Here is a 55,545-nt window from a genome sequence, read left to right on the forward strand (position 1 = left end):
CATCACCCACCGCGACGCCCCCGATTTCTACCTGACCGCCGCCGACCGTGAGGATCAACGCGGGCAGACGCCGGCTACCGCATCGCGCCTGTTCCTCGCCCTCATCAAGCACGATCCGACCGCCCGCACCCTGGTCATCGCCGTGCCCCCGAGCTCCTCGACGCGCCGCCCGCACGAGTGCGACAGTCACCGGTTCACGTGGTCGGCTCCGTGCCCCCGAGCTCCTCGACGCGCCGCCCGCACGAGTGCGACAGCCGCCGTGCCCTTCCATGGCCCGGCGTTCTCCCGCCGGGCGTTCGAGCCATGGGCCTGAGGCGCCTGAAAGCCCCAGGTTCACGCTGGTCAGCCGTCGTCTTGTGGGGGCTATGGGGCATAAATTGCCTTTCATCCCGATTGCGCCACTAGTGTTACCGGGTGGCTAAGGACGAGGAGATTCCGGACAGCGCAGGGCAAATGCACATCGGAACCGGCTCGATCCCCTCGTCCCGAGGTGCCCGGCAGTCCTGGCTCGACGCCCTACGCGGGTTCGCCGCGCTGATCGTCGTCTTCGAGCACTCGCTGGACGCCCTGCTGCCCGAGATCCGGGAATCGGTCAGCCCGTGGTTCGACTTCGGACAGTACGGCGTGCTGGTGTTCTTCCTGGTCAGCGGCTATGTCGTGCCGGTCTCGCTGGAACGCCGAGGCAGTGTCCGGGGATTCTGGATCACTCGCTTCTTCCGTCTCTACCCCCTGTGGGGGCTGGCAGCGGTGGCCGGCACCGTGTTCGGCATCGTCGGCGTCTACACCGTCCTGCCCTCCCAGGCCACCGGGCAGCCGGTGACCTTCGCACTGGCACACCTGACGATGCTGCAGGACCTGCTCCGGGTGCCCAGCGTCGTCAACGTCTTCTGGACCCTCTCGTACGAGATGGTGTTCTACCTGCTCGTGACCGCGATGTTCGTGTTCGGCGTCCATCGAGCCAGCGCGCGCACCTCGCTGACGTTCGCGGTGTGCGCGCTCCTCGCCGGCGCCCTCGTACCGGCGGGCTGGCTGTCCGACAACCTGGGACAGGGTGTGGTGGGGGACGCGGCCATCGTGCTCCTCGGCGGGATCGCCGCCGTTCTCAGCGCGAACCGTGGCGTACGGAAGTACGGTGCCGCCGTTCTCGCCGTCCTCGCCCTCCTGCTCCTCACCCTCGACAGCAGGGTGGGCGCGTGGCAGAGCCTGATCATCCTGGCCACCATGTTCGGCGGAACCGCCATCTACCGCCTGGAACGGTCGCCCGCCGAATGGGTGAGATCGCGCTGGATGATCGGTCTGGTGCCCGTCCTCTCGGTCATCGCGGCGGTGGTATTCGGACCGGGGTGGGGCATGTCGGAGGCCGGGCAGCAGGCGTTCAAGTGGAGCTGGTCCACCGCCGTCGCCGCGGCGTGGCTGACGTTCGCCGCCGGCCTCGTCCTGCGCCGTCGTGCGATCTTGCCCTTTTTCGTGTGGCTCGGCCTGATGAGTTACTCCATCTACCTGCTGCATCCCCTGATCCTGCAGGTCGTCAGGAGACTGACCGTGGATCCTTCGGGGATCTCGCTGCCGGTGCGGCTGGCGTGGGAGGCGATGCTCTTCACGACGGTGATCGGCTGTGCCGCGCTGAGTTACCGCTTCATCGAGAAACCCGCCCAGCGTCTCGGCCGCAGCCTCGCCGCCGCCGCCGGCGAGCGGGAGCGGAACGGGCCATCCCAGGAAGGCGCCTCCCGCGGGGATCGTTCCCTGATCGGCTCAAACAGGTCCTAGAAATCCCTCACAGTTCCTGATGGTTCCGTTGAGCGGTTCGTGCGATCTCTCCTTCCATCAGGACCGTCAGGATGGCCGTGTCGGTGCGGGATGTGTCGGTGGCTGACCATGGCTCTGCAGGCCGAGCGCGTCGATCCGGATGCCCGCCTCGAGCACGTCCTCGATCAGGCATTTGTAGGCGGCGGACATGTCGAAGTCGTTGAGCAGCAGGCTCGGGTTGGAATGACTATGGGAGGGCGGCGCCCAGCGCGGCCTCGAGAACCTGCGCCGACACCTGGGCCACCTCGTCGGGAGTACGGCCGAAGTCGCCGGTGAGGGACTGGGTGGTGAATCCCGACAGGTGTACGGCGACGGCGTCGACCAGCCACATGGGAGGGTCTCCCCGCCCGCCGCGGGCCTGCCACATACGGGAGGTGACGCCGACCGCGAAGAGCTTGCGGCTCTCCCGGCGCTCGGCGGCCGCCTGGGCGAGCTCGGGGGGAAGATCGTCCGGTTCAAGGGCGGCGAGCTCCCAGTAGATACGGCCGTTGCCGGCGTTGAGCCGGTGGACGACGAACAGCAGGTCGAGCAGCCAGGCTCGCAGGTCGTCGTCCTCGGGTGGTGCGGGGATCCGCAGCGCGTAGCTGCGTACGCCCTCCTTGATGGCGGCGGCGAAGAGACCGTCACGCGTGGCGAAGTGGCGGAACACCGTACGCCGGTTGACCCCGGCCGCCTCGGCCACGTCGTCGACGGTCGCGGCGAGGCCGCGGTCCGCCAGCACGCCCCGTGCGGCGCGAAGGATCCGCGATCGGGCGACGTCGCGTTGCTCGTCGGCGAGCGACGTTGCGATCACGGCGTCAGGGGTCATACGGCGATCGTACGGGGGTACTTGCCGCATGTCACTCATGAGTGACATCCTGACACCGCTGAGGGGCGAACGCTGCCGGAGGCATCGGGGTCGCTCAGCATCTCGACGCCCCGCCCCGGTCGAACACACCCTCGGAGCACGTATGACCGTCACCGGCCGCTTCACCAGTCCCGATGGCACCGTCCTCGACAAGGAATCCCTCCGCCAGAAGTATCTGGAGGAGCGCGACAAGCGGCTCCGTCCCGACGGCAACGACCAGTACCTCCGGCTCACCGGCCGGTTCGCGCACTACCTCGACGATCCCTACACCCCGATAACCGAGCGCGCGCCGAAGACCGACCACGTGACGGTCGCGTTCATCGGCGGCGGCTTCGCCGGTCTCCTCACCGGCGCGCGGCTGAGAGAAGCCGGCGTCGACGACGTCCGCATCATCGAGAAGGGCGGCGGCTTCGGCGGCACCTGGTACTGGAACCGCTACCCGGGAGCGCAGTGCGACACGGCGTCGTTCGTGTACATGCCGCTCCTGGAGGAGACCGGCCACATGCCGACGGAGAAGTACGCGCACGCGCCCGAGATCCTTGAACACTGCCGGCGCATCGCCGAGCATTACGGTCTGTACGACGACGCGCTCTTCCACACCGAGGTCGAGGACCTCGAATGGGACGAGGCGCGGTCACGCTGGATCATCCGTACCAACCGGGGTGACGAGTTCACCGCCCAGTTCGTCGCCATGGGCACCGGTCCACTGCACGTGCCGAAGCTGCCGGGAATCGCTGGGATCGAGTCGTTCAGGGGACATTCGTTCCACACGAGCCGGTGGGACTATGACTACACCGGTGGCGATCCCTCGGGCACGCCGATGGAGCGGCTCGCCGACAAACGCGTCGCCCTCATCGGAACGGGAGCGACGGCCGTGCAGTGCGTGCCTCATCTGGCGCGGGCGTGCGAGGAGCTGTACGTGTTCCAGCGCACCCCGTCGTCGGTCGACGTCCGCAACAACCAGCCGACCGATTCCGAGTGGTTCTCCCAGATCGCGACGCCGGGCTGGCAGCAGCGCTGGCTCGAGAACTTCACGGCCAACCAGACGAGCGCCGTGGCCGACGAGGACCTGGTGATGGACGGCTGGACCGACATCGCCCGGCGGGTGCGCTCCAAGATCATGGCGCTCCCGCCCGAGGACTTCACTCCGGAGAAGATGGCGGAGGCCTTCGAGAACTCCGACTTCGAGAAAATGGAGGAGATCCGCGCGCGCGTCGACTCCGTCGTCGAAGATTCCGAGACCGCCCAGAACCTGAAGGCCTGGTACCGCCAGCTGTGCAAGCGACCATGCTTCCACGACGAGTATCTGCAGGCCTACAACCTCCCCGGCACCCACCTCGTCGACACCGACGGCCAGGGCGTGGAGCGGATCACCGAGAACGGGGTCGTCGCCGCGGGCAAGGAGTACGAGGTCGACTGCGTCATCTACGCCTCCGGCTTCGAGGTCGGCACGGAATACACGCGGCGGGCCGGCTACGACCTGACCGGCCGCGACGGCGTCAAGCTCTCCGAGTACTGGGACGAGGGTATGCGCACCCTGCACGGCATCCACGTGCGCGGCTTCCCGAACGCCTTTGTCGTGCAGCCGACGCAGGGTGCGAACCTCATCTCCAACATCCCGCACAATCTCACCGAGGCGGGCAGGACGATCGCCCTGACCATCAAGCACGCCCTCGACAACGGATTCGACGAGATCGAGGTCACCAAGGAGGCCGAGGACGCGTGGATCGAGCTCCTGCTGTCGGGTACGGGCAGGTTGCTGGGTTCGCCGGACTGCACGCCGGGCTACTACAACAACGAGGGCCAGGACTCGGGGTTGCGGGGGCGGCTCAACGTCGGCTACCCGCAGGGGGCGATGGCCTACTTCGCCTATCTCGACAAATGGCGTTCGTCCGGTACGTTCGAGGGTCTCGAATTCCGGTGACGCACCGCGGGTAGCGGCGGCGACCCTCCTCGTCGGCGCACGCCCCGGCTGACGTGACGGTCAACCGGGCGGCCGGCGGCATGAGGCCTGAGGTGGTTCCGCGTTTTCCGGACGGCCACTTGGCGGTTGGTTACGTTGCGGACCGTCGGCTCAGGTACTCGTCGTGGACGTGCTGCGGGATTCGATACCGGAGAGTTGTATCCGAACTCGATGCGCCGGGCCCTGATCTCCTTCTGGCGGATCGCGCGGGAGGTCGGTTTATGCTCGGGGAGCGATTTCGGCGACAGGGGTCCGGATGTCCTTTCGACGGCTGCCACCCATCCTTGCCGCGCTGGTCTTGGCCGGGTCGGTGCCGCTGGCCTCGGCCGGGTCGACCGTCGTGAGCTGGCCCCGGCCGGGAACCACCTGCCAGGAGACGTCACACGGGGGCGTTCCCGCCTCGTTCGCGTCGCCCGTCGCGATGGACATGGGCGGCCACGCCGACGTGACCTCGGTGGCCGTGGGCGAGCTGGACGACCGGCCCGTCGTGATCAGCGCGGGTGCCGAGCACACCATCCGGATCTGGGACAGGGCCACCCTGGAACCGATCGGCGATCCGATCCCCGGCGACGGCCCGGTGGCGTACGGCACCGTCGACGGCAGACCCGTCATCCTCGGCCGGAGCAACGGGGCACTCCAGAGGTGGGACGCGACCACCCGGTCACCCGTCGGCGGGCCACTCCCCACCGGGCCGTTCCGTTCCATCGCGTTTGGCGAGTTCGATGGCAGGCCGATCGCCGCGACAGCGGGCACCGGCGGTGCCCACGTGTTCGACCTGGCGACCGGCCGCCGGATCGGCCCGCCCATCGGCACGGGGACCTTCAACTCCGTCGCGCTGGTCCGCGTCCACGGTGTCCTGCTCGTGCTGGCCGGGGCGACCGACACTGTGATCGCCTGGGATCCGGTCTCCGGAAAACCCGCCGGGGAACCGCTCGTCGTCCAGCCCGAGTTCGTCCAGAGCATGAACACGATCATGACGACCACGATCGGCGGCCGTCCGGTGGCCCTGATCCCCACGGCCGACCTCGGGGTGATCCGCTGGGATCTGATCACGCGTGAGGTGACCACCGACTCGCTGAAGGGGAGGTTCGGCCCCTCATCGCTCGCCGTACTGAACGGCCGGACCGTGTTCGTCTCGGTCGAAACCGTCGGGAGCATCGCCACCGACCCTTACGGGTCGAGGCTCCGAAGCCCGATCGCGGTCATCGATCCGGCCACCGGCGAGAGGCTTTCGTCATTCGAGATCCCGGGACACGTCACATCGCTGGCGGTCGGCGATCTCGGCGGCCGTCCCATGATCGTGTCCGGCGGGCGCGACAACACCGTCCGCGCCTACGATCTCGCCACAGGCCGGGAATCAGCTCCTCCCGCCACCGGAGGACCCAACGGTGACGTCTTCGGGGTGAACGGCGAGCTGCACGGCAGGCCGGTCGTGCTGGCCCACGGGGACGACGGCGAAGTCCTGGACGTGTGGGATCTCGGCAGCGGCAGACCGCTGGACGCCCCGGTCAGGTTGCCCGGGCGCGTCACCTCGTTCGCGACCGGCGACTACGGCGGACGAGCGGTGCTGGTCGCGGGGATCGGTTTGGGAGATCCCTCGATCCGGATGTTCGATCTCGCCAGTCGTGCGCCGATCGGCGAACCCCTCATCGGCTATGGCGACTTCGTCGGCGGGGTCGCGCTCACCGAAGCCGATCGCCGGGTGCTCGTGGTCGGAACGGGCGAGAGGGACGGCGCGGCCGGTGACCCCTCCACTCCGCCGGGCGCGGTACGCATCTGGGACTTTCCTTCGGGAGCGCTGCTGCACGATCTCGCCGTCGGAAACGGCCGGGTCGGACAGCTGGCCCTCATCAACCTCGCCGGTCGGCCGGTCGCGGTGACCTTCAGCGCCACCCGCGCCCGGCTCTGGGACGTCGGCGCGGGCAAACGGATGGCATCGTTCCGCATCGCGAGGACCGAGCACTCGGCCCAGGTGGAGATCGCCCGGTTCGACTGCACGACGGTCGCGATCGTGGCCACCGGCAGGACCGTGGAGCTCTACGATCTCGCCACGGGCGAGCAGGTCGAGCGTCCGTTGCTCGGCCACTCCAAGCAGGTCAGCAGAGTCGCCTTCGGACGGGTCGGCGGCGTTCCGATCGCGGTCACCCACTCGCCGCAGGACAGGAGTATGCGGGTCTGGGACCTCACGACCAGCCGGCAGGTCGGGACGCTTCAGCGTCCTTCCCGCTACCTCGGCTCCCTCTCGATGAGCTACCTCGACGGCCGCGCCGTGCTTGTCGGCGGCGGTCGCGAAGCGCTGTGGACCTGGGATCTGGGGCCGGCCGCGTAATACGGGAAGACCGTCCCATGATCATCGGAACGTCGTCGATGCCGTAACGAGCGCCACGTCCTACCGGCCGGCGCGGTGTCCACGCCCCCGGACGAGACGCTCGCGTGGACGCCGGGTTCGCTGTCGCCCTCTTCGTGCGGGCCGCCTCGCCAGAGCGGCTCCCGCCCCTCGAATCCGCGGAGCAGGATCGAAGAAGCCCGATCTACACGGTGAGCACGATCTTGCCGGTGGTGCGCCCCGTCTCGCCTCGCTCATGGGCCTTGGCCGCCTCTTCCAGTGGCAGTACCGTATCGATCTCGGCACGCAGCCCGCCCTTCTCGACCAGCGCGGCGATCGCCCTCATGCCGGCGTAGTCCGGCTCCACGAGCATGGACTCCGCGCGGATGCCCAGCTCCTCGGCCTGGGCATTGAGCCCTTCAGCCATGTTGGACAGCACGAGCGACACGATGACGCCGCCTTCGCGCAGGGTGCGCAGTGAACGCGGTCCGTAGTCGCCGCCCATGGTGTCGATCACCACGTCGACGTCTCCGACCGCCTCGGCGAAGTCCACGTTCCGGTAGTCGATGAGCTCGTCCGCCCCGAGGCCGCGCAGGAACTCGTGCTTGGCCGCGCTTACCGTACCGATGACGTGAGCCCCCCGGGCCTTGGCCATCTGCACCGCGAGATGGCCCACTCCGCCCGCGGCGGCGTGGACGAGCACCCGCTGCCCGGCCTTCACCCCCGCGATGTCCACCAGCGCCTGCCACGCGGTCAGCGCGGCCAGGGGGAGCGCGGCCGCCTGCACATGGTCGATCTTCCCGGGCTTGCGGGCGAACGTGCGGGCGGGTGCGGTCACGTACTCGGCGAACGCGCCGTGGCCGTACGGGTAGCGCAGCATGCCGAACACCTCGTCACCCGGCTTGTAGAGAGCTGTCCCGATTCCGACGGACTCGACGACACCGGAGACGTCCCACCCGAGGACGAACGGCGGGCTCCCCAGCAAGCCGCCCGTGGCGCGATGCTTCCAGTCCGTCGGGTTGACCCCGGCCGCATGCACCCGCACCAGCACCTCGGTCGGGCCCGGCGTGGGCCGCTCCACCTCTATCTCCTTCAGCACCTCGGGGCCACCCAGGATGTCCTGGCTGATCGCACGCATTGTCGTCGTAGTCATGACGACAAGCATTTCAGCGACCCGGCGGCATCGGAAAGTGGCCAGGTGATCGATATGCGAAAGGATCCGGCCAATCGCGTGCGCTCCCCTCCCCCGCGGACCGGGCCTTCGCCCAGCGGCTACTGCGGGATCGGCGGCACCGGCCTCTTGTGCCCGCATGAGACCGACCAGGACCACCGGCGGTAAGGGTTCGGTCCACGAGAGAAACCGCCACCGGGGGCTCATCCTCGTGAGGGTGGGAACGGCAGAGGAGAGGCCGGTAGGGATTGGGTGGACTGGTTGGATTCATGATTCGACGAGGTCTTGGCTCCCTCCGCCGCGATCTACTTGATCGCGACGGCGGGCACCGGGACCACCGTTTGATTCGCACCGCACCGCGAGCCGTCGTCACCGACGATCGACGCGGGGTGCAATCGAGGTCTTGTTGCTGACCTTCTCTGATGACCTGGCGAGCAGTGGCGATGCGACCACCTCTTGCCAGTGTCGCGAGCGACCTAGATCATTCCTGCATGCAAGACGTCAAGTGGAGCGAACGGCCGCCTAGGCGGTGGTACTTCGCAGCGCTCGCCGTTGTGACGCTGATCAGTTTGTACGGGGCCAGCGGGCCCGTCTGGAATTTCCAGCTCGTGTTGCTGATGCTTCCCGCCTGGATGGTGCTGGGCCTGCATTGGCTCGTCCGCACGGCCGTGGCGGTCGGGTCGATGGGGCGGGCAGCTGCACGCCGGCAGTGGCTTCGCTGGATGTCGGCACCGCTCGTCGTCCTCGGCTTGGTAGTGGTGCTCGCGGTGGACGGCCCGATGTGGGTGCGGTTCACTCTCTCCGAACCGAGCATGCAGGCATACGCGAAGACGATCGCTGCGGGCAATGAAATTGATCGGAGCTGTCGGTGGCTGGGGCTCTATCACGTCTGTTGGGGCGAACCCGTCGAAGGCGGCGCCCTGCTCGTGGTCGGGGACATCCCATCGATACAGACGATGGGGTTCGCGTGGCTCCCGGGTGGTCAGGAGCCGTCCGATGCGGGCTACGAAAACTACTACACCCCTTTCACCGGCACCTGGTGGGACTGGCAAGGCTGGGACAGCCTGTGATCTGACCACGGAGAGAATCGCTGGGGGGAGTCTCCCGAGTAGACGATCACGGACTGATACGGGTGGCGCGATCCTTGCCGATCAGCACCGTGAACCGAACCGGTCTCCGACCGGCTTCGCCGCCGTCGGGCGCCGGTGATCATTTCCGGGGTGCGCGGTGTCCGTCCGGCGTGTGGTCAGCCGCGTTCGTGGCCGATGACGGACAGCAGTTGGAGTTTCTCGTAGCTCTCGCTACCCGGTGATGCGGTGTGGACCAGCAGCAACTGGGACTGGTCGGGGTCGATCAGGATCTGGCAGTGCAGTTCGAGCAGGCCGAGCTGCGGGTGCTGGATGTGTTTGGGCGGGCAGTACGGACCCGCGACCGGGTGCTCGCGCCAGATTCCGGCGAATTCGGGGCTCTTGGCGAGCAGGGCATCGACGATCGCGGTCGCGCGGGGGTCCTTGCTGTCGCGCGTGTACACGCGGTGCAGGTCCGCCGTGATCAGCCTGCTGTGGGTCGGGTGGTCGTCCTCGGGGTAGATCAACCGGGTGGCGGGGTCGGTGAACCACCGGTAGTGCAGGCTGCGCGCCGGCCCGGTGTGCAGGCTCTCGTCGCCGACCAGTGCCTTTGACAACCGGGTCTGCTTCAGCGTCTCCCCGAGGTAGGTCACGACCTGGGCGGCTGCGTCTTCGAGTCCGTCGAAGATGCGCATCATCCCCGGGGTCAGGTGATCGGCGCGCAGGGCCCGTTGCGGGGTGGCGTAGCCGGCGAGGCGGAACATGTGGTCGCGTTCTTCGAGGGAGAGGCGCAGGCCACGGGCGAGCGAGGCGAGCATCTGCTCCGACGGGTGCGGCCCGCGTTGCTGTTCCAGCCTGCTGTAGTAGTCGATCGACATGTCGGACAGCACGGCGACCTCCTCACGGCGCAGCCCGCCGGTACGCCGCCGCCTGCCACGGGGGAGCCCCACGTCCTCGGGTTGCAGCGCCTCCCTGCGGGTGCGCAGGAAGTCGGCGAGTCGGGGCCGGTCCACGGTTCCGTTCTCCTCTCCCACGTTTCAGACGATGGCGAATTCGACACGGGCCGATTTCAGGAAGTGGATGTCGGCCTTGTCCCGTGCGGGCCTGCAGGGAGCCGGGCCGAGGCGGTTACCCATGCCCGGCGGCGCCGCGAGCCCGTCCGCCAGGTCGGTCACGGACATCTGCTCACAACAATTCCCTGGTCCGGAGTGTTTCCTCACGGTGCCAAGCGTCGCAGGTCCGGCACGCCGTATCCATGCACTGTCGATCCGGGGATCCGGGGTGAGCGGGTGCGGATCCACGGATCAGGAGAACATCCCCATACGTCAAACACCCCGTGCCAGATCACGTGCTCCGCAAGAGGTCGCGTGATCTGGCACGGGGAATCTCCGGTTCAGGCCGGGGAGGAGGTCAAGGCATCGAGGAGTTTCTCGAGACGAAGTCCAGCGCTGACCGTCCGCCGCCGGGAAGCACCTCATCCACTCAGTACGTCCCCGCGCCGCCGTTCTCGATCGCGGTCCCGGCCGTCAGCACCCGGTCGAGACGGATGGGCAGGTTCCGGTGGCGTATGCCGGTCGCGTGCCAGACGGCATTGGCGATGGCCGCCGCGACCCCGACGATTCCGATCTCGCCGAGGCCCTTGATCCCGGTGGGGTTGTAGGTGTCCGGGTCGCCGACCCAGCCGGCTTCGATGACGGGCACGTCCGCGTTGGACGCCACGTGGTAGCCCGCGAGGTCGCCGTTCACCAGGCCGCCGGACGCGATGTCCCTGATCCCCTCCTCGTGCAACGCCATCGACAGTCCCATGATCATTCCGCCGATGAGCTGGCTGCGCGCGGTCAACGGGTTGACGACCCGGCCCACGGCGAAGGTCCCGAGCATCCGCCGTACCCGTACCTCACCGCTGGCCACGTCCACCGCGACCTCGGCGAACTGGGCGCCGAAGGCATATCGTTCCTGCCCCCGCATGGCCATGACCAGCTCTGTCGTGTCCGCCCGGGCCGTTGTCCCCTCTCCCGGGATCTGGTCCACGTGGGCCAGTTTCTCCCGTAGCGCGGCCGCCGCCTCGGTGATCGCCCAGGCCCAGGAAGCGGTGCCCATGGAGCCTCCGGCGAGAAACGCGGGCCCGAAGTCGCTGTCCGCGATCTTCACCCGGACGGTCTTCAGGGGCGTCTCCAGCGCGTCGGCGGCGATCTGGGTGAGCGCGGTACGGGCGCCGGTCCCGATGTCGGCCGCGGCGATCCGCACCGTGAAGGTGCCGTCAGCCTCGGCGGTGATGGATGCCGAGGACGGCGCGGTCCCCGCGGAGTGGGCCGCCGCGGCCATACCGGTTCCGAGCAGCCAGCGCCCCTCCCTGCGCGTTCCGGGGCGCGGGTCCCGGTCCGTCCAGCCGAACCGGCGCGCTCCCTCCTCGAAACAGGGGATGAGGTTGCGGCTGCTGAACGGCAGCCCGGACGCGGGTCCGACCTCGGGTTCGTTGCGGAGGCGGAGCGCGATCGGGTCCAGCCCGGTCTTCTCGGCGAGCTCGTCCATCGCGGACTCGATGGCGAACGAGCCGGGAGCCCAGCCCGGAGCGCGCATGAAGGACGGGGTCGGCACGTCGAGCCGTACCACCCTGGTGCGGGTGCGCAGCGCGTCGGCGGCGTATACGACGCGACTGGGCTGCGCGCTCTGCTCCACGTACTCGTTGATGGTGGACGAGAACGAGGTGGCGTCGTGGTCGAGTGCCCGCAGCCGCCCGCCGGGCTCCGCGCCCAGCCGGATCCGCTGCGCCGTCGCGGGCCGGAACCCGACCAGCGAGAACAGCTGCCGCCGGGTGAGGACGACCCGGACCGGACGGTCGAGCACGGTGGCGGCCATCGCCGCGACTATCAGGTGCGGACGCATCAGGCCCTTGGACCCGAAGGCGCCGCCGACGTGCTCCGACCGCACCCGTACCGAGGTCGCGTCGAGGAAGAACAGCTTGGCCAGGTCCTGCGCGACGGCGTGGGAACCCTGGTTGGAGTCGATCACCTCCAGGCGGCCGTCCTCCCATCGCGCCACCGCGGCGTGGGGCTCCATCGCGGTGTGGTACTCCTCGGGCGTGGTGTACTCCTCGTCCACCACCACGGCGGACGCGGCCAGCTCCGCCTCGATGTCGCCCTTCTCCGTATCCGTCCGCGCCCGGGGTCCCCCGTCCGGCGCGTGCAGACCGGGGTGGCCCGAGGAGAAGACGACGTCGTGCGGTTCCTCGTCATAGGTGACGACGAGCGCCTCGGCGGCCGCCCTGGCCTGTTCCGGGGTCTCCGCGACCACCAGCGCCACCGGCCAGCCGACGTGCGGCACACGGTCGTCCTGCAGGATCTGCAGGGTCGCGTCGGGCCCCATCATGCCCACCCCCGGCTTCAGGCGCGGCGCGTTCTCGTGGTGCAGGACGGCGAGCACGCCGGGCATCGCGAGGACGGGCTCGGCGCCGATGGAACGGATTCGGCCGCGGGCCACGGTCGAGGTCGCCAGCCAGCCGTACGCGAGTTCGGCGAACGGGACCTCCCCGGCGTAGCGGGCGGCGCCGGTGACCTTGGCGCGGCCCTCCAGGCGGGTGCGCGAGGTGCCGACGGCACCGGAGGAGCCGGCGGTACGGGTGGGCGCGGTGGTGGTCGTACCGGCGGCGGCCACCGCGGTGGACGGGGTGGACACGGTCTGCGCGGCCACCGCGGTGGACGGGGTGGACACGGTCTGCGCGGTCATCGGGGTGGAGGGGGCGGACACGGTCTGCGCGGTCATCGGACATCCTCCTGTGTGAGCTCGGTCAGCATGGCGACGACCAGATTCCGGATCAGCGGCACCTTGTACCCGTTGTGCGTCAGGGGTCTGGCCGCGGCCAGTTCGGCGTCGGCCGCGGCGGCGAACGCCTCAGGTGTCGCCGGTCCGCCGGTCAGCGCCTGCTCGGCCTTCCGCGCGCGCCACGGCCGGGACGCGACCGCTCCGAAGGCGAGCCGCACATCCCGTACGGTGCCGTCCTCGACGTCCAGGGCGGCCGCGATCGAGCCGTTGGCGAACGCGTAGGACGCGCGCTCTCGCACCTTTCGGTAGCGGGAGCGGGCAGCCACCGGGGCGGCTGGAAGAGTCACTCCGGTGATCAGCGCGCCGGGCGGCAGGGCGGTCTCGCGGTGCGGGGTGTCGCCGACCGGCAGGTAGAACTCCGACAGGGGCAGCTCGGCGGGTCCGTCCGCGGTGTGGACGGAGATGACGGCGTCGAAGGCGGCGAGCGCCACACCCATGTCCGAGGGGTGAGTGGCCACGCAGTGCTCTGACCAGTCGAGGATGGCGTGGTTGTGATGCTCGCCCGTGAGTGCCGGGCAACCGCTGCCGGGCACGCGCTTGTTGCACGGTTGGGTCGTGTCGCCGAAGTAGCCGCAGCGGGTGCGCTGCAGCAGGTTCCCGCCGACGGTTGCCATGTTGCGCAACTGGCCGGACGCGCCCGCGAGCACCGCCTGGGCCAGCGCGGGGTAGCGGCGCCTGACCTCGGGGTCGGCGGCGAGGTCGCTGTTGGTGACGGTCGCGCCGATCTTCAGGGCCCCGTCGTCCGCGACCTCGATCCGGTCAAGGGGGAGCTCGCGGACGTCGATCAGCAGCGCGGGGTTCTCCACACCGGTCTTCATCAGATCGACGAGGTTGGTGCCACCGCCGAGGAAGCGGGCCTCGGGGTCCGTGGCGAGCATGGAGACCGCTCCGGCCACGTCGGTCGCGCGCATGTAGCCGAACTCTCTCATGCCGTCACCCGCGCGTCGGAGCCGCCGGCCGGGACCGTACCGCTGCCGGAGCCGCCGGCCGGAACCGTGTCGCCGGCGGATTCACGCACCGCCGCCGCCTGCGCCGCCGCTTCCGCGACCGCGCGCACGATCGACACGTACGCCCCGCAGCGGCATAGGTTGCCGCTCATCCGTTCGCGTATCTCGTCGTCGTCGAGTGGGGGTGGTCCCGTCTCGGGCCGGAGGTCGGCCGTGGCGGCGCTCGGCCAGCCCGCGGCGTGCTCCTCGATCACGGCGACCGCGGAGCAGACCTGACCGGGCGTGCAGTAGCCGCACTGGTAACCGTCGAAGTCGAGGAATGCCTGCTGCACCGGATGCAGCCGCTCACCGTCGGCCATGCCCTCGATGGTGGTGACCGAGCGTCCCTCGGCGGCGACCGCGAGCTGGAGGCAGGAGTTGGCCCGCCGGCCGTCGAGAAGGACGGTGCAGGCTCCGCACTGCCCCTGGTCGCAGCCCTTCTTCGTCCCTGTCAGATCGATGTGCTCTCTCAGGGCGTCGAGCAGGGTGGTGCGGTTGTCGACTGTGAGCGAATGCGTTTCGCCGTTGACACGTAGCGAGATGGCACTGGACTTTGTGGGGTTCATTACATCTCCTGAAGGTGAGGCGCTGGGAGGTCGCCGCAGGTGGCGGCCAGAGCGCCGTGCAGCCCGACCGTCAGGCCGAAATGTCCGAGGTGGTTCGTCGGTGCGCGGGCGGTCTCGGCTCCGACGGAACAAGGGAAAGACGATGACTGATCCTCATATGCACACCGGCGAGGGTATCTTTCCCGGATTCAAGGCTGTGGAGATCTTTGCACTCCAGCCCGCGGACCGTCGGCGCCGGTGGGGCGCTCCGTCTCCGAGATGATGACCGCGTGGCGCCCGTCGTCGGTGGGTGGCCGGGTGCCTGCCGGTCGGTGCGGCCGGGCCGGCGGAAGGGTTTCGGGGTGACGGCCCCACTCGGACCAAAAACTATTATCGTAAATCTGCGTCTGTTGATAGAGTTTTGGTGCTATTCCCGCAATGGTTGTCGTGCAATAAGCGTGCTTCTGGCTGGATCCTGAGGAAACTTGGTCGGCGTGAGGTTTTTGGTCTTATTGATTCGCGCGCTCCGTGGTCGGATGACCATCCGCGCGTGCGAGTTTTCTGGAATCCATCACGTGGGCATCGACATGGCCTATGCATTTAAAATTCATGAGGGAACCAGATGGTGACAGGTGATCGAAACGGCTCCGTGCCGGAAGAATTCCTGTCGACCGATCTGGCCCTTGAGATCGCCTGTGACGAGTCCGGCTCGGAGGGCGAGAAGCTCATCGGCGGAAATACCGATGTTTTCGCACATGCCGGTGTCCGTCTGAGCGTCGAATCGGCGGCGGAGTGCATCCGGGAGACCCGGGACAGAATAAGGTCTCCGGCAATGGAGTACAAAGCGAACCACCTACTCCGCGAGAAAAATCGGCCGGTCCTCAAGTGGCTGCTCGGGCCTCTGGGGCCGATTCACGGGAACGCGTATGTGCATCTCACCGACAAGACGTTCTTCGCCGTCGGCAAGATGGTTGACCTGCTCGTCGGGGAGGTCACTTACGCGGCACGTATGGGTTTGTATCGAGACGAGCAAGCCGAGGCCATGGCCGTCGTCCTGTACCGCGAGGGTCGGCGTGCGTTCGGGAGCGAACGGTGGAAGGCCTTTCTGGAGACGTTCAACGATCTGATGCGGGCCAGGACGTCTGTCGACTCGTTCTTCCGTATGGTCGACGTTCTGAGCCTCGCGGGCGCACCGGGCAGGGTCGGCGAAATCATGGAACTGCTCGGGCGGGCCAGGCCTCACGCCGACTCTTTCCGGGCGCGGCTTCTCGACAACCCGAAGATGATTCCGGCGCTGGACCCCTTGATCCCGGCCATCGTCCAGACCATCCTCCACTGGAGTGGAGATGGCGGCCCCGTATCCATCGTTCATGACGAGCACAACGCGTTGACGGAAGAGCGCATCGAACAGCTCAAGGAGATGTTCGGCAAGCCACGGCACGCCGTTCCCCGCCATTCACCGTCTGGTCGGCTGGCCAGTCTGAGGCTTGTCGACTCGCGTCTGGATCCACGGGTTCAGGTTGCCGATTTCCTTGCGGGAGTGGCGCGGAAGATAGCGTCGGACGAACTCAACGAACGAGGCGACGGGGAGCTCGTCGCGTTGCTGCGGCCGTATGTGGACGCATCCTCGATCTGGGGAGACGAACGGAGCTGGTCTCTGCTGGGACCTCCGTCTGCTTGATCCCAAGGCGCCGGGTCGATACGTCTCGCGAGGGCCGATCCGGGTACGGCGCCGCCGCCGGACCCCGACCGCTACGGAACCGTCACTCCGTAGCCGCGCGGGGAGCGGCCGAGCATGGCGAGGATCAGGTCGAAGCGGGTCGCGTCCTCGGGGAGGGCCAGACTCGGCTGGAACGCGGCGCCCGGCCTACGGCGTCGCTCGTCGTCCGGGATCGCCTGGACGATCGGCCACGCGGCCTCCACCAGCTCCGGCTCCGCGGTGAACCCGACGCCGAGTGACTGGGCGACGTCCCAGCCGTGCACCAGGTAGTCGATGAGGTGAAAGCCGATGGCCTGTGCCGCGGGAAACGTCAGCCCTCTCCCGAACTCGGGTAGTGCGAACGCTCGATCCAGCACACCGTCTTCCGCGAAGGCCGTCATCACGCGTTCGGCGGCACCGGTGTAGGCCGAGACGGCACCGTCGCCGAGCGGCTCGGCCCGCCACACGGCCAGATCGGCTCCGGTTCCCTCCGCCGCCGCGGCGAAGCCGTGGTGCTGAGCGGTCATGTGGGCGAGCAGATCGGCCAGTGTCCAGCCGGCGCACGGCGTCGGCCGGCCGAGGTCCTCGATCGTCACCTTGGCGACCAGGTCCACGCTCGCGCGCACCGCACGTCTGTCCAGTTCTCGAACGTCCATGAACGACTCCTCACATTGATAAACCTAAGCACATAATCTACACATGCTTATCATCTGTCAATGCGTATAATGTGTTGCCGTGACGGACCGCCCCGATCTGGCCGCGATGATCAGCCCGCTGAGCAGGGCGCTCATCGACGCCGAGCTGCCCGTGCTGCACGAGCACGGCCTGTCGATGTGGGCCTACTCGGTCCTGCTCGCGCTGGACGAACGGCCGCTGCGGACCCAGGCCGCACTCGCGGAGTCCATCGGCGCGGACAAGACACGCATCATCGGAGTCCTCGACGACCTTCAGCGCAGAGGTCTCATCGAGCGGACCCCCGACCCCGCCGACCGGCGTGCCCGTGTCCTGTCGTTGACCGCCGAAGGCCGCCGCATACGCGACTCCGCGCAGGCGGGCATCCGGCGCGGGGAAGAACGCCTGCTGGCACGTCTTTCCGCCGAAGACCGGCGTGGATTCCTGCGCGCCCTGCAGGCGCTCGCCGCCCTGTCTCCCGAAGAGATCGCCGGCGCCTAGCCACAGGGACGGGGTCACGCTGATGGGCCGGTGGTCCTGGAGGGACGGCGAGCCTGCCGTACCGACACGACGATTGTCGCGCTTACCGTCACAGCGGCCAGGAGAGATCCCGCGGCGGTCAGCGTCAGGCCGTCCGGATGGGTCAGGGCTTGGCCGCGCTGTGCCTGCCACAGCAGGAGGCCGATGACCCCGGCGTAACCGAGCGCGGCGACGATCACGAGGGCGGTGCGGGCCGTCATATCGTGCAGGACGGGGAAGCGGCGTGCGAGCAGCCGGAGTCCGACCGCGATCAGGGGGAGTGCCTGCAGGGCGTGCAGTCCGACGAAGTGCGCGACGCGGAGGTCGCCTGACCCGGTTGCCCATCCGGTCAGCGGCATGGTGGCGCCGCCGTCGAACCCGCCGACGGAGTGTGCCCCGATAGTGGTCGGTTTCAGCCCGTTCCTGAGCACTTCCGCCTGGTCCGGGGTTGGACTGGTCATCAGGTAGCCGATCGACATGCCGCCGAGGGACAGTGCGGTCCCGAGGGGGATCGCCCATGCCATCGCTCTGTCGAGCCGGCGCTGGAAGAGGAGGAAGACGCCCACGGCGAAGGTCATCAGCCAGCCCAGGTAGGCCGCACCGCCCATGATCGTGAAGAGGGTCCCGTCCAGCGGCGTGGAGAAGTTGAAGTGGCTGCGTACACCGCGCGCGGCCTGAAAGGTGATGACCGCGATCTCTGGGAGAAGGAAGCCCAGGACGACCACCGTGGCCAACCACCAGAGCGTTCGCCGCCATCGCTGGACCTTGCCCAGCATCCACGCCAGCGTGGCCGCGTACAGCGCGAAGGACACGGCGAACTTGAACGGCTTGAGCCAGACCGGCTCGCCGAGTACGGTGCGCTCGTCGATCACCATTCCGATGCCGCTTAACACGGTGAGTACGGTCATGCCCGCCGCGCACAACAGCAGCGGGCGGTGAATGGTCATCAGGTCGCGGCGGGCTTCCCGGTGAGGGTGGGGGCGGGTGAGCAGGTTCGTCATGGTTGACAGCCTGTTGAACTGGGCCGACGCGAACCAGAGACAAGGTCATCTATGGGATGTGACCTCATCACGATCAAGACTTTTCGCTACATAACGCATTTGGTCCAAGCGTCACTCGGAAGTCCGCCATCTCGTTGAAGAGAGCTTCGGAGGCTGCCGCGGAATCGGTGGCACCAGCGTCAAGCCGGTGACCCATCCGAATGAGTTCCTGCCGGACGCGACGGGTCCCGACCGGAGTGGCTCTTCGGGTCCCGCTGCACGGCCTGCTCTCATCTTCGGGGTGCGGGCTCGTGACGCGGTGGGGATGCAACGAGATCCGTCGCCCTTCCGGGTTTCAGGCGAAGCACCCAACGGGCGACCACCTGATGCTCTGGCTCCGCCACCCCGAATCATCGGACGGTCTCCAGGACCGATGTCCAGCCGGGGTGGTCCCCGGGCGGCCGAAATCGCCCGCGTGAGAGCGTTCTACAACGGCATCCGGTTCCACGACGGGCTGGACCACGTCACCCCGGACGACGAGCACGAGGGCCACGGACCGGCGATTTGCAAAGCCCGACAAGCAGGCCTTGAAGAATCCCGGCAACGACGCCTGGAATGGCACCGCATAAACCAGGGAAAACCATCCACGCGGGGAGTCGACGATGCCGGCTGAAAGAATCGCGATCTGCATCATCAAGTCGGCAACGCCTCAGCCTCATCCGATAGAGGCCAGACGCACACCAACCGGTGAATGTGAGGATTCTCGATGCCAAAGTTCATGGACGTCCACAGCGGCTTCGTCGGCGTCACCGAAGAACAACTGCGAGAGGCGCACGAGCGTGATCTGGCGATCGAGGAGGGCGAGGGCGTGCACTTCGAACGCGCGTGGCTCGACCCGGAGTCGGGCAAGGTCTTCTGCCTGTCGTCCGGTCCGTCGAAGGAAGCGGTACTGCGAGTGCACGATAAGGCCGGTCACCCCACGGCGGAAATCTACGAGCTGCCGATCGAGGTCGAGTAGCCGCTGTTTCGCGGTGTCGTTGGGATGACGCAAAATGGGCGGCCGCGCCCATCGATCTTTGGTCCGTCACTTGGCAGGCCGGCGCGGCACACGCGATGGCGGCCATGCTCGTTGTCACTGCCGGCGCGCATTTTGTCCCCACGAGGGTCACGGCCATGACCAGCCAGGCCGACCTGGTGCGTATGGTGCCACCATCCGTGCCGGACCCCGATGTCACCGCATCGGCAGCACCAGAGTCAAGCCGGGTGCCTCGGTCGAGGAGATGACTTCCCGCCACGGTGTTCGGGTGAAAGCTGGAGGCGATGAGGCTTCCGTGCTCGGGCCGCCGGGCATGAGGCGTCGGCAGGGCGCACGTTGCGGTACTAGATCGCTTGGGTGAAGCGGGCGAGCAGGTCGCGGAGGGAGTCGCGTTCGTCCGGGGTGAAGGCGTCGGCGATCCTGCGCTCGATGACCACGGCCGCCGCGTCCGCGATGCGTAGTGTCTCGCGCCCCGTGTCGGTGAGATGGGTCTCCAGCATCGTGCGATGCCACTGATGCGGGCCGCGCTCGATCAGGCCGTGCTCCAGCAGGTTCTTCAGCACGACGGTCATCGCCTGCGGGGTGACGAGGCACTCCCTGGCCAGGGCGGCTGCGGAGATGCCCGGGTTGTCAGCTAGCACGAGTAAGGCGGCGTACTGTGGCACGGTCAGTCCCGCGGTCTTCACCGCCGCGTGCTTGGCTGCCATGAGCCGCTGCTCGGCACGTTTCACGGGCAGGCCGAGCCGCTCCTCCGCAGGCATGTCCATGAGCGGAGCTTACAAGTCATCACTTGAATAAGAAGCTTGATAGGTATCAAAGCTTTGATAGCGTGTCTTCATGACCGTGATTCCGGAGAGCCACCTCGATCTGCTGACCCGCCCTCTGTACGCGCACCTGGCGACGTTGATGCCCGACGGCACCCCGCAGGTGACGCCGGTGTGGACCATCTGGGACGGCGAGTTCCTGCGCTTCACCACCACGACCGACCGGCAGAAGGGACGCAACGCGAGCGCTCGTCCTCACGTGGCCCTCTCGATCAACGACCCGGACCAGCCATACCGCTACCTGGAGGTCCGCGGCACCGTCGAACGGCTCGACCCCGACCCCGAGGGCGCCTTCTTCGACGTGCTGGCCAAGCGCTACGGGCTGGAGTACGAAGCGCCGGTCGGTGACGCCGAGCGCAGGGTGGTTCTCGTCATGAGACCCACCCGCTTCACCAGCCAGTGACACCATGGACGGAATCCTCACACCGACCTGATCGACGCCGGCGTCGGCCACCGGCGCGATCGGTGAGCGCTGCCCCGGCTCACGACGCGCGCTGACGGCGGGGCCGAGGGCCTCGCCGTACCCGATCTCACGGCAGAACGCAGCTTTTCGGATCATGCTCTACGGCTCGCGCTCAAGATGAGCATGTCCCGGGAGGCTCCGGTGGATGCGTACGTCCAACGCCCTGTCCGCTGGACGTGACCTGGTCGGTCGTCATCTACGAGGAGGCGCGTGGGGAAGACCGAGCGAGCGGCTGGCTTCCCTCGGCACCGTGCGGCGCTTAGGCGGCAGGCCATTAGGCTGAGCCCGTGACACCCAATGCTGACCGGGGGACGGCGTTGCGCGCGGACGCCGCGCGCAACCGCGCACGGGTGTTACAGGTCGCCAGGGAGCAGTTGGCCGCAGGCGACGACTCACTCATGCTGAACGCCATCGCCCGGCTCGCGGGAGTGGGCGTTGGGACCGTGTACCGGCATTTCCCCAACCGGCACGCGCTGTTGGAAGCACTGTCGGCGGACCGCTTTCAGCAGCTTGTCCGTGAGGCGCAGGCCGCGGTGGCCGATGAGGATTCGCTCGCGGGTCTGCACCGCCTCCTGCGGTTCGCTCTCGGGCTCGCGCTGGACGATGCCGGGCTCGCGGCGGTGCTCGGATCCGCCAGCGACACCGACGCGCAGACCTCGACGATGAAGGCCGAGCTTGACCATGCGGTCGCGGAATTGCTCGACCGAGCCCGCAGCGCGGGGGTCATTCGGCATGGCATCGAGGCGGACGACATCCGCCGCCTGCTCTGCGGCATCGAGCACGCGGTCCGCTCCGGCGACAATGACGCCAAGTACGCGGAGATCTACCTCGATGTTCTCCTTGAAGGTCTGCGCCCCCCGCGTTGACGGCGGTCCGTAATTCCCGGCTCGGAAGTTGGCTGCCGCACGCCCAATTCCTCTAATCGGATAGTAATCCGCTTATGCTACGGTACGGACCAGGAAGCGGATAGCTATCCGCTATTGACCGACTGGCGAAGGGCGGAGCCGTGGGCAAACGGGCTGTGGTGACAGCGGGGACCGGGGGAATCGGCCTGGAGACCGCGATGGGGCTGGCGGCGATCGGTTACGCGGTGACCGTGGTGGGCCGGAACGCCGAGCGGGGCGCCCGCGCAGTCGAGCGGATCGACGCGGTGACGGCCGGTCCGGAGGCGAGGTTCGTCGCCGCGGATCTCGCGTCGCTTGGTGCTGTACGAGCGCTCGCCGCCCGCCTCGCCGAGGAGGGGCCCTTGAACGTTCTGGTCAACAATGTCGGGGCGATGTTCGCGGACCGGCAACAGACGGTGGACGGGATCGAGGCGTCGTTCGCCGTGAACCACCTCTCCCCGTACCTGTTGACCGAACTGCTGCTGGAACCGCTCCGAGCCGCAGGACCAAGCCGGATCGTGAACGTCACCTCAGGTTCGATCCGGGCCGCCAAACGTTCCTTCGACGCCGTCGAGCCGCCGGGCGGCTACTACGGCTTCCACTGGTACGGCCGGGCGAAGCTCGCGAACCTCGCTTACACGCTGGACCTGGCAGAGCGGCTGCGAGATATGGGCATCTCGGTCTTCGCGGCCGATCCGGGCGGCGCGGCCACCGAGATGACCGACGGCAGCATGCGGTCGCCCAGGATCGTCTCGCCGGGGCTGCGGGTGCTTTGGCCGCTGGTCCGGCGCATCTTCGAATACGCCACGTCCGGCTCCGCGTCAGTGGCGGCACGGCCGTCGATCCTCGCCGCGGCCGACGCCTCACTCGACGGGCGGACCGGCCTGGTCATCGGATCCAAGGCCCGTCCTGTCACCCCCTTCGCCCCCGCCGCCGACCCACGAACGGCCAAGGCCGTCCTCAGGCTCAGCCGGCAGCTGGCCCCGCTCCGCCTGCCGGCGTGATCGCATGAAGTGAACCGCTACCACGCTACGTCTGCCACTTGCCGTTGACCATCAGATCCCGTCCTGCGATCTCGTTGACCTCGCGCCAGGCCTGGATCAGTTCCGGCAGGATGCGGAAGTACGGGCAGTCGCGCTGCTCGCGGGGGTCGAACCCGGTCTTGGCCGCGAACGCGTCGGCGACCTCGTCGGTGATCCCGTCGGCGACGACCGCGGATCCTTCGATCAGGACCACGTCGCGGGTCGGCCCGATCGTGAGCCGGACCCGGCCGCCGGCACGGAGATTGCGGGCCGTGGGATTGCCCGCCGCCGTCGAGATCAACAGCGTCTCGCCGTCCCAGAGGAACGACAGCGGCACCAGATACGGCGTACCCGCTCGGTCGGCGGTGGCCACCCAGGCGTCGACCTCTTCGTCGAGGCGGCGCCGGGTGTCCTGTATGCGCTGCGCGAGCGATCGGGGCGGGGCATTCATACGTCGGGTCTCCTGTTCCGGATACGGGTGAGGTGGGTCGGCGCGGCCCAGTACTTGGTCACGGCGCCCAACGCGAACTCAAAGGCAGGAAACAAGTACAGACCGGTCGGAAGGCGTTTCGACATATCTGTTGTTTCGGGGAGAGCCGGGCAGGGTGATGCCTCCGCACGGTGATTGCATTGCCGCCGGAGTCTTACCTCCGGGGGTCAGCCCCGCAGGGTGGTGATGGCCTTCTCGATACGCCGCCGGCGCGTCTCGGGCTTCTTCGCGCTCTCGATGGCGCGTACATGCTCACGTTTGTGGCTGTACGCGAGATCGTCGTACGCGGCGCGGGTGACGGGGTCGGCGTCCAGAGCCTGTGCGAAGTCCTCTGGCTCGACGACGACGCGCGGCTCGGTGTCGAGCTCCAATTCGACCTCGACCTCGTCGCCGATCGCAACACCTGCGGCCTGCCGGTTGGCATTGCTGAGACCGAGCAGGTGGCGGCCGCGCAGGAGGGCGACCCGGCTCTTCCAGGAGTGCCCGTTGACTGTGATCGTCACGGGCGGTCGCGGGCCCCCGCCGAGCGCTGCTATCACCTCGGACGGAACTTCTAGGCCCCGCATGGGCTCGGGTGGCTCAACGTGGGCCCGAAACTTCATGATCTTCTCCTGTTCGTCCTGCCGGTTCACCGGCACTCGGGGGCACAGCCGTCCGGGACGGCAGCGACAGCGCGCCCCGCCATCCCGGACGGTTGTGTGACAAAGTTCGCGGCTACTCCGCATAGGGCTGGTCGGTGCCCTTGGAGCTGTAGCCGAGGCTCCAGATGTAGCCGTCCGGGTCGGCGAAGGTGCCGCCGTACCCGCCCCACGGCAGAGCGCCGGCGGGCTTGAGGATCGTGGCACCGGCCTTCTCGGCCTCCGCCATGACCTCGTCGACCCGCGTCTCGCTGCGGACGACGTAGGTCAGGACCAGTCCGCTGAAGCCGTTGCCTTCCTGGTCCGTACCCACCTGAGCGGCCAGGCCTTCACGGCTGTAGAAGCCGACGGGCGAGGCGCCGTCCGATTCGAAGAACACCGAGATCCCGAAGTCGTTCTGGATCTTCCAGCCGAGCCCTTCGGTGTAGAACTGCTTGGCCCGATCCATGTCCCGGACGCCCAGAAGGATCGAGCTGACGTGTGCCTTCATGTCTTATTCCTTTACAGAGATGGTTATGCGGTGCATGGGTGGTCATGTGCCCGGCCGGGCACCCGGGCAGGCCCCGGACGCCACCCCGGCGCTTGTGTCACTTGACGGTAGAAGCGGCGGCCCGACCGGCGCTTCTTCAAACCTGACCGATGCCGCCGGTGATGATCGTTCCTTCCGTTGATGCCAGCGGTCGAGGGCCGCATAGGCGGGTCGCCACCGGTGCTGGTAGGCCTGACGCGCCGGTTCGGTGAGTTGCGACAGCAGTGCGGCGACGGTCTGGTCGCTCGCGCCGTCCAGGAGCCACGGCAGGATTCTGGGTACGGCGGGACCCATCCGCTGGGCGTGGATCCGCCCGAAGCGATTCCACTGCTCCTGGGTGACGGCCGCCTGAATCAGCGGAAGCGCCTTGTCCTCCTCGTGCCCGAGGTGTCCGGTGAGGCCGGTGACCAGGGAATCGATGAGATCCCCGAGCCGGTCCAACCCGTCCTCGGACGCGGCCAGTACCTCATCGATCGCCTCGATGACCTGGTCGATGGCGGCGTGTTCTGCCTCCATCGCCTCCAGCAGCGTCAGGTCGACCGGCCGGTCGGCCAGGATCCGGCGCAGCATGGGCCACAGCACGTCGTCCTCGGCGGTGTGGTGGATGCGCAGGGAGGTCTTGAACAGCTCCCAGCCGGCGGCTGTGCGCAGGACGGCGCCCGGGTCGGCGCCGACCCGGGTGGTGACTCTGGCCAGGTGCTCGGCTTCCCGGCGCAGCGCGTCATGCATCGCATACATCGCCGTCGTGTCGAGCGCGTCGCTCACGGCCAACTCCTTCGACGGGGCCACCACTTGCGGTCTTGGACGTCTCCCACTGTGGAGTGGCGGCGTGCCGGCATCAACGTGAGATTCCGAGCGATCCGATAACTCGGCGCTTATGACGCGACTAGGAACAACATGGAACTTAGGGACATCGAGATCTTTCTGACCCTGGCCGAGGAGCTGCACTTCGGCCGAACGGCCGCCCGGCTCCACGTGTCCCAGGCTCGGGTCAGCCAGGCGATCAGCCAGCAGGAACGCCGCATCGGGACCCCGTTGTTCGACCGCTCCAACCGCCGCCAGGTCCGCCTGACCCCGGTCGGCCGACAGTTGCGCGACGACCTGCTCCCGGTTTACGCGGGCCTACACGAAAGCCTCGAACGCGCCCGGATGGCATCCCGCGGCATCAACGCGCGGCTGCGGGTGGGCATGCTGCCCTTCAACGTCCACGACCTGCATCCCTACTGGCGGGCATTCCGCGACCGGCACCCGCAATGGGAACTGCAGTTGCGCCGCACCTCCTTCATCGACCCGTTCGCCGGGCTCCGCAACGGCGACATGGACGTACTGATCGCCTGGCTACCCGTGGAAGAACCCGATCTCACCGTGGGCCCGATCCTGTTCACCGACTCACGAGTCCTCGCCGTCTCCGCCGAGCACGAATTGGCCGGCCGGTCCTCCGTACCCCTGGAAGCGCTCGGCGGCCTCCCGCACGCCGCCGCCCCCCATATGCCGGACTACTGGGAGAACAGCTACCTCCCCTTCCACACCCCGCGTGGCCAGAGCATCGAACGGATCGAATCCATCACCAACCCCGACGAGCTGATCAACCTGGTCAGCACCGGCGAGATCGTCCACAATTTCCCCGCCCACGTCACCCGATATTGGGCGATGGCGCACCTGCAGTGGCTACCCATACCGGACATGCCACGCCTGACCTACGCCCTGATATGGCAGACCGAGGCCGAAACCGACCTGATCCGAGCACTCGCCCAGACGATCCACGACCTCGGCCCCGCCCACGGCTGAGCAACGTCGCGATCACCGGCAACATCCACCCCTCCGGGTTCGACACCATCAGGTGCGGCTGCATAAACGGTGTTCTGTTCTGTGTATACGCGCCGTCAAGCTCGTGTCGACAGAGGCCTTTTAAGGTCTCCCTGAACCGTTGAAACACACCTCACAGGGAGATCAATATGATCACGTTCATCATCAGCGCCATTATCGTCGGGGCGATCACCGGTGGCCTCGGCCGGCTGCTGATCCCCGGTCGCCAGGAGATCGGGATGGTGGCCACGATCCTCGCGGGCATCGTGGCCGCCTTTGTCGGCTCGGGTATCGCCTACCTGCTGGGCTTCGAGGACAAGACGTGGATCGTACTCATCGTGCAGCTCGTCCTGGCCGTCGTCTGCGTGGGTGTCGTGTCGAACGCCAAGGGCAACAAGCAGAGCAGGGCCTGACCCGGCCGTTTGCTCCCGCATTCTCATATGTCATTGCCGCCGACGCCGGGGGCGACCACGCGGGGGTTTCCGAACCCTGCCCGACAGGCATCCGCCGGTGGAACGCCATGATCACCGAGGCACCGGGCCGAGCTTGAGGGAGCGGCCTCTGCCGAGCGTGTGGACTATGGCGGCGATCCTCGCCAGGTCGTCCGTGGCGTTGTTGTCACACGGGTCGCCTCGGCCGGGTGGAAGGCGATGCGGTTACGAGGCAAGCGTCTCGACGGACACCTGCCAGAGCCGCGTGGCCGCCTCGGGGTCGAGTGCGTACGCCGCGACCCCCCGGCGGGTACCCGCCGGGTTCGGCTCCGCCTCGTTGCAGTCCTCGAAGTAGCGGCCGCCGACGCCTTCGAGAAGGGGTGACGTCGCGACCAGCACGGACGTGGCGGCGCCCTGCTCGGGCGTCTTCCAAACGCGATTCGCCGCAGTGCCGGCCTGGGCGATCATCCGGTCGAGGTCCTCCTGCGCGACGTGCCGCTGCAGGTTGGTCCGGATTCCGCCGGGGTGTACCGCGTTGACCGTGATGCCGTCGCTTGCCCAGAGCCTGTTCGCCTTGACCGCGAACAGGACGTTGGCCGTCTTGGACTGTCCGTAGGCGAGCCACGGCTCGTAGGCGCGGTTCCGGAAGTGGATGTCCTCGAAGACGACCGGTGAGCGCAGGTGCGCGCTTGAGCTGAGTGCTACGACGCGGGCGCCTTCGGCCGCCGCGAGCGCCCGGTGCAGTCCCGTGGCGAGCGCGAAGTGGCCGAGGTGGTTGGTGGCGAACTGGAGTTCCCAGCCCTCCGACGTGCGCGTCTCGGGCGACGCCATCACGCCGGCGTTGTTGATGAGGATGTGCAGCGGGCCGTCCCAGGCGGCGGTGAAGGCCGCGACGGAGGCCTGGTCGGAAAGGTCGAGGAGGGCGACGAGGACCTGCTTGTTGCCGGTGGTCGCGATGATGTCCTCGGCGGTGCGCTCGCCCGCCTCGAGGTTGCGGACCGCCAGCGTCACCTCGGCGCCCGCGCCGGCGAGCGTGCGGGCGGTCTCGATGCCGATGCCGGATGCTCCACCGGTCACGATGACGCGGCGGCCGGTGAGATCGATGCCGTCCACAACCTCGGCGGCGGTGGACTGCGCGGTGAACGGCGTGGCGATGGGTGTGGTCGCAGTCATGATCCTGCCTGTCTTGAGGGACGATGCGGACGGAGGGCCCAGCGGGTACGATGTGAAACGGAGGATCCTCCGCTACGTATGACTGTAAGCGGAGTATCCTCCATTTAGCAAGTCGCATCCCGACATGGAACAGTCGTCCACGGCATCCGAATGGACGGACGAGGAGGAGACACCGTGCCGGACCCCGGCCCCCGACCGCTACGCGCCGACGCGCAGCGCAACCGCGACCGGTTGCTCGCCGCCGCCGTACGCGCGTTCTTCAATGACGGGCCGGACGTGACACTCGACGCGATCGCGAAGGACGCGGGCGTCGGCATCGGCACGCTCTACCGCCATTTCCCCACCCGTGAGGCGCTCATCGAGGCGGCGTACCGCAACGAGCTCACCAAGTTGTGCGACGCCGCGGCGGAGCTCCTGCGGACCTTGCCGCCGGACGAGGCGATGCGCGCCTGGATGGATCACTTCGTCGACTACATGACGACCAAGCGCGGCATGGCCGACGCGTTGCGCGTGGTCATCGCGTCCGGCGGGGATCCGTACGCGGAAAGTCGTGACCGGCTGATCGCCGCGATCACGATGTTGCTTCACGCCGGTGCCGCCGCCGGAAGCGTGCGGTCGGACGTCGAACCGGTCGACGTGCTCGCCAGCCTGGGCGGGGTGTCCCTCGCCGCAGGTGCGCCCGCGCAACGTGATCAGGCCAGCCGCATGCTCGACCTGTTGATGGACGGCCTGCGCTACCGCGCCACCTCCACGCGCTGACACGAGACCCGGCCGCGCAGGCCGGGCGGCTTCGATGCCCCGGCCGCCACCGTTTCCGAAAAGGACGGTCAGTCGGCCTCGCGCAGTGCCTTCGCGAGTTCGTCGGGGGTGAGGCGGCGGGAACTGACGTAGTAGAGCACGGCCCCCGCCGGCAGTTGGGTTCGCCAGCTTGGATTGACCAGCAGCATGTCACCGGCGCGCGCGGCGAGCATGGTGGCGCCGTACCGCCGGCCGAGCAGGGTCTGGCAGCGGTCGACCAGCACCGGCCCCAGGAACTCCGGCAGCCGTACCGAATAGGTGTCGGCGCCGCCGTGGGTCATCAGCTGCGTGTAGATCTCGGTGATGCCGGGATCCTTCAGCTCCTCGGTGATCATATGAGGGCTGTGCCACTGGACGCAGCGCACGGCCTCGTCGACGTAGCGCAGATGCCGGATCCTGCCGATGTCGCGTAACGCGACGACAAGATGGGCGCCCTCGGCGACGTGGTCGGCGGTGACCGCGACCGCCAGTGCCTCGTTGTCGTCGCGGGCGTCGACCAGCACGCTGTACGCCCGCTGCACGCCGGCCCGGCGCAGCACGCCGTCGTCGGTCAGATCACCGCGTACGAACGCGACGTCGCGGTCGGACATCGGATGCGTCAGCACGTCGTCCCAGGCGCAGAGCACGACGCGACTCGAACCGTCGGCGATCAGCTCGTCCACCATCTGCTCGGTCCGTCCCGGCGTGTAGCCGAGCAGCACGATGTGGTTCGAGGTCTCTACCGTGATGGCACCCTGCATCCTTCGCCCCTTGGCTCGTTCCAACGCGGTCGACAACTTGGCGAAGACCGTCGTCAGCGTCGCGATGCCGCCGACGATGACGTACACGCCGACGGCATGGCCTCCGGCCGACTTCGGATACATGTCGCCGTAACCGACGGTCGTGGCGGTGACCACGAAATACCACCAGTAGTTGGCCGGCTCGGCGACCACGCTGTCCGCGGGCTCCACGAGCGTCATCAGGGGCCAGCTCGTGACGAACACGAGGCTGAGGACGAGAACCGGGGTCCACCACGTCCCCAGCGCCGCGACTCTGGCCAGCAAGCGGGCTAAGAAGACCGGCACGCTTCCTCCTGTGCGGAGCCCTCCGGTGCGGCCTGCACGGAACCCTCCGATGCGGCAACCTTAACCGGACGTGACTTGCCGAAATAGTCCCTGTGGCGTACGGATCCCTGTGCGTTCCGAGGGGCGGCCGGCGAACCGTGGTGAAGGATCGGCGGGCTGACGTCGCCGCGAGGATGGTGATCTTCAGAGGGGGCGCCGCGGGCGGCGTGCGTCACATCGTTTCGAGCCCGTTTCGTCCGACAGGCTCCGACCTGCCGGCGCCGCACGGATGCGGTGCGGCCTGCCCGAACCGCCTGACCGCCACATGCGCCTGGGCACGCGAACACTGGGACGAGCTTCTCCGCGCGTGCGAAGCACCACTGCCGTTCAACCGCGTCGGCTGACCGAACTTCGGCGAGCACCGGCCCCATGTCCGGTGAACACGTCCGAATGCATGGGGAAACGGCTCCGGCCGGCAGAGGCGTCAGCTGGACCGCTGAGCGTTTCTGCCGGCCGGAGCCGTTCTCGGGTCATGACGCGGCCACGCGTCGGAGACGTGGCCGCGTCACTGGGGTGTCAGATGGTTGGGATGTGTGGTCGGTGGGACGGTTTAGAAGGAGTGGCGGTAGTAGTTGCCCCAGTCGAAGTCGCGGGAGTTGCCCTCGCCGATGTGGGTGCGGAAGCCGTCGAAGCCGCCGCGGGCGCTGATGTTGAACTTCCACTCGCCGTGGCCGCCGGTGGAGAACCGGCGGGTGTGCCAGCCGCTGTTGTCGTGGTAGCTGAAGTCGACGTAGGTGTTCTGGCGGTCGCGGTCGTGGTCCCAGGCCTCGATGTCGAAGTAGTAGCGGCCGTTCGAGTAGTACCAGTAGCCCTTGTAGTTGGAGCGCTCGCCGCGGGATTCGCCGCGGCCGAAGCTGGAGTAGCCGGAGAACCAGTGCTTGGTGTACTGGGCCTGGGAGACCGAGGCCGTACCGGCGGTGGTGGCGGTGGCGGCCTGGGCGGGGGCGGCGGCGATGCCGGCCGCGAGTGCGCCGGCCAGGGCGGTGCCGACCAGGACGCTACGAAGCTTACGCATGGGGGATTTCCTTTGCGTGAGGGCGCTCGGGTGAGCGGGTGGGACCTTGCGTCCGGTGCGCTTCTTGGTGCTGTGCGCTCCGGACAGCACTCACATTAGGTGGGCCGAAAGTCCCGTTCTGTGTATAAACGCACGTTCAGGGCCGAGTGCGCACTACGACACATAAAAGGCACTTTTTCTTGGGCTCGGCACCGGTGTTCGAGCCGGGTGCACCTCAGCGGGAAGCGGCGGATGACGTGGCGAAGCCGCAGGTGGGTACGTAGAGGAAGAAGATCTCATACGTGCCTGATCGGGGGAGGGCCGATGTTGGGACTGTCTGACGGGGTCCGCGGGTGTCTGTTCGACATGGACGGTGTGCTCACCCGCACCGCGACGGTGCACGCCGCCGCATGGAAGTCGGCGTTCGACGAATTCCTGCGGAGATGGACCGATCGGACGGGAGAACCGTTCGTGCCGTTCGACGCGGTGGCCGACTACGACCGCTACGTCGACGGGAAGAAGCGGCTGGACGGGACGAGGAGCTTCCTGTCCGCGCGTGGCATCACCCTGCCCGAGGGGTCGCCGGACGATCCGCCGGACGCGCTGACCGTGTACGGGGTGAGCAACCGGAAGAACGCGCTCGTGCAAGCGATCATGGATAGGGACGGCGTGGAGGTGTTTCCGGGCTCCGTCCGCTATGTCCAGGCAGTCCGGGACGCGGGGTTGCGCAGCGCCGTCGTGTCATCGAGCGCCAACACGGCGCGGGTCCTCGATGCCGCCGGGATCGCCGAGCTCTTCGAAACGCGGATCGACGGCGAGGTGGCCCGGCGACGGCACCTCGCGGGCAAGCCCGCACCGGACATGTATCTCGCGGGGGCGGAGGCGCTCGGGCTCAGGCCTTCCGAGGCGGCGGTGTTCGAGGACGCGCTGGCGGGGGTGGCGGCCGGCCGCGCGGGAAAGTTCGCCGTCGTCGTCGGCGTCGACCGGACCGGGCAGGCGGACGCGCTGCGCGAGCACGGTGCGGACATCGTGGTCACCGACCTCGCCGAACTGCTGGAACTGTGATGATCCAGCACCCTTCCTTCACGGTCGAGCCCTGGTCGGTGCGGGAGCATCACCTCCACCTGGACGTGCTGGCACAGACCGAGTCGGTGTTCGCGCTGTCCAACGGGCACATCGGCCTGCGCGGCAACCTCGACGAGGGTGAGCCGTACGGGCAGCCGGGAACCTACCTCAACTCGGTGTACGAGCTGAGGGCGCTGCCGCACGCGGAGGCCGCCTACGGATATCCCGAGTCAGGGCAGACGGTGGTCAACGTCACCAACGGCAAGCTGATCCGGCTGCTGGTCGACGACGAGCCGTTCGATGTGCGGTACGGCACGCTGCACGAGCACGAGCGGGTCCTCGACATGCGCGCCGGAACCCTGACCCGCCGGGCCCACTGGAGTTCTCCGACCGGGGGCGAGGTGCGCGTCACCTCCACGCGGCTGGTCTCCTTCACCCATCGCGCGGTGGTCGCGATCGAGTACGAGGTCGAGGCCGTCGACCGGGCGCGAGGTGTGGTGGTCCAGTCCGAGCTCGTCGCCAACGAGACCGTGGCCTACACGGGGGACGACCCGCGCGCGGCCGCAGTTCTGGAGTCGCCGCTGGTTCTGGAGGAGAACATGGCGAAGGAGGAGATCTCGATCATGATCCACCGTACGCGGGCCAGCGGCCTGCGGGTGGCGGCCGCCATGTGCCATGACATCGACGGTCCCGAAGGCACGCGCGTCGAGGTCGAGGGTTCCGGTGACGTCGGCCGCGTGACCGTCGCCACGCGCCTGCAGCCCGGCCAGCGGCTGAGGCTGGTCAAGTTCTTCTCGTACGGCTGGTCGGCCAAGCGTTCCCGGCCCGCCATGCACGACCAGGTCGTCGCCGCGCTGGCGGCGGCCCGTCTGGTCGGCTGGGAGGGTCTCTGCGCGGACCAGCGAAGGTTTCTCGACACGTTCTGGGCCGGTGCCGATGTGGAGGTGGAGGGCGACGCCGAGGTGCAGCAGGCCGTCCGCTTCGGGCTGTTCCATCTGGTGCAGGCGTCCGCGCGGCTGGAGGATCGCCCCATTCCGGGCAAGGGGTTGACCGGTTCGGGCTACGACGGCCATGCCTTCTGGGACACCGAGATCTTTGTGTTGCCGGTCCTCACCTACACCTATCCCCGAGCCGCGATCGACGCACTGGCGTGGCGCAGGTCGATCCTTCCGATGGCGGAGGAACGCGCCGTCCAGCTCGGGCTGCGCGGGGCCGCCTTCCCCTGGAGAACGATCAACGGTGAGGAGTGCTCCGGCTACTGGCCGGCCGGGACCGCGGCGTTCCACATCAACGCCGACATCGCCGACGCGGTCAGACGTTACGTCGATGTCACCGGGGACACGTCCTTCGAGCGCGACACCGGCCTGCCGCTTCTGGTCGCGACGGCCCGGCTGTGGCGCGCCCTCGGTCACCACGACGCCGGCGGACGGTTCCGCATCGACGGAGTCACCGGCCCCGACGAGTACAGCGCCGTCGCCGACGACAACGTCTACACCAACCTGATGGCCCAGCAGAACCTGCGCGTGGCGGCCGAGGCCGCCGCCCGTCACATCGACCGGGCGCGGCAGCTCGGGGTCACCGTGGAGGAGGCCGCCACGTGGCGTGACGCGGCCGCCGCGATGTTCATCCCCTATGACGAGCTCCTGAACGTGCATCCGCAGAGCGAGGGGTTCACCAAGCACGCGATCTGGGACTTCGCCGCGACCAGGCCGGAGCAGTACCCCCTGCTGCTGCATTTTCCCTACTTCGACCTCTACCGCAAGCAGGTGGTCAAGCAGGCCGATCTCGTGCTGGCGATGCACCTGCGCGGCGACGCGTTCACGCCCGAGCAGAAGGCTCGCAACTTCGCCTACTACGAGGCCCTCACCGTGCGCGACTCGTCGCTGTCCGCGTGCACCCAGGCCGTGATCGCCGCGGAGGTGGGACAGCTCGAACTCGCCTACGGCTATCTCGGAGAGGCGGCGCTGATGGATCTGGAGGATCTGGAGAGGAACACCGTCGACGGGATCCACCTGGCGTCGCTGGCCGGGACCTGGATCGCCCTGGTCGACGGATTCGGTGGGATGCGCACCGGCGAGGGCCGGATACGCTTCGCCCCGAAACTGCCCCCGGCGATCACGCAGCTGACCTTCCGGCTGTGCTACCACGGCAGCCTGCTGCAGGTCCGCGTCACGCCGAGCTCCGCGACCTACCGGCTTCTCGATGGCCCGCCGCTCACACTGAGCCACCACGGTAAGGAGTTTTCGGTCGGCGAGAAGCCGGTCACCCGCCGGATACCCCAGGCACCGGTACCCGGATTGAGGGTCCGCCAGCCATCCGGCCGCGAGGTCGCCCCCCGCGATTCGAGCTGAGAGGGGGACCAGAGGACGGATCGATCGAGACAACCGATCGCTTCGCTCTTCGCCCATCGCTCTCCGCCGGAACCGAAGCGATCCGCGATGTGCGGCTCCGGCCTCACCGTGGCACTCACGTCCACTCGGCGACGGCGGCCACCGGCGACCGTTCCACCGGAGCGTGACCGACCGTCGTGCGGGCGGTGGATCCGGTGTCTCAGACCGTGACGACGACCTTCCCCGAGGCGTGCCCCTCTTCCACGTATCTGATGGCCGCCGGGATCTCCTCGAACGTGTAACCGCGGTCGATGACCGGAGTGATCTTTCCGTCCTCGATGAGCTCGGTCAGCGTCATCAGGTTCTGCCTGGTCTCCGTGCATCGGATCACGTCCGCCAGGGTCGTCCTCTGGGACACGAACGGCGACATCGCGAGCGCCGAGACCACGTGACCGACGGGTTGGAACCATCGGCTGCCCGGTCCGCCGACGACGACGTAGGTCCCCTTGGGGGTCAGCACCCGCCTGCACGCCGATCCCGAGCGACTTCCCGCGGCGTCCAGCAGAAGGTCGTAGCGCTGTCCGTTCTGCGTGAAATCCTCTGTGGTGTAGTCAATGACCTCGTCCGCGCCGATCGATCGGACCATGTCGACGTTCCGCCTGCTGCAGACGCCGGTGGTCTCCGCACCCAACGCCTTGGCGATCTGCACGGCGAACGTGCCCACGCCTCCCGAAGCCCCGTTGACGAGAACCTTCTGCCCCGGCTGAATCCGTCCCTCGTCGCGCAGGGCCAGCAGGGCAGTGCCGGCCGCCATCGGTACCGCCGCCGCCTGCTCGAACGACAGGTTCTTCGGTTTCGGCGCCAGTTCGGCTTCCCGGACGCATGCGTACTCGGAGAAGCCGCCCTGCTTGGGCATCGCGAACACCTCGTCGCCGGGGCGGAACTCCGTCACGGCCCTGCCGACCGCCTCGACCTGCCCCGCGATGTCGGCGCCCAAGATGCTGATCTTCGGCTTGCGCAGCCCGGGGCCGCCGCCCATCAGCCGCGAGATGAACGGCTCCCCTCTCATGAGGTGCCAGTCATAGGGCTGGACGGAGGTGGCGCGCACCCGGACCAGAACCTCGTCGTCGCCGGGCACGGGCCTGTCGATGTCGGTGAGATCCAGCATGTCGGGTGAGCCGTACGAGCGCAGGACGAACGCCTTCATCACATTCTCCTCATCCACCGCGGGCGCGGGTGTCAGCTGTGGCGCGGGTCCGCCGGGGACCGCCACATTCACAGTTCGACGTCGTGGCCGGCATCGAGACGGATCGGTGGCATCGCCAACCGGATGGCGATGAGTGTGTCTCTGACCACGTGGAATCAGCGTAGAAGGCCTGCGTGAAGGACTCATCGGCCGAAAGTACGCCTGATCGGTAGACGATCGGCCTACTGATCGTCGGCACGCCTGGCGAGTCCCCAGGAGCGCTGCTCACGGCCACCGGCCGGGTGATCGAACTCGCCGTGTCCCGCCGGATTCCCGAACCGTCGAGGAACGGGAACCCGTCGCCTCACCGTTCGGGAGCGTCACCGCACCCGCGTCAGTTCTTGACGCGGTTGGTCTCGTAGGCCCACATGGCGATCTCGACGCGGTTGCGGGCGCCGAGCTTGGCCATCAGGCTGGCGATGTGGGACTTGACGGTGCTGAGAGAGATGTAAAGCTCGTCGGCGATCTCGTTGTTGGTTCGCCCCCGTGCCACGGTGACGAGGATCTGTTCTTCGCGGCTCGTGAGTGCCTCGATGGGTTGCACCGGCCGTGAGGTGGGCCCGGACTGGGCGAAGGCGCCGAGCAGCCGTGCGGTGATGCTCGGGGCGATGAGCGCGTCGCCGTTGGCGGCGGCGTGGACGGCCTGGGAGAGCAGGACGGTGCCGGCGTCCTTGAGCAGGAAACCCCGGGCGCCGGCCCTCAGGGCGTCGTAGACGTATTCGTCGAGGTCGAAAGTAGTGATCACGACGACGGCGAGGGGGTCTTCGACGGCCGGTCCGGCGAGGAGGCGGGTGGCCTGGATGCCGTCGAGGCCGGGCATGCGGATGTCGAACAGGCACACGTCGGGGCGTAGGCGTCGCGCCAGCTCGACGGCTCGCCGCCCGTCGGCGGCCTCGCCGATGACGTCGATGTCCGGCTGGGCGTCGAGGATCATCGCGAGCCCAGTACGGACGATCTCCTGGTCGTCGGCGACGATCACCCGGATGCTCACGTCGCCGACCCGGTCCGGGGCAGTACGGCGGTCACGGTCCAGCCTCGACCGGGGTTCGGGCCGGCTTCGCAGGTGCCGCCGAGCAGGTCGGCGCGTTCGATCATGCCGATGAGCCCGTACCCCGGAGACGCGGCCGGGCGTGTGGAGCCGCTGTCGCCGTCGTCGCTCACGCGCAGGTGCACCGATGTGTCGTCGGCGGCGACACGGACCTCGATACGGGTGACGTGACGCGCATGTCGCCGGGCGTTGGTGACCGACTCCTGGGCGAGGCGGTAGACGGCGGCCCCGACCGATGGAGGAAGGTCGTCGAGGTCGCCGGAGATCTCCACGTTGACGGACGGACCGGAGCGGGTTCGGTCCGCGAGCTGTTCGAGGTCGGCGATGCCCCGGCCGGGTTCCAGGTCAGCCGGTTGGTCCCGGCGCAGGACGCGGACCATGGCGCGCATCTCGGCGAGCGCGCGCGACGCCTCGGCCTCGATCACGTGGAGTGCCTCGGTCGCGGCGTTCGGTCGCGACGCCGATGTGGCGAGGCCCGCCTGGGCGCGGATCGCCATCGCCGAGACGTGATGGGCGACGGTGTCGTGCAGGTCGCGGGCCAGTTGTTCGCGTTCGAGCAGCTTGACCTGGTCGAGCTCGCGCATCCTCGCCCTGGCCCGATACCGGAACGCCACGCCCAGGGTGATGGCCGAGAGCATGACGGCGAACGCGCCGACCACGTCGGCGGCGACGGTGCGGTCGGAGACCATCGAGAGACAGGCCGCGGTGATCATTATCGTCAGCCCGATCACGGCCTCGCGTCCGGACCCCCAGCGAAACAACGAGTACGGCAAGATCAACATATACGCCATCACGTACATCTCTGAAGGGGACCCGGCCACCAGCAGCGGGATCAGGTTCGTGGTGACGAAGCAGATCGCGACCATCAGCAGCGGTCTGCTCCGGCGCCACAACAAGGTGGGCACCAGCGCGACGGCGACAATAACCGAGACGACCCGCCACGGAAGATCCGGCCGCAGAACCCCTTCGAGCACCGCGACCGGCACGATCACCCCCACGAGCGCCCAGTCCCGCCACACCCGCAGCGGCGGATTGGGGGGACGGGGCTCGTCCCACACGGAGCGAGGAAGGGAGAGCACGTAAATATAGTCTGCTCCCTCGGCGCCGGCGTCTACTGGTTGTAGCGCGACATCCAGCCGATCAGCTCACCGACGGAGTTCGACATGATTCCGTCGACCCCGGCGGTGGTGAGCTTCGCCCAGTCGCCGGGGGTGTCGGCCGTCCACGCGACGACGGCGAGGCCCGCGGCGTGCATCGTCCGCATGAGGGCCGGTGTGACGAGGGCGGTGGCCGGCAGGAGCGCCTGGCCGTGGAAGGCCCCGACGTACGCCACCGGGTCGGCCGGCAGGCTGCCGCTGACAAGACCGGCGCGGGCGATGGACGGGTCGAGCTCGTAGGCGTACTTGAGCGGGACGGGGTCGAACGACTGCCAGACCGTGTGGCTCTGGAGGCCGTACTTCTGGACGAGAGCGGTCACGATCCGGACCTGGTCCTTCGTCCACCCGGCCTTGAGCTCGGGCATGACGGAGCCGCCGGTGCGCTGGGCGTACTGGAGGATCTCCTCGAACGTCGGGACCTTCGTGCCCGCGTACGCCGGGTCGAACTTCACGCCCGCGTCGAGCAGCTTGATCTGGGCCAGCGTGAGGCCGTCGACGCGGCCGGTGCCGTTGGTCGTGCGGTCGACGGTGTCGTCGTGCATGACCACCGGGACGTTGTCCTTGGTGAGGTGCAGGTCCAGCTCCATGTAGGCGCTGCCCAGCCTGTGACTCTGCACCTCCGAGACCAGGGTGTCCTCCGGAGCGGCCTTCGGGTTGCCGCGGTGGCCGATCGCCAGACCCGTGTGACCCGGTTCCACCAGCGGGATGACCGGACGCGGCGGCAGTTGCGTGACGGTGATGCGGCGGAACGACGCGGTGGCCTGGTCCATGATGAGCCCGAGGACACCGTTGCCGGTCCGCTGCAGCGACTGCGTCGTCTGGATCTGCCGGCCTTCGAACGTCCAGGTCGCGTTCGTCCCGTGCACCTCGATCGAGACGTCGAACGGATTCCCGTCGGCGACCGACCGCGGCGCGGGGCTCGCCGCGACGACACTCCAGCTGTTCGACGGCAACCTGTTGGCGAACTCCAGGCCGTTGCTCGCGGTGGAGACGCGGCGGACGGCGGCATGCGACCACGGGGACGTACCGGCCGGGTTCACATCGAGGCCGAGGCCGACCCAGCGGCTGTCGTTGACCGCCGAGTCGAAGCTGAGGGTGGCGTCGATCCGGAAGTCGTCGAGGTGCTGCCCGAAGGTCAGCATCGTGGTGCCCTTCGGCGAGGTCTGCTTCAACGCCCCGCCGGCGACCGTCCAGGTGCCGCTCTTCGGCGTCCAGCCGCCGGGGATGGTCGTGCGGGTGCCGAAGTCCTCGTTGATGAGGACCTCCTCGCGCGCCGAGGCGGCGGTGGAGGCGGACTGCACGGCCGACCGCGGAGCGCCGGCAAGGGCCGGGGCGGCGGTCGCCGAGGCCTCCTCGGCAAGCGGGTTGAGTGAGACGAGCGCGAGGCTCGCGACACCGGCCAGGCAGGCCGCGGCGAGACTCAGCCTGCGGAGAGGTCCGGGTGCGGACACGGGTGGACCGTCTTTCATGGGGGATGAAGGTCACTTCGACTTCATCGGTCGCGCATGAACCGTCAGTGCTGCCAAGGTGAGCCTGGACCGACGGAACGGCCACGTTCCCGGGAACAGGCTCCCGGGAACGGGCTCGGCGCGGTGGCCGCGAGCGCGTCGAGCGACCGGGTGCGAAGGCGGTGTCCGGCCGCCTCTGAGATCTCGACGTCCTGTGCGTGAGCCGCCGAGGCTGCGGTTCACACCGCCGTTGACCACGGCCACCGGCCCGGCCGCGACATCCACCGGCGCCGCGACGTCATCGGATCCCGCGTTCACCGGCTGACACGGATGCGGTCAGTCCTCGTAACCACCGGGAGCGCACAGGGTTTTGTTCCCTTGGGCGATTTCCTGGGCGTTCTCGGTGAGGCATTTGCGGTTGAGCACTGTGGACACTCCCTGAAGCGTCTTGGCCGTCTCGATCACGGTGTCCCAGTCGGTGCCGGGTTTCATCTTCAGGGTGAACGACTCCGTCATGTCCTCCGGATCAAGAACCTTGGACAGCTTCTGGTACGTATCGGAGGTCTCGGACAGTTTCTGGTCCATGCGGAGCAGGTTGGCGTAAGCCTCCTGCTTGTTCACGAAGGAGATTGCCTCCACCTGCGGCATGGTCCCGAGCGTCCGCTCGATCGCCGCCTTGTCCCGCGACGTGGTGGCCTTGCCGCCCAGGATGGGATCCGGCGGAGGACCCGAGCCGCCGTCGTCCACGGCGAAGCCGCCGCCGCCACACAGGACGAAAGGCGAGTCGTCCTTGCAGAGGAACACCACGATCTCGGGGTCTCCGGCGTGCCATGACGCCAGGTCGCCCACGGCCCCGAACGTGATCGGCTGCTCCTCGCCGGGACCCCGTGCGATCACCGTCGTCGTCACCATCACCGTCGCGACGACAGCGGCCGCGACGACCGCGGCCATCAGGCGCGGGACAGGGCGGAACCATCGCCGTGAGCCGGGCAGCCGGATCGGACGCCGAGTCGCGCGCTTGGGCTCCCGGGCGGCGCGGTGGAGGCGGTCGAGTGCGGAGGCGACGGCCTCGGGCCGTGGGGCGGGCTGGGCGTCGGCCCGGTCGCGGAGCAGGTTCATCTCATCCATCGTGTCGTTCCTCCTTGGTGGCGACGTCCGTGTTCAGCACTTCCCTGACCCGCTTGCGGGCCCGGTTCAGGCGGGACCCGACGGTGCCCGGGGGAATGCCCAGGGCATCGGCCGCCTCCGCGTAGCTGAGTTCGCCGTAGGCGATCAGGAGGAGTGCCTCCCGGTCGCCCGCCTTCAACACGGCGAGGGCGCCCGCCAGGCGGCGCTGCGCGAAGTCGGTGTCGGCGGGATCCGCTGCCGGCACACCCGCGCCGGAGGCGTCCCGTGCCCGCTCCAGGGCGCGATACAGGCGCACCTCGTCCCTGCGGTGTCTTCTGATCAGGTTGGTGGCGATGCCGAACAGCCAGGCGCGCGCGTCGCGACGGGACAGGTCGTAGCGCTCCCGTTGACGGAAGGCCGCGAGAAACGTCTCCGCCGCGATGTCGTCCGCGGCGGAGACACCCAGCCTGGCGGAGGCGTAGCGATGAATCGCGGCGAAGTATCTGTGGAAGATCTCGGCGAACCGTTCCGGGTCGCTCAGCGACAGCCGGATCACCTCGGCGTCGCACGCGGTGGCGGACTCCGCCGGTGCGGCGTCCCCGGCCACGCCGTCCGCGAAGAACGAGGGTGAAAAGACCAGGTCCTGAAGGGCGCGACCCGGCGGATGGTCGCTGTTGACTTTCATGCGAGGGATACCTCTCGTAGGGCAACGGACGCTGTTATTGCCCGCACCCCGCCGCTGTCTTCACGGAACCGGCTTTCGTGGCCCTCCGGGGTTTGCCGGTGGCGACGGCATGGGAAACGACGTCACCGCATGTCCACAGCCGCGAGATGGAGGACCTCCATGTTGCGATCGTGTCCGATGGAGCTCCGTTTTTACCTCGATGAGTTCGCTGTGCGAATCACGTACTGGATCGCGACCGGCCGCCGGATCGCGCTCCTGACCGTGTTTCACCGGACGTTGCCGGTGCCGCCGGTAAGGAACCGTGCTCGGACCGCAGGGTAACCGTCAGCGGAAGAACAGATGGAACGCCGCGTCTCGGGCCAGCAGGAAGCCGACGATGGCCAGTGCCCAGCTGACGGCCGCCGCGGAGTGTTTGATCATCCAGGTCCGCAGTCGCTCCAGTTTCGGATCCAGCCAACCCAGGACGACTCCGCGGAGAGCCAGGAGCACCAGCGGCGGAACGATCATGATGAGTACGTAGGTTGCGAGCAGCGGCACCCACTGCATGACAGGAAGATCGGAAGTCGTCATGATGCCGATCGCGGCGAGATACGGCACCATGGTCGCGACCTCGAGCAGTCCGGCGGTCAGTCCCAGCACGATCATGGCTCGCGGACCACCCGGCTGCGGCTCGAACCGTCGCTCGGGCTTGCCGAGCTTCTTTCGTCTCTTGGGATCGAACCGGAAGCTCAGCACGAACAGCGCCACGCCGAGGGCAAGCTGGACCCAGTACGCCGTGCGGCTGTGCAGGGCGTCACCGAAGTTCTCCATCACCGTGGACAGCCCCAGCATGAGCATGACGCCCACGAGGAAGTAGAAGACCGCCACGGTTCCGAGATAGACGAGCAGGCGAGTCACCGGCGACCGCTCTGCGGCGAGCAGCAGGTAGACGGGGATGCCGAGGGTGCCGAAGCTCGTGCTGTCGACAACCGCCAGGGCGGCGAGAGTGAGCAGCAAGCCCGTTGTCATGTGACGATTGTGCGATCGAAGACCGGATCGCACCTCCTCCCGGTTGTCGAACCCGGCGTACATCCAACGGACTACGCACTCCGCGATCGACCCACCAGTTCGCGGTGGAAGTCGCAGGTCGAAGCCTCGCGCAGTCGGTGGCGGGGCGGTAGGGACACCGCCGCGTGTGGATCGAACGCGTCAGGGCTGGGCCGGCGTCGCCAGGTGGCCGGATCGCATCGCGGCGATGACACCGCCGTCGACGAGCAGGTCGGTGCCGGTGATGAACGACGACTGCGGGCTGAGGAGGAACGCCACCGCGTTCGCGACGTCTTCCGGTGTGCCGACGCGGCCGGTCGCGGACGCGTCGACCAGCGCCTGGATGCCCCGGCCGAGCTCGCCCGTCAGTTCGCGCCGGCCCTGTGCGGTGGAGATGATCCCGGGGCTGACGCTGTTGATCCGGGCGCCGCGCTCGCCCCAGGCCGTACTCGCCGCCTGCACGCGGAGCTGGTTGGCGCGCTTGGCGATCCCGTACCCGGTGAGCGAGTCGGGAATCGCGTCCGGCTGGATGAACGGAAGGCCGCGCAGCTCCTCGATCGGCGCGGTCCGCAGAGCCGCTTCCTGCTCGGGCGTGAGCGAGGCCACCGCGTTGGCCGCCATGCTCGCGAAGACCACACCGGCGCCCCCGTCGGCGATGACCTGGACCATCTCCTCAAGCATGATCACGACGCCGAACAGGTCGACCTCCATGATGGGAGCCACCGGTGCTTGCGTCGCGTGGAGGCCGGCCGTGTGAATGACCTGCACGACCTGACCGGCCGCACCCGCGGCCTGGGCGAGCGCCCGCATCGACTCGCGTGAGGTCACATCGACCTGCTGCGAGACGACGTCGTAGCCGTCGTCCCTCATGGCTTCGCCGACCTTGTCCAACGTGGCCTCGTTGAAGTCCGCGAGCAGAACCAGGTGTCCGGTCCCCTGCCTGCGAGCGACGACCTCGCCCATCCCGCCCACACCGATGACCACGACGACGCGCTTCTGCATGAGGTGTCTCCCATGTTCTCAGCCACTTATTTGCGAGACAAACGGTCTCGTATATGCCCACTGTAGCTTGAGCCCATGACGACGGGAAGGCGTGGTCGCGCCCGCAGCGAGCAGGCGCGGCACGCGATACTCGAGGCGACCGCCACGCTGCTGGCCGCCTCCGGGTATGAGCAGCTGTCGGTCGACCGCATCGCGACGACCGCCGGTGTGGGCAAGCAGACCGTGTACCGGTGGTGGTCCTCCAAGAGCGCCGTCATCGCGGAGTGCCTGTTCGACGGGTACGTCCTGGCGGATCTCATCGAGCCGGCGAAGACCGGCGACGCCCGTGCGGACGTGCGGAGCTGGTTGCTGGCGCTCGTGGACTTCCTCGACGATCCGAAGAACGCCGCCCTGTTCCGCGCGCTCGCCGCGGCCGCGTCCGAGAACCGGGAAGTCTCAGACCGCCTGTACGAACGGTTCTCCGGCCCGCTGCACACCTCCCTGGTCGAGTGTCTTCGCGCGGGCATCCGCGCCGGTCAGGTCCGCGACGACGCCCCCGTGTACGCGGTCGCCGACGTCCTGATCGGAGCCGTCCTCCATCGAGCCCTGGCCCACATCGCCATTCCCCTCGGTACGGCGGACGGGGTCGTGGACGCGCTCTTCTCGGGCATCGCCACCGTGGGTCGCGAGTCCTGACGTGACGTCGAGTCCGGTGAGATCGGTCGACGTCCGTTTCATCTGACGGGTCCGCCCCCCTTGCGGCGTCAGGGCCGGTGAGCCGGCTCTTCGACCGATGAGTCCCGCGCCTGCCAGAGGCTCCACTCGCAGGAGCCACCGCCGGGGAACGGCTCACGTGAAGAAGAGACCGAGGAGCCGCGAGCAGCGACCCCCGGAACGGGGTCGCTGCTTTTTCAACAAGCGGGGCCTCAGCCGGCGGCCAGCGCCTTTTCGGGGAGGGGCGTCACCGAATCGCCGGAGGCCGCCACCGTTTTTTTGGACGGTGCCAGGATCGCGGCGATGACGCCGACGAGTGCGACCGCCGCGGCTACCATCTCCGCCGCCTTGAAACCGTCGACGAACCTGGCGGGCGAGGAGTAGTCGCCGTTCGCGATGAACACGGCGGCCAGGATCGCGACGCCGAACACGCCCCCGATCTCCCGCAGGGCGTTGTTGGTGCCGGCCGCGACCCCCGAGTCCTCGATCGGGACAGCGGCGACCACGGCGTTGGCGACCGTGGGGAAGCACATCGCGATGCCGATGCCCGCGACGATCAGCGGCACCACCAGGCTGCCGTAACCGACGCCCGGCTCGGTGGCCGCTGCCAGCCACGCCAGTCCACCGCCCTGGAGCAGCAGGCCGACCAGCATGAACGGCTTGTTGCCGATCCTGTCGGACAGGGCGCCCGCGATCGGCGCGACCAGCATGGGCATCGCCGTCCACACCAGGATGCGCAGGCCGGCGCCCAGGGGGTCGTACCCGAGGCCGGTCTGGAACAACTGGGTGATCATGAACAGGGAGCCGATGAGGGAGATCTGCTGGAAGAACACGACGGCGTTCGCCGTGGAGAACGCCCTGCGCTTGAAATAGGCCAGCGGCAACATCGGGTAGGGGGCACGCCGTTCCCAGGCGAGGAAACCGGCCATGAGGACAACACCGGCGATGAGAGCGCCGACGACCTCGCCGCTGCCCCAGCCGACGCTGGGCGCGCCTACCGGCGCCCAGGTCAGCGAGAGCAGGGCGAGCGCGGCCAGGACTAGGCCCACGAGGTCCAGTTGCGGCCGGGGGCCGCGGCTCTCGCGGAGCAGGAATGCCGACAGCACCAGGGCGACGACCCCGATGGGGACGTTGATCCAGAAGATCCACTGCCAGGAGATGCCCTGGATGATGGCACCGCCGACGATCGGGCCCGCGGCCACCCCCAGACCGGTGACCCCGCCCCAGATCCCGATCGCCGCACCACGCTTCTCGACGGGGAAGGCGTCACTGATCAACGTCAGGGTCAGCGGCAGAACGACGGCGGCGCCCACACCCTGTACGATCCGCGCCACGATCAGCGCGTCCACCGAGGTCGACAGCGCGCAGGCGGCCGACGCGAGGGTGAACAGGCCGAGACCCAGGACGTACATGCGGCGGCGTCCGAAGCGGTCACCCAGAGCGGCACCGGTGAGCATCAGGCAGGCGAACGCCAGGTTGTAGGCGTTGATCGTCCATTCCAGGTCCGACAGGCTCGCGCCCAGGTGAGCGCGGAGCGTCGGGAGGGCCGTGGAGACGACCACGACGTCAAGGGCGGTGATGAAGGTGCCGATCGACGCGAGGAGCAGGGTCCAGCCGGTACGGGTCGGCCGGGCGGTCGCGATGGCGGTCATCGGGCACCGCCGGCCCGACGCCGGACGGACAGCGGCACGGCGGGACCGGGGCGAACCGGATCCGCCGCGTGCGGCAGTCGAGACAAGGGAGTTTCTCCGTTCGATCATGTGAGAGGTGAGCCGGGATGCGCCGGTCAGCGGCCATATGCCGCTCGCAGTACCGCGGATTCGGTACTACGAATAAAGACCTCGTCCCGGCTGAAACCTCATCGCCTACGCGGACGGGAAACGCGCGGGTCAACGCCCGTGTCGATCAGGCACGGGCTGAGTCGTGTGACGCCGGCCCGGCCACGCCCAGGTCCCGGGGCAGGCCGAAGGCGGGGAACAGCGAGGGCTCGCGGAAGATGACCATCCGCGCGACCTTGTTCCCCGACATGGTGAGGACCTGAATGGCATGGGCACGGAACACCCCGTCCTCTCCGCGCCAGTACGTCGCCAGCGCGGGCTGTCCGTTGGCCGTGACGGGCAGCAGGCGCAGGACCCCGGGACCGACGAAGATCCTGGAGGCGACGAACCGGCCGACGGCCTCGTGCCCGGCGAACCACAGCGGCTCGGGCGGCATCTCCAAGGTCACGTCGCTGCGGAGCACGCGCAGCAAGGTGTCGATGTCGGCATTTTCGAAAGCCCTGACGTACCGGTCGAGCAGCGCTTGATGGTCCGCGTCGAGAGGTTCGGTGATGTCGTCCTCCGTGGGCGCGACCCGTTCGAGGTGGGCACGAGCCCGCTGCAGCGAGCTGTTGACGGCGGTCGTCGTCGTGTCGAGGAGCTCGGCGACCTCGGCGGCACGCCAGGCGAGCACGTCGCGCAGGATCAGCACGACACGCTGTTTCGGCGGCAGTTGCTGAAGAGCCACGACCAGGGCGAGCCGAACGCTGCCGCGGGAGACGACGATCGACGCGGGGTCGTTCGCTGTGGCGTCCGAGGCGGGGCCCGGCAGCGGCTGAACCCACTCGACCTCGGATCCCGGCAGACCGGACGTCTCATCCGGATCATCGCCGGGAGCGCCGAGCCCGGCGGGCAGGAACCGCCGGCTGCGGTGCTCCAGTGCGGTCAGGCAGACGTTCGTCGCGATCCGGTAGAGCCAGAAGCGCAGTGAGGAGCGACCGTCGAAACCGCCGTAGGCACGCCAGGCGCGCAGGTACGTCTCCTGCACCAGGTCCTCGGCGTCGTGCACCGAGCCGAGAATCCGGTAGCAGTGCGCCAGCAGCTCGGGCCGGTACGGGTCGGTCAGCCGGTCGAACCCCTCGGAGTCCACCGCACCCTCCCCGGCCTCACGACGATACGGCGGCGCCCCGTAGCGGGACGAACCGCGCCGCACCGGGACCTGGGCATCGCCCGTGGAGCAGGTCACGGTCGTGTCCTGGATCGTCATCGCGGCCGCCCGGCAGGCAGGTGGTCGGCCGGCGACTCAGGAATGTCGACGTGGTTGCCGTCCGGGTCCTCCAATGTCGCGATGGTGTCGATGCGGACATGTGTAATCGCCACTGCGAATCCTTCGTAGAGTCTGAGAAGCTCCTCCTCAGTAGAGACCCGATCCGTGGCGAAAACTCATCTCACCGCCGACGTTTGCCCTGTAGGGGTGCTGCGTGCCGTGGGCGTGGGGCACGCCTTCGCGGTGCCCGGCCGGGGGAGCGTCCGCGTGAAGTACCCGCGCACCATGAAGGCCCGCCTCTCATCGCGGGATCCTGCGATGAGAGGCCCTGCGCACCGCGTTGAATCCCGGCCCCGGATCGTTCGGCTCTCCTGAGGCCGATCCGGGGCCGGGGTTCGTCACTGCGACTGCTCGGCGACCTCCTCGGCGCTGAGACGGCCCCGCTCGGCCGCCGTCGTACGCAGCGCGGCGGTTGACGGATCCGCCGGTCGGCGCCAGTGCCAGTCGGAGGCCGCCTGGTAGGCGGCGACGACGGACAGCAGACGATCCTCCGCGTACGGCAGGCCGCCGAGGATCGTCCCCATGGGCGTGCCCGCCGCGGTGAACCCGATCGGGAAGCCGATCTCCGGCAGGCCGATGGCGTCGAACGGCGTCGGCGACGTCTGCACCACCACGTCGCACTTGTCGAACACCTGGTCCAGCACCCGCTCCAGCAACAGCAGCTTGGCCCGCTGCCCGGTGACGAGTTCGTTCGCGCCCAGCATCGCCCCCTGCAGCCAGCCCAGCACCGAGACTCCGAAACCGCGCAGGTCAGAACGGAGATACGGCATGAAAGGCTCGCTGCGTTCCGGCAGGCGGACGTTGTTGAAGTCGTTGCCCGACAGCAGAGCCCACTCGTCGGGGAACGGCACGTCGACGAGCGTGACCCCCCGGATCGCCGCCATGGTGCTCAGGAACTTCTTGCGCGCCAGGGCGGTCTCGGAGGTGCCGTCCGCGTAGCCGGGCAGCACCCCGATGCGGGTGTTCCACCGCAGCTTGAGCCGGTTTCCGGTGTAGACGGGGGTGGCCGCGTCGATGAGGTTGGGCACCTTGGGCAGGCCCTGGGTACGCGGGTCGGCCGGGTCCTCGCCGGCCATCGCGGTAAGCATGATCGCCGCGTCTTTGGCGTCCCGGGCGAGCGTGCCGGGATGGTCGCGGGTGTAGGAGAGCGGGATGATCCCGTACAGCGAGACCCGGCCCATGGTCGGCTTGAGGCCGGTGAGGTTCTGCGCGTTCGACGGCGCGGTGATGGAGCCGCCCGTCTGGGTGCCGGTACCGGACGTGGCCATCCGGCCGGCCACCGAGGTCGCCGTACCGGACGACGATCCGCCGGGGTCGACGTTCGGCTGGGACGGCGCCCACGCGTTGACCGTGGTGATCACGCCGGCCGGGGTCGTGGCCCGCGTGGTGGCCAGCGGGCCCATCTGCGTCTTGCCGAGCACGATCGCCCCGCCGGCCTTGAGGCGGGCCACGGCGGTCGCGTCGAACGGCGGCACGAAGTCCTTGAAGAGGAACGAGTTCGCCGTGGTGCGCACACCTTCGGTGTAGTAGTTGTCCTTGATGGCGAGCGGGATCCCGTGCAGCGGGCCGCGGTGGGGTCGCCGGGCGATGGTCTTCGCCGCCTCGCGGGCGGCGTCGGCGAGGACGGTGTTGAAGGCCAGATACGTCGTTTCGAACGCGTCGATCCGGGCGAGGTAGGCCTCCACCAGCTCCAACGAGCTGATCTTGCGATTACGGATCATCCAGGCGGCTTCGGCCAGCGTCAGCTCGGTCGGGTCGGCCATGGCCTGCGGGCGGGGCTTCACGTAGGCGTTGGGCGAGTCGAGGCCGCGGTCCTTGTTCGAGCCACCGGCCAGCGCCGGTGCGGGCAGAGCCACCGCGATGCCGGCGACCGCACCCACCGTCGCGGTCCGGGCCAGGAACGCGCGCCGGTTGAAGGTGAGATCGGAGGGCTGTTCCACTGTCTCTTCCATCGCGCTCACTTCCGCCACTCCAGGCTGATGGAGGGATAGAGCATCGGCGCACGTTGCTGGGACAGCGCGGCGGCGGTCGCGGGGTCGGCGGTGGGGTTGGTCCCTGCGGGGGCGGGAAGCTGGTAGGCGGCGAGCGTCGCGACCGTGCCGCGCATGAACGAACGGAGTGAGGCGAGCACCGAGTCACGGCCCGGCGATCCCGTTTCCGGGTCCGCCGTCGTACCGGGGGGCAGTTGGTCGAGATCGATGCCCAGTGAGGCGAGCCGGGCTCTGATCAGGACGTTGAGTTCGGCGTCAGTGGGGGCTGGTGGCGTCACAGGTGTTTCTCCCGAGGTTAGGAAGCCAGTTCACTGTCAGAGCACCCCATGTCGGCCGGATGACCCAAAGATCACAAACTCGTTAAAACGTGGTCGAATCGCCGTTTAGACGTAGGCGCATGCGAGGAGGGCGGCCGGCGGAGTCGTGCCGGGGCGGTGCCGATCTCCGCGACGAGGGCGGAGCCGGGAAGACTCCTCGCGGATCGGCCGTGGTCACCGGCGTTGTGCGCGCCACAGGGAGGACGCCAGCCAGAGGCTCCCCGCTGTGATCAGCAGGCCGTGGGCGATCCTCATCGCCGGGGTTCCGAAGAACTGCGGGATGAAGAGGGCGAAGCCGAGAGCGAGCGGGACGCCGCTCCAGCGGGGCAGGAGGCCGGATCGCCAGACGGCGACGGCGGCCAGGATCGAGCCGACCGCCAGCAACACCAGCCCGGCGCCGAACACGGTGATCGCGGCCGGGTTGTAGCGCACCGCTTCGGTCAGCTCCACCAGCAGCTTGAGGTTCTGCTCGTTGACGGCCCGCTGTCCGATGGCGTTCAGGCTGAAGTCCTCGGCTCCGAAGTACAGCAGGGTGAGCCCCGCTCCTATCCAGGTCACCACGACCGCGCGGGAGGCGAGCGGTTCGGCGACCGTCTCCCTCAGCGCGATGCGCAGGCCCAGCAGGCCCAGGGCCAGGAAGATGAAGCCGACCGCGCCGAACAGGTGCGCCGCGACCCAGGCGGGGGACGCCATCGCCTCCGCACCCTGCATCGACTTCTCGTCGGCGTAGGGCCGCACCAGCGGATAGAGCAGGAACAGGACGCCGGTGATCGCGAGGGACAGGGCTCCCAGGCGTGCCCGTCCTGCGGCGAGGGGGGAATTGCCGGTGTTCACGAGTTCTCCGATCGAGGGGAGGGATGAGCATCCGATGAGGTCGGTGCCCCGTTTCGAGAGCAATGCTCTTTTATTCGATCGATGATGTCAAGAGCAGTGCTCTCTGTTTGGATGGTCGATCTGATCCGGACGTCGATCCGAGGAGGGTTTCCTGGTGTCCGCCGTACGACGGCGCCGCGGTCAGGGGGAAGATCTTCGCGGGACGCGTGGCGTGTCCGTACGTGAGCGGATGGCCGCCCCTGCACGCAAATAAGCTCAGTGAAACTGTTAAGTTTAACTGTGTACTATTTCGGAGGTGAGTGATCTATCGCACGCGGAGGCAGTCGCCGAGGAGCTCCGAGCCGCGATCGGCCGGGCGGTACGTCGCCTCCGCCGTGAATCGGGAATGCCGAACCAGCAGGCTATGGCGCTGCGGCGGCTTGAACGCTGCAGCCCGATGACGGCGAGCGGTCTCGCGGCCGCCGAGCAGATCACGCCCCAGTCGATGGCGGTCACTCTGGCCGCCCTGCACGACCAGGGTTTTGTCGACCGCGTACCCGATCCGCATGACCGGCGGCAGATCCTGTGGTCGGTCACCACGCGTGGTCGCGAGGCGGTCGTCGAGGACCGTGCCCGGCGTGCTCGGTGGCTGGTCACCGCCATCGATGAGGAACTCACCGACGAGGAGACGGCTCGGTTGCGGGACGCGGCAAGGCTGCTGAACAGGATCATGGACAGGAGCGAGGCCGATGGCTCCTGACGAGCCCGACCCCGTCGTCACGGCCCCGGTCGAACGTCGGCAGGGCCGCGGGTCCACGCCTGTCATCGGCCGGCCCGTGGTGCGCGGTGGCCGATTCACGCATACAGCACAGATTCGTGCGGAGCAGAAGGAGACAGGGATATGCCAGATATGAACGACGCGATGTGGGCCGGTACGGTCGAGATCACCGGGGGCGGGCAGGCCGAGCTTGAGGCCTACCTGGCCCGGCCGCTCGGCGACAGCCCGCGCGGTGGCGTAGTGGTGATCCACCACCTGCCCGGATACGACACCTCCACCAAGGAGATCGTCCGCAAGTTCGCGGCGAACGGGTACGCGGCGATCTGCCCGAACCTCTACTCCAGGGAGGGCGCCGGCGTCAGCCCCGACGACCAGGCCGCCGCCGCACGGGCGAAGGGCGGTGTCCCGGACGAGCAGCTCGTCGGCGACGTGGCCGCGGCCGCGGCCTATCTCAACTCTCTCGACCACGCCAACGGCAAGATCGGCGTGATCGGATACTGCTCGGGCGGTCGGCAGTCCTTCCTCGCGGCCACCTCGCTGCAGCTCGACGCAGCCGTGGACTGCTACGGCGCGTTCGTGGTGAACGAGACTCCTCCGGAGTCCCCGCTCCAGATGAAGTCGCTGATCTCCAAGGCTCCCGACCTGTCCTGCCCGCTGCTCGGGCTGTTCGGCGCCGACGACGCCTATCCGGGACCGGAGGAGGTCGCCGCGCTCTCCGCCGAGCTGGAGAAGCTGGGCAAGGAGCACGAGTTCCACAGCTACCCGGACGCCGGGCACGCGTTCTTCTCGCCCGACCGGCCCTCCTACCGCCCCGCCGCCGCGGTGGAGGGCTGGAAGAAGGTCTTCGATTTCTTCGGCCGTCACCTCAGTGTCTGAGTAGGAGACCAGCATGTGCACATATCTCACCGAGAAGATCGAGCTCGACGGTGCCGGCAAGGGAGGCTCCGGCTGGTTCACGCTCAGCGAGGGCGCCGTCTACGTTGACCACCCCTACCACGCCTGTCACGAGCACACGGTGAACATCGACTTCACCAACCCGGCCGACGGTCCCTCGGCGCGGGTGGCGGTCGAGCTCACCGAGGAGTCGGCGCTGGCACTGGTCGAGGCCATCCAGAAGGCCCTGGCCGCCGCGCCCGCCGGGCTCGCCTCCGGTCGGCGTCACGTCACCTCGTCCTGAGCCGTCCCTTTTCCGGGATGCCGGTGAATGTGGTTCTGCTGGGCCTTCCGGTGAGCGTGGTGACACCCCGCCGCCGGAAGGCCGGCGACCATCGACCGGACGTCCCGTGGACGGTCCTCGCCGACCCGGAGGGCCGTCCTCACCCCACGCCGACACGGAGCCTCCTCGTCTGCGGAACGCGGTCTCTCGTATCCGCCCATGGTCGAGCGGCGGGAATCGCCTTCCCGGCGACGTCATTCCCGTGCTCCGAAAAAGGACCGGGGCTTCAGCCCCGCCTCCTGGCCGAAGGTTCACTCCTGCGGCACGTCCAGGGCCCGCCTGATGGCCAGGACGTCGGCGCCCAGCTCGGCGGGGGTGGCACCCTCGATGACGCGGCGCATGAGGGCCGAAGCGACGATCACCCCGTCCGCATGGGCGGCAGCCTCGACGGCCTGTGCGGGAGTCGAGATGCCGAACCCCATCAGGACCGGCTTGGTGGTCAGCTCACGCAGCCGGACGGCGACCGACCCGGCCGACTCGGCGAGCGCACCGCGCTCGCCGGTCGTGCCCATGACCGTGACGCCGTAGACGAAGCCGCGGCTCTCGGCGGCGATGCGCTCCAGTCGCGACGCGGTGGTACTGGGCGCGGCGAGGAGCACCAGTTCGATCCCCGCCGCGAGTGCCGCTTCGGACACCTCCCGAACCTCGTCGTACGGCACGTCGGGCACGATCAGCCCGGCGACGCCGACCTCGGCCAGTCGTCTGCAGAACTCCTCCGGGCCGGTCCGGTACACCACGTTGCCGTAGGTCATGATGATCAGGGGCGCGCCGACGTTCGCTCCCGAGAGTTCCTCCAGCAGCCCTCCCGGCGTGACCCCGCGGCTCAGCGCGCGGTCCGATGCCTCCTGGATCGTGCCCCCGTCCAGCATGGGGTCGGAGAACGGAAGACCGACCTCGATCGCGTCCGCGCCCGCCTCGGCGTACGCGCGGGCATAGTCGAGCCAGTCGGCGGTCACGCCGCCGGTGACGTAGGGCACCAGCAGGGCCCGTCCGGCGTCACGCCGCCCGCGCAGGTGTGCTTCCAAAAGGCCGGTGGTCACATGAGCCTCGCAAGCTGGTCGGCGTCCTTGTCGCCGCGGCCGGACAGGTTGACGAGCACCGTCGAACCCGACGGCAGGTCGGCGGTGCCGGCCGCCCGCAGCACCCAGGCCACGGCGTGGGCCGACTCGAGTGCCGGGAGAATGCCCTCCGTGCGGGCCAGCCGCGAGACGGCCGCCACCGCCTCGTCGTCGGACACGGTGACGTAGGAGGCGCGGCCGGTGTCCGCCAGATGAGCGTGCTCGGGACCCACCCCCGGGTAGTCGAGACCCGCCGAGACGGACGTGGCCTCCAGGATCTGGCCGGAGTCGTCCTGGAGCACATAGGACTGGAAGCCGTGCAGCACCCCCGGCTGCCCGAACGTCACGGCCGCGCCCCCTTCGGGCTCGACTCCCACGAGGCGTGCGGAGGTGTCGACGAAGCCGGCGAAAACTCCGGCGGCATTCGAGCCGCCCCCCACGCAGGCCACCACGACGTCCGGAACGGCGTGCGTGAGCAGGTCCGCGCACTGGCCGCGGGCCTCCTCGCCGATCACGCGCTGGAACTCGCGGACCATCCAGGGGTAGGGGTGCGGGCCCATCACCGAGCCGATGCAGTAGTGCGTGTCGTCCACCGCGCCCACCCAGTTCCGGAGCGCCTCGCTGCACGCGTCCTTGAGAGTCCGGCTACCGCTGGAGACCCCGATGACCCGGGCGCCCAGCAGCTCCATACGGAAGACGTTGAGCTGCTGGCGCTCCATGTCGCGCTCGCCCATGAAGACGGTGACGTCCAGGCCGAGGAGTGCCCCCGCCGTCGCGGTCGCCACCCCGTGCTGCCCCGCACCGGTCTCGGCCAGCAGATGGGTCTTGCCCATCCGGCGGGCGAGCAGCGCCTGACCGATCACATTATTGATCTTGTGGGAGCCGGTGTGGGCCAGGTCCTCCCGCTTGAGCAACAGCGTGACGCCGAGCTCGGCGGACAGCCGCGCGGCGGGAGTCACGGGGGTGGGCCGTCCGGCGTACAGCGCCAGCGTCTGGTTCAGTGCGGCGCGAAAGGCCGGGTCCGCCCAGGCTTCGCGGAATCCCCGCTCGAGTTCCTCGCACGCGGGGATCAGGGACTCCGGCACGAACCGGCCGCCGAAGCGGCCGAAGCGGCCCTCGGGACCGGGATCGTCCATGCCCGACCGGCGGGGTGGGGCGGAACTCGACTCGGTGTCCCACATCATGAGACTCATGGCTCTCCGTTCTAGAACTGTTGAAGCAGTATGGTCGAAGGGAACGGCCGTTGTAAACGGATTCGCAGTCCCGCGTGCGTCCCGGGCGGCGGGATCGGGCTTCGCACCGGGGACGGCCGCGAGCCGCCTGCCGCCGTGGTTTCGGGCCTTCGCAGCCGATCGCCGACGGGCGATCGCCCCCGTCCGACGTCGCGGGATACGATCAGCCTTCATGAAGGACGTGGGCGGGGTCAGCGGGGCGGTCCGACCGAAGTACCGGATCCTTCAGGATGAGCTTTCCGATCGGATCCGGAGTGGCGTCTACCGTCCCGGCCAGGCACTTCCACCTCAACGGAAGCTTGCGGAATCGCTTGGCGTCACTCTGATGACTTTGCGGCAGGCCCTGAGCGGCCTTTCCGATCAAGGGCTCGTCGTCCAGCAACCGGGCCGGGGGACGTTTGTCACCCCGCCCTTGGCGGCCTACCAGGTGGCGTCGCTGCGCAGCCTCGCCGACGAGTTGCGGGCCCAGGGCCGGACCGTGACCACCCAGGTGGTGTCGGTGCAGGTGCGCAGGCTGCCCGCGAAGGTCGTCGAGAACCTGGCGGTCGGGAGCGGTGCCCGCGGTCTCAGGCTTGAACGGATCCGTGCGGTGGACGGCCGCCTCGCCGTCCACCAGGTCTCCTGGGTGCCCGAACCGTTCGCCCCGGTGATCCGGCACGTGGATTTTGAGGTCACCCCGCTCTACCAGGCGTTGGCCGAGCTGTGCGGGGCGGCCATCGCCTCGGCGGCGGAATCGTTTCGCCCCGAGAAAGTGACCCCCCGCGCAGGGGAGATCCTGCGGCTTCCGGCCGGCAGCCCGGTCTTCGCCAGCGAGCGTGTCACCAAGGGCGTCGATTCGGCCGTTCTTGTGTACGACCAGGCGACCATCGACGGCAGTCGCCTGTCCATACGCGCGGAGCGGCTGGCCCACTCCATATCCCTCTCGTGGAACGTGTCCGGGTGATCTGCGCGCCCCGCTCAACGACGTCGCCGACGCCGAGATCCGCGCCGCCCGCCGCCCGCCGCCCGCCGCCGCCGCGACCGCTTCATCCGCTGACCGGCGGATCAGTCCTCGACGTTGATGCTCACCGGTGGAGTCCCGGCCCCCGGGTCACCGTCGGCGTCTGCGCAGGTCCGCCTTCCCGAGCGGTTTCGCTGTCGCGGACCAGCCGCGCGTACCGCAGCGGGGGCATCCCGACCGTGTTCGTGAAGTCGCGGATGAAGTGGGCCTGGTCGCTGTATCCGAGTTCCACGGCGAGGGCCGTCCAGTCGACGGTCAGTCCGGATCCCGCCCGTTCCGCGGCCTCGTGCATCCGGTAACGCCGGATCACCCATTTCGGCCCCACCCCCACGTATTCCGCGAAGAGCCGCTGCAGCCTTCTCGCGGATACGCCGAGGTGGCCCGCCAGGTCGCCGACCCGGACAATGCTGGAATCGCCTGCCGCCAGGGCGACCATCTCCGTCACCTCCTCGGCGGTGGCGTCACGCTCCGGCCGTGTCGCGCGGAGAAACTCGTCCACCGGCGCGATCATCGCCGCCTCGTCCGGAGCGTTCGACACGGCCCGCGCCAGCTGGGGACCGGCCGGCCCGAAGACGTCCGCCAACTCGAGCGTGCGGTCCGTGATGGTGGACAGCGGCGCACCGAGGAAAGGCCGGAATCCGCCGGGGTGGAACAT

Annotated in this window: 55 protein-coding genes (2 of these 55 cut by a window edge); 21 read left to right on the top strand and 34 right to left on the bottom strand. The window is 68.6% G+C overall.

Annotation, left to right across the window (positions count from 1 at the left end; genetic code table 11):
- Both DKM19_RS50470 and DKM19_RS00850 read left to right on the top strand, forming a co-directional pair.
- Positions 1-313, top strand: the 3' portion of a protein-coding gene (locus DKM19_RS50470) for a hypothetical protein (protein ID WP_204358602.1). It extends 95 nt beyond the left edge of the window; the window shows 313 of its 408 coding nt (coding positions 96-408); its start codon lies beyond the left edge, outside the window; it ends in the stop codon at positions 311-313.
- Between the two features lie 140 nt (positions 314-453).
- On the top strand, positions 454-1,767 hold the full coding sequence (locus DKM19_RS00850; RefSeq protein ID WP_110694040.1) for an acyltransferase: 1,314 nt from the start codon (positions 454-456) through the stop codon (positions 1,765-1,767).
- A gap of 66 nt (positions 1,768-1,833) precedes the next feature.
- Here the strand turns inward: DKM19_RS00850 and DKM19_RS52450 are convergent, their stop codons facing one another.
- Entirely contained in the window at positions 1,834-1,956 is a 123-nt protein-coding gene (locus DKM19_RS52450; RefSeq protein WP_255415493.1) for a hypothetical protein, read from the bottom strand.
- A 37-nt stretch (positions 1,957-1,993) separates the two neighbouring features.
- The gene (locus DKM19_RS00855) at positions 1,994-2,614 is read right to left on the bottom strand and encodes a TetR/AcrR family transcriptional regulator (RefSeq protein ID WP_110694041.1); all 621 of its coding nucleotides are present in this window, start codon (positions 2,612-2,614) and stop codon (positions 1,994-1,996) included.
- A 142-nt stretch (positions 2,615-2,756) separates the two neighbouring features.
- On the opposite strand from DKM19_RS00855, the gene DKM19_RS00860 reads away from it, so the two are divergent.
- Together DKM19_RS00860 and DKM19_RS00865 are read left to right on the top strand one after the other, a co-directional pair.
- A complete protein-coding gene (locus DKM19_RS00860; RefSeq protein WP_110694042.1) occupies positions 2,757-4,577 on the top strand; it encodes an NAD(P)/FAD-dependent oxidoreductase in 1,821 nt (606 codons plus the stop codon).
- Positions 4,578-4,872: 295 nt separating this feature from the next.
- Positions 4,873-6,945, top strand: a complete 2,073-nt coding sequence (locus DKM19_RS00865) for a WD40 repeat domain-containing protein (protein ID WP_110694043.1) — start codon at positions 4,873-4,875, stop codon at positions 6,943-6,945.
- A 202-nt stretch (positions 6,946-7,147) separates the two neighbouring features.
- Here the strand turns inward: DKM19_RS00865 and DKM19_RS00870 are convergent, their stop codons facing one another.
- Positions 7,148-8,095: an NADP-dependent oxidoreductase gene (locus DKM19_RS00870; protein ID WP_239514023.1), complete on the bottom strand. Its 948-nt coding sequence runs from the start codon at positions 8,093-8,095 to the stop codon at positions 7,148-7,150.
- Positions 8,096-8,604: 509 nt separating this feature from the next.
- Between DKM19_RS00870 and DKM19_RS00875 the strand changes: the two genes are divergently transcribed.
- Positions 8,605-9,183 carry a hypothetical protein gene (locus DKM19_RS00875; protein ID WP_110694045.1) on the top strand — a complete coding sequence of 193 codons (579 nt, stop codon included), beginning with the start codon at positions 8,605-8,607 and terminating at the stop codon, positions 9,181-9,183.
- A gap of 176 nt (positions 9,184-9,359) precedes the next feature.
- Here the strand turns inward: DKM19_RS00875 and DKM19_RS00880 are convergent, their stop codons facing one another.
- The 5 genes from DKM19_RS00880 to DKM19_RS00895 all read right to left on the bottom strand — a co-directional run bounded on the left by DKM19_RS00880 (position 9,360) and on the right by DKM19_RS00895 (position 14,554).
- Positions 9,360-10,193: a helix-turn-helix transcriptional regulator gene (locus DKM19_RS00880; protein ID WP_110705401.1), complete on the bottom strand. Its 834-nt coding sequence runs from the start codon at positions 10,191-10,193 to the stop codon at positions 9,360-9,362.
- Between the two features lie 24 nt (positions 10,194-10,217).
- Positions 10,218-10,355: a hypothetical protein gene (locus tag DKM19_RS49185; protein WP_162641174.1), complete on the bottom strand. Its 138-nt coding sequence runs from the start codon at positions 10,353-10,355 to the stop codon at positions 10,218-10,220.
- 307 nt (positions 10,356-10,662) lie between these two features.
- Positions 10,663-12,942 (bottom strand): xanthine dehydrogenase family protein molybdopterin-binding subunit, encoded by a 2,280-nt coding sequence (locus DKM19_RS00885; RefSeq protein ID WP_239514024.1) that lies wholly within the window; start codon positions 12,940-12,942, stop codon positions 10,663-10,665.
- Positions 12,939-13,931, bottom strand: a complete 993-nt coding sequence (locus DKM19_RS00890; protein ID WP_110694046.1) for a xanthine dehydrogenase family protein subunit M — start codon at positions 13,929-13,931, stop codon at positions 12,939-12,941. Before DKM19_RS00890 ends, DKM19_RS00885 begins: the two co-directional genes overlap by 4 nt.
- The gene (locus DKM19_RS00895; RefSeq protein WP_110694047.1) at positions 13,928-14,554 is read right to left on the bottom strand and encodes a 2Fe-2S iron-sulfur cluster-binding protein; all 627 of its coding nucleotides are present in this window, start codon (positions 14,552-14,554) and stop codon (positions 13,928-13,930) included. Before DKM19_RS00895 ends, DKM19_RS00890 begins: the two co-directional genes overlap by 4 nt.
- 601 nt (positions 14,555-15,155) lie before the next feature.
- Between DKM19_RS00895 and DKM19_RS00900 the strand changes: the two genes are divergently transcribed.
- Positions 15,156-16,214, top strand: coding sequence for a DUF3800 domain-containing protein (locus DKM19_RS00900; protein WP_110694048.1), 1,059 nt, complete (start codon positions 15,156-15,158; stop codon positions 16,212-16,214).
- 71 nt (positions 16,215-16,285) lie between these two features.
- Here DKM19_RS00900 and DKM19_RS00905 read toward each other — a convergent pair whose 3' ends face one another.
- Complete coding sequence (locus DKM19_RS00905; RefSeq protein ID WP_110694049.1) at positions 16,286-16,888, bottom strand: TIGR03086 family metal-binding protein; 603 nt, start codon at positions 16,886-16,888, stop codon at positions 16,286-16,288.
- Between the two features lie 79 nt (positions 16,889-16,967).
- On the opposite strand from DKM19_RS00905, the gene DKM19_RS00910 reads away from it, so the two are divergent.
- Entirely contained in the window at positions 16,968-17,405 is a 438-nt protein-coding gene (locus DKM19_RS00910; protein ID WP_204358603.1) for a MarR family winged helix-turn-helix transcriptional regulator, read from the top strand.
- Positions 17,406-17,419: 14 nt separating this feature from the next.
- Here DKM19_RS00910 and DKM19_RS00915 read toward each other — a convergent pair whose 3' ends face one another.
- Positions 17,420-18,424: a hypothetical protein gene (locus tag DKM19_RS00915; protein WP_162641175.1), complete on the bottom strand. Its 1,005-nt coding sequence runs from the start codon at positions 18,422-18,424 to the stop codon at positions 17,420-17,422.
- A 745-nt stretch (positions 18,425-19,169) separates the two neighbouring features.
- Between DKM19_RS00915 and DKM19_RS00925 the strand changes: the two genes are divergently transcribed.
- The gene (locus DKM19_RS00925) at positions 19,170-19,421 is read left to right on the top strand and encodes an SCO4226 family nickel-binding protein (protein WP_110694052.1); all 252 of its coding nucleotides are present in this window, start codon (positions 19,170-19,172) and stop codon (positions 19,419-19,421) included.
- 362 nt (positions 19,422-19,783) lie between these two features.
- Here DKM19_RS00925 and DKM19_RS00930 read toward each other — a convergent pair whose 3' ends face one another.
- Positions 19,784-20,206 (bottom strand): MarR family winged helix-turn-helix transcriptional regulator, encoded by a 423-nt coding sequence (locus DKM19_RS00930; protein ID WP_204358604.1) that lies wholly within the window; start codon positions 20,204-20,206, stop codon positions 19,784-19,786.
- 70 nt (positions 20,207-20,276) lie between these two features.
- On the opposite strand from DKM19_RS00930, the gene DKM19_RS00935 reads away from it, so the two are divergent.
- The 3 genes from DKM19_RS00935 (at position 20,277) to DKM19_RS00945 (ending at position 22,614) form a co-directional block, all read left to right on the top strand.
- A complete protein-coding gene (locus DKM19_RS00935; RefSeq protein ID WP_110694053.1) occupies positions 20,277-20,666 on the top strand; it encodes a PPOX class F420-dependent oxidoreductase in 390 nt (129 codons plus the stop codon).
- A 410-nt stretch (positions 20,667-21,076) separates the two neighbouring features.
- On the top strand, positions 21,077-21,592 hold the full coding sequence (locus DKM19_RS00940) for a TetR/AcrR family transcriptional regulator (protein ID WP_110705405.1): 516 nt from the start codon (positions 21,077-21,079) through the stop codon (positions 21,590-21,592).
- A gap of 140 nt (positions 21,593-21,732) precedes the next feature.
- Entirely contained in the window at positions 21,733-22,614 is an 882-nt protein-coding gene (locus DKM19_RS00945; RefSeq protein WP_204358606.1) for an SDR family NAD(P)-dependent oxidoreductase, read from the top strand.
- Between the two features lie 25 nt (positions 22,615-22,639).
- On the opposite strand, the gene DKM19_RS00950 is transcribed toward DKM19_RS00945, so the two are convergent.
- The 4 genes from DKM19_RS00950 to DKM19_RS00965 form a co-directional block, all read right to left on the bottom strand.
- The gene (locus tag DKM19_RS00950) at positions 22,640-23,083 is read right to left on the bottom strand and encodes a pyridoxamine 5'-phosphate oxidase family protein (RefSeq protein WP_110694055.1); all 444 of its coding nucleotides are present in this window, start codon (positions 23,081-23,083) and stop codon (positions 22,640-22,642) included.
- A gap of 206 nt (positions 23,084-23,289) precedes the next feature.
- Positions 23,290-23,847, bottom strand: coding sequence for a YdeI/OmpD-associated family protein (locus tag DKM19_RS00955; RefSeq protein WP_369987769.1), 558 nt, complete (start codon positions 23,845-23,847; stop codon positions 23,290-23,292).
- Complete coding sequence (locus DKM19_RS00960; protein ID WP_110694056.1) at positions 23,837-24,250, bottom strand: VOC family protein; 414 nt, start codon at positions 24,248-24,250, stop codon at positions 23,837-23,839. The genes DKM19_RS00955 and DKM19_RS00960 overlap by 11 nt, the downstream gene beginning before the upstream one ends.
- A 42-nt stretch (positions 24,251-24,292) precedes the next feature.
- Positions 24,293-25,054: a hemerythrin domain-containing protein gene (locus tag DKM19_RS00965; RefSeq protein WP_204358607.1), complete on the bottom strand. Its 762-nt coding sequence runs from the start codon at positions 25,052-25,054 to the stop codon at positions 24,293-24,295.
- A 132-nt stretch (positions 25,055-25,186) separates the two neighbouring features.
- Between DKM19_RS00965 and DKM19_RS00970 the strand changes: the two genes are divergently transcribed.
- Complete coding sequence (locus DKM19_RS00970; RefSeq protein WP_110694057.1) at positions 25,187-26,077, top strand: LysR family transcriptional regulator; 891 nt, start codon at positions 25,187-25,189, stop codon at positions 26,075-26,077.
- 167 nt (positions 26,078-26,244) lie between these two features.
- Positions 26,245-26,508 carry a GlsB/YeaQ/YmgE family stress response membrane protein gene (locus DKM19_RS00975; protein WP_110694058.1) on the top strand — a complete coding sequence of 88 codons (264 nt, stop codon included), beginning with the start codon at positions 26,245-26,247 and terminating at the stop codon, positions 26,506-26,508.
- Positions 26,509-26,751: 243 nt separating this feature from the next.
- On the opposite strand, the gene DKM19_RS00980 is transcribed toward DKM19_RS00975, so the two are convergent.
- The gene (locus DKM19_RS00980; RefSeq protein WP_110694059.1) at positions 26,752-27,699 is read right to left on the bottom strand and encodes an SDR family NAD(P)-dependent oxidoreductase; all 948 of its coding nucleotides are present in this window, start codon (positions 27,697-27,699) and stop codon (positions 26,752-26,754) included.
- A gap of 174 nt (positions 27,700-27,873) precedes the next feature.
- On the opposite strand from DKM19_RS00980, the gene DKM19_RS00985 reads away from it, so the two are divergent.
- Positions 27,874-28,458, top strand: a complete 585-nt coding sequence (locus DKM19_RS00985; RefSeq protein ID WP_204358608.1) for a TetR/AcrR family transcriptional regulator — start codon at positions 27,874-27,876, stop codon at positions 28,456-28,458.
- Positions 28,459-28,526: 68 nt separating this feature from the next.
- Here DKM19_RS00985 and DKM19_RS00990 read toward each other — a convergent pair whose 3' ends face one another.
- Positions 28,527-29,561, bottom strand: a complete 1,035-nt coding sequence (locus tag DKM19_RS00990; protein WP_110694061.1) for an ion channel — start codon at positions 29,559-29,561, stop codon at positions 28,527-28,529.
- Positions 29,562-30,150: 589 nt separating this feature from the next.
- Positions 30,151-30,615: a hypothetical protein gene (locus tag DKM19_RS00995; protein ID WP_110694062.1), complete on the bottom strand. Its 465-nt coding sequence runs from the start codon at positions 30,613-30,615 to the stop codon at positions 30,151-30,153.
- Between the two features lie 303 nt (positions 30,616-30,918).
- Between DKM19_RS00995 and DKM19_RS01000 the strand changes: the two genes are divergently transcribed.
- Both DKM19_RS01000 and DKM19_RS01005 read left to right on the top strand, forming a co-directional pair.
- Complete coding sequence (locus DKM19_RS01000; RefSeq protein WP_110694063.1) at positions 30,919-31,659, top strand: beta-phosphoglucomutase family hydrolase; 741 nt, start codon at positions 30,919-30,921, stop codon at positions 31,657-31,659.
- Positions 31,659-34,010, top strand: coding sequence for a glycoside hydrolase family 65 protein (locus tag DKM19_RS01005; protein WP_110694064.1), 2,352 nt, complete (start codon positions 31,659-31,661; stop codon positions 34,008-34,010). The genes DKM19_RS01000 and DKM19_RS01005 overlap by 1 nt, the downstream gene beginning before the upstream one ends.
- A gap of 199 nt (positions 34,011-34,209) precedes the next feature.
- Here DKM19_RS01005 and DKM19_RS01010 read toward each other — a convergent pair whose 3' ends face one another.
- From DKM19_RS01010 to DKM19_RS01045, 8 genes are all read right to left on the bottom strand, one after another.
- Positions 34,210-35,196: an NAD(P)-dependent alcohol dehydrogenase gene (locus DKM19_RS01010; RefSeq protein ID WP_110694065.1), complete on the bottom strand. Its 987-nt coding sequence runs from the start codon at positions 35,194-35,196 to the stop codon at positions 34,210-34,212.
- Between the two features lie 373 nt (positions 35,197-35,569).
- Positions 35,570-36,226, bottom strand: a complete 657-nt coding sequence (locus DKM19_RS01015) for a response regulator transcription factor (protein WP_110694066.1) — start codon at positions 36,224-36,226, stop codon at positions 35,570-35,572.
- Entirely contained in the window at positions 36,223-37,362 is a 1,140-nt protein-coding gene (locus DKM19_RS01020; RefSeq protein ID WP_110694067.1) for a sensor histidine kinase, read from the bottom strand. Before DKM19_RS01020 ends, DKM19_RS01015 begins: the two co-directional genes overlap by 4 nt.
- A gap of 32 nt (positions 37,363-37,394) precedes the next feature.
- Positions 37,395-38,891, bottom strand: a complete 1,497-nt coding sequence (locus DKM19_RS01025; protein ID WP_162641176.1) for a glycerophosphodiester phosphodiesterase family protein — start codon at positions 38,889-38,891, stop codon at positions 37,395-37,397.
- Between the two features lie 333 nt (positions 38,892-39,224).
- The gene (locus DKM19_RS01030) at positions 39,225-40,016 is read right to left on the bottom strand and encodes a permease-like cell division protein FtsX (protein WP_110694069.1); all 792 of its coding nucleotides are present in this window, start codon (positions 40,014-40,016) and stop codon (positions 39,225-39,227) included.
- Complete coding sequence (locus tag DKM19_RS01035; protein WP_110694070.1) at positions 40,009-40,680, bottom strand: RNA polymerase sigma factor; 672 nt, start codon at positions 40,678-40,680, stop codon at positions 40,009-40,011. Before DKM19_RS01035 ends, DKM19_RS01030 begins: the two co-directional genes overlap by 8 nt.
- A gap of 324 nt (positions 40,681-41,004) precedes the next feature.
- The gene (locus tag DKM19_RS01040; protein ID WP_162641177.1) at positions 41,005-41,688 is read right to left on the bottom strand and encodes a GAP family protein; all 684 of its coding nucleotides are present in this window, start codon (positions 41,686-41,688) and stop codon (positions 41,005-41,007) included.
- 180 nt (positions 41,689-41,868) lie between these two features.
- A complete protein-coding gene (locus tag DKM19_RS01045; RefSeq protein ID WP_110694072.1) occupies positions 41,869-42,708 on the bottom strand; it encodes an SDR family oxidoreductase in 840 nt (279 codons plus the stop codon).
- A 75-nt stretch (positions 42,709-42,783) separates the two neighbouring features.
- Between DKM19_RS01045 and DKM19_RS01050 the strand changes: the two genes are divergently transcribed.
- Positions 42,784-43,383: a TetR/AcrR family transcriptional regulator gene (locus tag DKM19_RS01050; protein WP_110694073.1), complete on the top strand. Its 600-nt coding sequence runs from the start codon at positions 42,784-42,786 to the stop codon at positions 43,381-43,383.
- Between the two features lie 230 nt (positions 43,384-43,613).
- Here the strand turns inward: DKM19_RS01050 and DKM19_RS01055 are convergent, their stop codons facing one another.
- The 5 genes from DKM19_RS01055 to DKM19_RS01075 all read right to left on the bottom strand — a co-directional run bounded on the left by DKM19_RS01055 (position 43,614) and on the right by DKM19_RS01075 (position 49,627).
- Positions 43,614-45,053, bottom strand: a complete 1,440-nt coding sequence (locus DKM19_RS01055) for an MFS transporter (RefSeq protein ID WP_204358609.1) — start codon at positions 45,051-45,053, stop codon at positions 43,614-43,616.
- A 253-nt stretch (positions 45,054-45,306) separates the two neighbouring features.
- Complete coding sequence (locus DKM19_RS01060) at positions 45,307-46,425, bottom strand: sigma-70 family RNA polymerase sigma factor (protein ID WP_110694074.1); 1,119 nt, start codon at positions 46,423-46,425, stop codon at positions 45,307-45,309.
- A 398-nt stretch (positions 46,426-46,823) separates the two neighbouring features.
- On the bottom strand, positions 46,824-48,437 hold the full coding sequence (locus DKM19_RS01065; RefSeq protein WP_110705409.1) for an amidase: 1,614 nt from the start codon (positions 48,435-48,437) through the stop codon (positions 46,824-46,826).
- Positions 48,438-48,442: 5 nt separating this feature from the next.
- Entirely contained in the window at positions 48,443-48,754 is a 312-nt protein-coding gene (locus tag DKM19_RS01070; RefSeq protein WP_110694075.1) for a hypothetical protein, read from the bottom strand.
- Positions 48,755-48,967: 213 nt separating this feature from the next.
- Positions 48,968-49,627 (bottom strand): hypothetical protein, encoded by a 660-nt coding sequence (locus DKM19_RS01075; protein WP_162641178.1) that lies wholly within the window; start codon positions 49,625-49,627, stop codon positions 48,968-48,970.
- 385 nt (positions 49,628-50,012) lie between these two features.
- Between DKM19_RS01075 and DKM19_RS01080 the strand changes: the two genes are divergently transcribed.
- From DKM19_RS01080 to DKM19_RS01090, 3 genes are all read left to right on the top strand, one after another.
- The gene (locus tag DKM19_RS01080) at positions 50,013-50,366 is read left to right on the top strand and encodes a MarR family transcriptional regulator (RefSeq protein ID WP_110694077.1); all 354 of its coding nucleotides are present in this window, start codon (positions 50,013-50,015) and stop codon (positions 50,364-50,366) included.
- Between the two features lie 141 nt (positions 50,367-50,507).
- Positions 50,508-51,260: a dienelactone hydrolase family protein gene (locus tag DKM19_RS01085; protein WP_239514026.1), complete on the top strand. Its 753-nt coding sequence runs from the start codon at positions 50,508-50,510 to the stop codon at positions 51,258-51,260.
- 13 nt (positions 51,261-51,273) lie between these two features.
- Positions 51,274-51,561, top strand: coding sequence for a DUF6295 family protein (locus DKM19_RS01090; protein ID WP_110694079.1), 288 nt, complete (start codon positions 51,274-51,276; stop codon positions 51,559-51,561).
- A gap of 290 nt (positions 51,562-51,851) precedes the next feature.
- Here the strand turns inward: DKM19_RS01090 and trpA are convergent, their stop codons facing one another.
- Both trpA and trpB read right to left on the bottom strand, forming a co-directional pair.
- Positions 51,852-52,640: a tryptophan synthase subunit alpha gene (gene trpA / locus DKM19_RS01095; protein WP_204358610.1), complete on the bottom strand. Its 789-nt coding sequence runs from the start codon at positions 52,638-52,640 to the stop codon at positions 51,852-51,854.
- On the bottom strand, positions 52,637-53,842 hold the full coding sequence (trpB, locus tag DKM19_RS01100) for a tryptophan synthase subunit beta (protein ID WP_369990858.1): 1,206 nt from the start codon (positions 53,840-53,842) through the stop codon (positions 52,637-52,639). Before trpB ends, trpA begins: the two co-directional genes overlap by 4 nt.
- A gap of 220 nt (positions 53,843-54,062) precedes the next feature.
- Between trpB and DKM19_RS01105 the strand changes: the two genes are divergently transcribed.
- Entirely contained in the window at positions 54,063-54,833 is a 771-nt protein-coding gene (locus DKM19_RS01105) for a GntR family transcriptional regulator (protein WP_110694080.1), read from the top strand.
- 121 nt (positions 54,834-54,954) lie between these two features.
- Here the strand turns inward: DKM19_RS01105 and DKM19_RS01110 are convergent, their stop codons facing one another.
- Positions 54,955-55,545, bottom strand: the 3' portion of a protein-coding gene (locus DKM19_RS01110) for a helix-turn-helix transcriptional regulator (protein WP_110694081.1). Its footprint extends 276 nt past the window's final position; only the last 591 of its 867 coding nucleotides appear in the window; its start codon lies off the right edge, out of view; the stop codon is at positions 54,955-54,957.

This window comes from Streptosporangium sp. 'caverna', assembly GCF_003203775.1.
In the GTDB taxonomy this organism is placed as follows: domain Bacteria; phylum Actinomycetota; class Actinomycetes; order Streptosporangiales; family Streptosporangiaceae; genus Streptosporangium; species Streptosporangium subroseum.

Excerpts from the sequence above, each read along its gene's own strand:
- DKM19_RS01050 (WP_110694073.1), top strand. The coding sequence starts at position 42,784 with ATGACGACGGGAAGGCGTGGTCGCGCCCGCAGCGAGCAGGCGCGGCAC.
- DKM19_RS01035 (WP_110694070.1), bottom strand. The coding sequence starts at position 40,680 with ATGAAAGTCAACAGCGACCATCCGCCGGGTCGCGCCCTTCAGGACCTG.
- DKM19_RS00900 (WP_110694048.1), top strand. The coding sequence starts at position 15,156 with ATGGTGACAGGTGATCGAAACGGCTCCGTGCCGGAAGAATTCCTGTCG.
- DKM19_RS01045 (WP_110694072.1), bottom strand. The coding sequence starts at position 42,708 with ATGCAGAAGCGCGTCGTCGTGGTCATCGGTGTGGGCGGGATGGGCGAG.
- DKM19_RS00860 (WP_110694042.1), top strand. The coding sequence starts at position 2,757 with ATGACCGTCACCGGCCGCTTCACCAGTCCCGATGGCACCGTCCTCGAC.
- DKM19_RS00960 (WP_110694056.1), bottom strand. The coding sequence starts at position 24,250 with ATGAAGGCACACGTCAGCTCGATCCTTCTGGGCGTCCGGGACATGGAT.
- DKM19_RS01010 (WP_110694065.1), bottom strand. The coding sequence starts at position 35,196 with ATGAAGGCGTTCGTCCTGCGCTCGTACGGCTCACCCGACATGCTGGAT.
- DKM19_RS00980 (WP_110694059.1), bottom strand. The coding sequence starts at position 27,699 with ATGACTGCGACCACACCCATCGCCACGCCGTTCACCGCGCAGTCCACC.
- DKM19_RS01065 (WP_110705409.1), bottom strand. The coding sequence starts at position 48,437 with ATGGAAGAGACAGTGGAACAGCCCTCCGATCTCACCTTCAACCGGCGC.
- DKM19_RS00930 (WP_204358604.1), bottom strand. The coding sequence starts at position 20,206 with ATGGACATGCCTGCGGAGGAGCGGCTCGGCCTGCCCGTGAAACGTGCC.
- DKM19_RS01005 (WP_110694064.1), top strand. The coding sequence starts at position 31,659 with ATGATCCAGCACCCTTCCTTCACGGTCGAGCCCTGGTCGGTGCGGGAG.
- DKM19_RS00935 (WP_110694053.1), top strand. The coding sequence starts at position 20,277 with ATGACCGTGATTCCGGAGAGCCACCTCGATCTGCTGACCCGCCCTCTG.
- trpB (WP_369990858.1), bottom strand. The coding sequence starts at position 53,842 with ATGATGTGGGACACCGAGTCGAGTTCCGCCCCACCCCGCCGGTCGGGC.
- DKM19_RS01090 (WP_110694079.1), top strand. The coding sequence starts at position 51,274 with ATGTGCACATATCTCACCGAGAAGATCGAGCTCGACGGTGCCGGCAAG.
- DKM19_RS01000 (WP_110694063.1), top strand. The coding sequence starts at position 30,919 with ATGTTGGGACTGTCTGACGGGGTCCGCGGGTGTCTGTTCGACATGGAC.
- DKM19_RS00955 (WP_369987769.1), bottom strand. The coding sequence starts at position 23,847 with ATGCGGAGTAGCCGCGAACTTTGTCACACAACCGTCCGGGATGGCGGG.
- DKM19_RS00950 (WP_110694055.1), bottom strand. The coding sequence starts at position 23,083 with ATGAATGCCCCGCCCCGATCGCTCGCGCAGCGCATACAGGACACCCGG.
- DKM19_RS00870 (WP_239514023.1), bottom strand. The coding sequence starts at position 8,095 with ATGACTACGACGACAATGCGTGCGATCAGCCAGGACATCCTGGGTGGC.
- DKM19_RS00885 (WP_239514024.1), bottom strand. The coding sequence starts at position 12,942 with ATGACCGCGCAGACCGTGTCCGCCCCCTCCACCCCGATGACCGCGCAG.
- DKM19_RS00865 (WP_110694043.1), top strand. The coding sequence starts at position 4,873 with ATGTCCTTTCGACGGCTGCCACCCATCCTTGCCGCGCTGGTCTTGGCC.
- DKM19_RS00975 (WP_110694058.1), top strand. The coding sequence starts at position 26,245 with ATGATCACGTTCATCATCAGCGCCATTATCGTCGGGGCGATCACCGGT.
- DKM19_RS01080 (WP_110694077.1), top strand. The coding sequence starts at position 50,013 with ATGCCGAACCAGCAGGCTATGGCGCTGCGGCGGCTTGAACGCTGCAGC.
- DKM19_RS00895 (WP_110694047.1), bottom strand. The coding sequence starts at position 14,554 with ATGAACCCCACAAAGTCCAGTGCCATCTCGCTACGTGTCAACGGCGAA.
- DKM19_RS01060 (WP_110694074.1), bottom strand. The coding sequence starts at position 46,425 with ATGACGATCCAGGACACGACCGTGACCTGCTCCACGGGCGATGCCCAG.
- DKM19_RS01030 (WP_110694069.1), bottom strand. The coding sequence starts at position 40,016 with ATGGATGAGATGAACCTGCTCCGCGACCGGGCCGACGCCCAGCCCGCC.
- DKM19_RS52450 (WP_255415493.1), bottom strand. The coding sequence starts at position 1,956 with ATGTCCGCCGCCTACAAATGCCTGATCGAGGACGTGCTCGAGGCGGGC.
- DKM19_RS00855 (WP_110694041.1), bottom strand. The coding sequence starts at position 2,614 with ATGACCCCTGACGCCGTGATCGCAACGTCGCTCGCCGACGAGCAACGC.
- DKM19_RS00970 (WP_110694057.1), top strand. The coding sequence starts at position 25,187 with ATGGAACTTAGGGACATCGAGATCTTTCTGACCCTGGCCGAGGAGCTG.
- DKM19_RS00850 (WP_110694040.1), top strand. The coding sequence starts at position 454 with ATGCACATCGGAACCGGCTCGATCCCCTCGTCCCGAGGTGCCCGGCAG.
- DKM19_RS01085 (WP_239514026.1), top strand. The coding sequence starts at position 50,508 with ATGCCAGATATGAACGACGCGATGTGGGCCGGTACGGTCGAGATCACC.
- DKM19_RS00915 (WP_162641175.1), bottom strand. The coding sequence starts at position 18,424 with ATGACGAACCTGCTCACCCGCCCCCACCCTCACCGGGAAGCCCGCCGC.
- DKM19_RS00995 (WP_110694062.1), bottom strand. The coding sequence starts at position 30,615 with ATGCGTAAGCTTCGTAGCGTCCTGGTCGGCACCGCCCTGGCCGGCGCA.
- DKM19_RS01055 (WP_204358609.1), bottom strand. The coding sequence starts at position 45,053 with ATGACCGCCATCGCGACCGCCCGGCCGACCCGTACCGGCTGGACCCTG.
- DKM19_RS00925 (WP_110694052.1), top strand. The coding sequence starts at position 19,170 with ATGCCAAAGTTCATGGACGTCCACAGCGGCTTCGTCGGCGTCACCGAA.
- DKM19_RS01040 (WP_162641177.1), bottom strand. The coding sequence starts at position 41,688 with ATGACAACGGGCTTGCTGCTCACTCTCGCCGCCCTGGCGGTTGTCGAC.
- DKM19_RS00905 (WP_110694049.1), bottom strand. The coding sequence starts at position 16,888 with ATGGACGTTCGAGAACTGGACAGACGTGCGGTGCGCGCGAGCGTGGAC.
- DKM19_RS00875 (WP_110694045.1), top strand. The coding sequence starts at position 8,605 with ATGCAAGACGTCAAGTGGAGCGAACGGCCGCCTAGGCGGTGGTACTTC.
- DKM19_RS00890 (WP_110694046.1), bottom strand. The coding sequence starts at position 13,931 with ATGAGAGAGTTCGGCTACATGCGCGCGACCGACGTGGCCGGAGCGGTC.
- DKM19_RS01105 (WP_110694080.1), top strand. The coding sequence starts at position 54,063 with ATGAAGGACGTGGGCGGGGTCAGCGGGGCGGTCCGACCGAAGTACCGG.